Annotated in this window: 48 protein-coding genes, 3 tRNA genes and 1 pseudogene (1 of these 52 running past the window's edge); 18 read left to right on the plus strand and 34 right to left on the minus strand. The window is 72.3% G+C overall.

Features of this window, described 5'->3' with window-relative positions; all coding sequences use genetic code 11:
* Nucleotides 1-424 precede the first annotated feature (424 nt).
* The 3 genes from ACLJWH_RS31320 (at nt 425) to ACLJWH_RS31330 (ending at nt 1,764) form a co-directional block, all read left to right on the plus strand.
* Entirely contained in the window at nt 425-805 is a 381-nt protein-coding gene (locus ACLJWH_RS31320) for a hypothetical protein (RefSeq protein ID WP_052860530.1), read from the plus strand.
* A 187-nt stretch (nt 806-992) separates the two neighbouring features.
* Nucleotides 993-1,634, plus strand: a complete 642-nt coding sequence (locus ACLJWH_RS31325) for a bifunctional DNA primase/polymerase (protein ID WP_411145144.1) — start codon at nt 993-995, stop codon at nt 1,632-1,634.
* A gap of 56 nt (nt 1,635-1,690) precedes the next feature.
* Nucleotides 1,691-1,764: transfer RNA gene (locus ACLJWH_RS31330), tRNA-Lys, on the plus strand.
* Between the two features lie 97 nt (nt 1,765-1,861).
* On the opposite strand, the gene ACLJWH_RS31335 is transcribed toward ACLJWH_RS31330, so the two are convergent.
* Nucleotides 1,862-3,106, minus strand: coding sequence for a M6 family metalloprotease domain-containing protein (locus ACLJWH_RS31335; protein WP_411145145.1), 1,245 nt, complete (start codon nt 3,104-3,106; stop codon nt 1,862-1,864).
* Between the two features lie 362 nt (nt 3,107-3,468).
* Here ACLJWH_RS31335 and ACLJWH_RS31340 point away from each other — a divergent pair, with 362 nt between their 5' ends.
* Nucleotides 3,469-5,292 carry a putative bifunctional diguanylate cyclase/phosphodiesterase gene (locus tag ACLJWH_RS31340; protein WP_411145146.1) on the plus strand — a complete coding sequence of 608 codons (1,824 nt, stop codon included), beginning with the start codon at nt 3,469-3,471 and terminating at the stop codon, nt 5,290-5,292.
* A 63-nt stretch (nt 5,293-5,355) separates the two neighbouring features.
* Here the strand turns inward: ACLJWH_RS31340 and ACLJWH_RS31345 are convergent, their stop codons facing one another.
* The 3 genes from ACLJWH_RS31345 to ACLJWH_RS31355 all read right to left on the minus strand — a co-directional run bounded on the left by ACLJWH_RS31345 (nt 5,356) and on the right by ACLJWH_RS31355 (nt 8,573).
* Complete coding sequence (locus ACLJWH_RS31345) at nt 5,356-6,492, minus strand: LLM class flavin-dependent oxidoreductase (protein ID WP_411145147.1); 1,137 nt, start codon at nt 6,490-6,492, stop codon at nt 5,356-5,358.
* Nucleotides 6,493-6,599: 107 nt separating this feature from the next.
* Complete coding sequence (locus ACLJWH_RS31350; RefSeq protein ID WP_411145281.1) at nt 6,600-7,337, minus strand: decarboxylase; 738 nt, start codon at nt 7,335-7,337, stop codon at nt 6,600-6,602.
* Between the two features lie 285 nt (nt 7,338-7,622).
* The gene (locus ACLJWH_RS31355; RefSeq protein ID WP_411145148.1) at nt 7,623-8,573 is read right to left on the minus strand and encodes a decarboxylase; all 951 of its coding nucleotides are present in this window, start codon (nt 8,571-8,573) and stop codon (nt 7,623-7,625) included.
* Nucleotides 8,574-8,775: 202 nt separating this feature from the next.
* On the opposite strand from ACLJWH_RS31355, the gene ACLJWH_RS31360 reads away from it, so the two are divergent.
* The gene (locus ACLJWH_RS31360; protein ID WP_411145149.1) at nt 8,776-9,741 is read left to right on the plus strand and encodes a D-2-hydroxyacid dehydrogenase; all 966 of its coding nucleotides are present in this window, start codon (nt 8,776-8,778) and stop codon (nt 9,739-9,741) included.
* A 100-nt stretch (nt 9,742-9,841) separates the two neighbouring features.
* A complete protein-coding gene (locus ACLJWH_RS31365) occupies nt 9,842-11,278 on the plus strand; it encodes an amidase (RefSeq protein ID WP_411145150.1) in 1,437 nt (478 codons plus the stop codon).
* Here the strand turns inward: ACLJWH_RS31365 and ACLJWH_RS31370 are convergent.
* Nucleotides 11,259-11,759, minus strand: a complete 501-nt coding sequence (locus ACLJWH_RS31370) for a DUF3830 family protein (protein ID WP_411145151.1) — start codon at nt 11,757-11,759, stop codon at nt 11,259-11,261. The two genes, ACLJWH_RS31365 and ACLJWH_RS31370, sit on opposite strands and share 20 nt — an antisense overlap.
* Nucleotides 11,760-11,869: 110 nt before the next feature.
* Here ACLJWH_RS31370 and ehuB point away from each other — a divergent pair, with 110 nt between their 5' ends.
* The 6 genes from ehuB to ACLJWH_RS31400 all read left to right on the plus strand — a co-directional run bounded on the left by ehuB (nt 11,870) and on the right by ACLJWH_RS31400 (nt 16,629).
* Nucleotides 11,870-12,802: an ectoine/hydroxyectoine ABC transporter substrate-binding protein EhuB gene (ehuB, locus tag ACLJWH_RS31375; protein ID WP_411145152.1), complete on the plus strand. Its 933-nt coding sequence runs from the start codon at nt 11,870-11,872 to the stop codon at nt 12,800-12,802.
* Nucleotides 12,799-13,560 (plus strand): ectoine/hydroxyectoine ABC transporter permease subunit EhuC, encoded by a 762-nt coding sequence (gene ehuC / locus ACLJWH_RS31380; RefSeq protein WP_411145153.1) that lies wholly within the window; start codon nt 12,799-12,801, stop codon nt 13,558-13,560. The genes ehuB and ehuC overlap by 4 nt, the downstream gene beginning before the upstream one ends.
* On the plus strand, nt 13,557-14,207 hold the full coding sequence (gene ehuD / locus ACLJWH_RS31385; RefSeq protein ID WP_411145154.1) for an ectoine/hydroxyectoine ABC transporter permease subunit EhuD: 651 nt from the start codon (nt 13,557-13,559) through the stop codon (nt 14,205-14,207). Before ehuC ends, ehuD begins: the two co-directional genes overlap by 4 nt.
* A 109-nt stretch (nt 14,208-14,316) precedes the next feature.
* The gene (gene ehuA, locus ACLJWH_RS31390) at nt 14,317-15,072 is read left to right on the plus strand and encodes an ectoine/hydroxyectoine ABC transporter ATP-binding protein EhuA (RefSeq protein ID WP_411145282.1); all 756 of its coding nucleotides are present in this window, start codon (nt 14,317-14,319) and stop codon (nt 15,070-15,072) included.
* 476 nt (nt 15,073-15,548) lie between these two features.
* Nucleotides 15,549-16,307 (plus strand): IclR family transcriptional regulator, encoded by a 759-nt coding sequence (locus tag ACLJWH_RS31395; protein WP_411145155.1) that lies wholly within the window; start codon nt 15,549-15,551, stop codon nt 16,305-16,307.
* 248 nt (nt 16,308-16,555) lie between these two features.
* Nucleotides 16,556-16,629: transfer RNA gene (locus tag ACLJWH_RS31400), tRNA-Lys, on the plus strand.
* Nucleotides 16,630-16,790: 161 nt separating this feature from the next.
* Here ACLJWH_RS31400 and ACLJWH_RS31405 read toward each other — a convergent pair.
* The 4 genes from ACLJWH_RS31405 to ACLJWH_RS31420 form a co-directional block, all read right to left on the minus strand.
* Complete coding sequence (locus ACLJWH_RS31405) at nt 16,791-18,464, minus strand: AMP-binding protein (protein ID WP_411145283.1); 1,674 nt, start codon at nt 18,462-18,464, stop codon at nt 16,791-16,793.
* A 616-nt stretch (nt 18,465-19,080) separates the two neighbouring features.
* Nucleotides 19,081-19,674: a lytic polysaccharide monooxygenase gene (locus ACLJWH_RS31410; RefSeq protein WP_411145156.1), complete on the minus strand. Its 594-nt coding sequence runs from the start codon at nt 19,672-19,674 to the stop codon at nt 19,081-19,083.
* 338 nt (nt 19,675-20,012) lie between these two features.
* Nucleotides 20,013-21,284, minus strand: coding sequence for a hypothetical protein (locus tag ACLJWH_RS31415; RefSeq protein ID WP_411145157.1), 1,272 nt, complete (start codon nt 21,282-21,284; stop codon nt 20,013-20,015).
* Nucleotides 21,284-21,703: an SsgA family sporulation/cell division regulator gene (locus ACLJWH_RS31420; RefSeq protein ID WP_411145158.1), complete on the minus strand. Its 420-nt coding sequence runs from the start codon at nt 21,701-21,703 to the stop codon at nt 21,284-21,286. Before ACLJWH_RS31420 ends, ACLJWH_RS31415 begins: the two co-directional genes overlap by 1 nt.
* A gap of 1,013 nt (nt 21,704-22,716) precedes the next feature.
* On the opposite strand from ACLJWH_RS31420, the gene ACLJWH_RS31425 reads away from it, so the two are divergent.
* The 3 genes from ACLJWH_RS31425 to ACLJWH_RS31435 all read left to right on the plus strand — a co-directional run bounded on the left by ACLJWH_RS31425 (nt 22,717) and on the right by ACLJWH_RS31435 (nt 27,402).
* Nucleotides 22,717-22,790 (plus strand) — tRNA-Lys (locus ACLJWH_RS31425).
* A 749-nt stretch (nt 22,791-23,539) separates the two neighbouring features.
* The gene (locus tag ACLJWH_RS31430) at nt 23,540-25,453 is read left to right on the plus strand and encodes a glycosyltransferase family 2 protein (protein WP_411145159.1); all 1,914 of its coding nucleotides are present in this window, start codon (nt 23,540-23,542) and stop codon (nt 25,451-25,453) included.
* A complete protein-coding gene (locus tag ACLJWH_RS31435; protein WP_411145160.1) occupies nt 25,450-27,402 on the plus strand; it encodes a galactose oxidase-like domain-containing protein in 1,953 nt (650 codons plus the stop codon). The genes ACLJWH_RS31430 and ACLJWH_RS31435 overlap by 4 nt, the downstream gene beginning before the upstream one ends.
* A 155-nt stretch (nt 27,403-27,557) precedes the next feature.
* Here the strand turns inward: ACLJWH_RS31435 and ACLJWH_RS31440 are convergent, their stop codons facing one another.
* From ACLJWH_RS31440 to ACLJWH_RS31460, 5 genes and pseudogenes are all read right to left on the minus strand, one after another.
* The gene (locus tag ACLJWH_RS31440) at nt 27,558-28,616 is read right to left on the minus strand and encodes a glycoside hydrolase family 6 protein (RefSeq protein ID WP_411145161.1); all 1,059 of its coding nucleotides are present in this window, start codon (nt 28,614-28,616) and stop codon (nt 27,558-27,560) included.
* A 219-nt stretch (nt 28,617-28,835) separates the two neighbouring features.
* A pseudogene (locus ACLJWH_RS31445) lies at nt 28,836-28,916 on the minus strand (class F sortase); the annotation flags it as partial.
* 39 nt (nt 28,917-28,955) lie between these two features.
* Nucleotides 28,956-29,489: a hypothetical protein gene (locus tag ACLJWH_RS31450; RefSeq protein ID WP_411145162.1), complete on the minus strand. Its 534-nt coding sequence runs from the start codon at nt 29,487-29,489 to the stop codon at nt 28,956-28,958.
* A gap of 368 nt (nt 29,490-29,857) precedes the next feature.
* Nucleotides 29,858-30,637, minus strand: a complete 780-nt coding sequence (locus tag ACLJWH_RS31455; RefSeq protein WP_411145163.1) for an HAD-IIA family hydrolase — start codon at nt 30,635-30,637, stop codon at nt 29,858-29,860.
* Nucleotides 30,638-30,778: 141 nt separating this feature from the next.
* On the minus strand, nt 30,779-31,084 hold the full coding sequence (locus tag ACLJWH_RS31460) for a hypothetical protein (RefSeq protein WP_411145164.1): 306 nt from the start codon (nt 31,082-31,084) through the stop codon (nt 30,779-30,781).
* A 152-nt stretch (nt 31,085-31,236) separates the two neighbouring features.
* Between ACLJWH_RS31460 and ACLJWH_RS31465 the strand changes: the two genes are divergently transcribed.
* Both ACLJWH_RS31465 and ACLJWH_RS31470 read left to right on the plus strand, forming a co-directional pair.
* Complete coding sequence (locus tag ACLJWH_RS31465) at nt 31,237-31,770, plus strand: GntR family transcriptional regulator (protein ID WP_411145165.1); 534 nt, start codon at nt 31,237-31,239, stop codon at nt 31,768-31,770.
* Nucleotides 31,770-32,546, plus strand: a complete 777-nt coding sequence (locus ACLJWH_RS31470) for a GntR family transcriptional regulator (protein ID WP_411145166.1) — start codon at nt 31,770-31,772, stop codon at nt 32,544-32,546. Before ACLJWH_RS31465 ends, ACLJWH_RS31470 begins: the two co-directional genes overlap by 1 nt.
* A 62-nt stretch (nt 32,547-32,608) precedes the next feature.
* On the opposite strand, the gene ACLJWH_RS31475 is transcribed toward ACLJWH_RS31470, so the two are convergent.
* The 9 genes from ACLJWH_RS31475 to ACLJWH_RS31515 form a co-directional block, all read right to left on the minus strand.
* Nucleotides 32,609-34,114, minus strand: coding sequence for an alkaline phosphatase family protein (locus ACLJWH_RS31475; protein ID WP_411145167.1), 1,506 nt, complete (start codon nt 34,112-34,114; stop codon nt 32,609-32,611).
* A gap of 430 nt (nt 34,115-34,544) precedes the next feature.
* Complete coding sequence (locus ACLJWH_RS31480) at nt 34,545-35,678, minus strand: 2-aminoethylphosphonate ABC transporter substrate-binding protein (RefSeq protein WP_411145168.1); 1,134 nt, start codon at nt 35,676-35,678, stop codon at nt 34,545-34,547.
* Between the two features lie 185 nt (nt 35,679-35,863).
* Entirely contained in the window at nt 35,864-36,661 is a 798-nt protein-coding gene (locus tag ACLJWH_RS31485) for an ABC transporter permease (protein WP_411145169.1), read from the minus strand.
* The gene (locus ACLJWH_RS31490; protein ID WP_411145170.1) at nt 36,648-37,658 is read right to left on the minus strand and encodes a 2-aminoethylphosphonate ABC transporter permease subunit; all 1,011 of its coding nucleotides are present in this window, start codon (nt 37,656-37,658) and stop codon (nt 36,648-36,650) included. The genes ACLJWH_RS31485 and ACLJWH_RS31490 overlap by 14 nt, the downstream gene beginning before the upstream one ends.
* Entirely contained in the window at nt 37,651-38,739 is a 1,089-nt protein-coding gene (locus tag ACLJWH_RS31495; protein WP_411145171.1) for an ABC transporter ATP-binding protein, read from the minus strand. Before ACLJWH_RS31495 ends, ACLJWH_RS31490 begins: the two co-directional genes overlap by 8 nt.
* A gap of 130 nt (nt 38,740-38,869) precedes the next feature.
* Complete coding sequence (locus tag ACLJWH_RS31500; protein WP_411145284.1) at nt 38,870-39,523, minus strand: HAD family hydrolase; 654 nt, start codon at nt 39,521-39,523, stop codon at nt 38,870-38,872.
* 116 nt (nt 39,524-39,639) lie between these two features.
* Nucleotides 39,640-40,788 (minus strand): TIGR03364 family FAD-dependent oxidoreductase, encoded by a 1,149-nt coding sequence (locus ACLJWH_RS31505; protein WP_411145172.1) that lies wholly within the window; start codon nt 40,786-40,788, stop codon nt 39,640-39,642.
* 356 nt (nt 40,789-41,144) lie between these two features.
* Nucleotides 41,145-41,912 (minus strand): GntR family transcriptional regulator, encoded by a 768-nt coding sequence (locus ACLJWH_RS31510; protein WP_411145173.1) that lies wholly within the window; start codon nt 41,910-41,912, stop codon nt 41,145-41,147.
* Nucleotides 41,913-42,333: 421 nt separating this feature from the next.
* Entirely contained in the window at nt 42,334-43,488 is a 1,155-nt protein-coding gene (locus tag ACLJWH_RS31515) for an ROK family protein (protein ID WP_411145174.1), read from the minus strand.
* Nucleotides 43,489-43,543: 55 nt separating this feature from the next.
* On the opposite strand from ACLJWH_RS31515, the gene ACLJWH_RS31520 reads away from it, so the two are divergent.
* Complete coding sequence (locus ACLJWH_RS31520; RefSeq protein WP_411145175.1) at nt 43,544-44,668, plus strand: Gfo/Idh/MocA family oxidoreductase; 1,125 nt, start codon at nt 43,544-43,546, stop codon at nt 44,666-44,668.
* Nucleotides 44,669-44,775: 107 nt separating this feature from the next.
* On the opposite strand, the gene ACLJWH_RS31525 is transcribed toward ACLJWH_RS31520, so the two are convergent.
* The 11 genes from ACLJWH_RS31525 to ACLJWH_RS31575 all read right to left on the minus strand — a co-directional run.
* Nucleotides 44,776-46,659, minus strand: a complete 1,884-nt coding sequence (locus ACLJWH_RS31525) for a choice-of-anchor A family protein (RefSeq protein WP_411145176.1) — start codon at nt 46,657-46,659, stop codon at nt 44,776-44,778.
* Nucleotides 46,660-46,883: 224 nt separating this feature from the next.
* Nucleotides 46,884-47,963, minus strand: a complete 1,080-nt coding sequence (locus ACLJWH_RS31530) for a YidC/Oxa1 family membrane protein insertase (protein WP_411145177.1) — start codon at nt 47,961-47,963, stop codon at nt 46,884-46,886.
* Between the two features lie 121 nt (nt 47,964-48,084).
* Nucleotides 48,085-48,390, minus strand: coding sequence for a DUF6412 domain-containing protein (locus ACLJWH_RS31535; protein ID WP_411145178.1), 306 nt, complete (start codon nt 48,388-48,390; stop codon nt 48,085-48,087).
* Between the two features lie 307 nt (nt 48,391-48,697).
* Nucleotides 48,698-50,230, minus strand: coding sequence for a sodium:solute symporter family protein (locus tag ACLJWH_RS31540; protein WP_411145179.1), 1,533 nt, complete (start codon nt 50,228-50,230; stop codon nt 48,698-48,700).
* A complete protein-coding gene (locus ACLJWH_RS31545; RefSeq protein ID WP_411145180.1) occupies nt 50,227-50,460 on the minus strand; it encodes a DUF3311 domain-containing protein in 234 nt (77 codons plus the stop codon). The genes ACLJWH_RS31540 and ACLJWH_RS31545 overlap by 4 nt, the downstream gene beginning before the upstream one ends.
* 32 nt (nt 50,461-50,492) lie before the next feature.
* Complete coding sequence (locus ACLJWH_RS31550) at nt 50,493-51,278, minus strand: class E sortase (RefSeq protein ID WP_411145181.1); 786 nt, start codon at nt 51,276-51,278, stop codon at nt 50,493-50,495.
* A gap of 155 nt (nt 51,279-51,433) precedes the next feature.
* Nucleotides 51,434-52,780 (minus strand): DUF445 domain-containing protein, encoded by a 1,347-nt coding sequence (locus ACLJWH_RS31555; protein ID WP_411145182.1) that lies wholly within the window; start codon nt 52,778-52,780, stop codon nt 51,434-51,436.
* A gap of 427 nt (nt 52,781-53,207) precedes the next feature.
* Nucleotides 53,208-53,927 carry a DUF1707 domain-containing protein gene (locus ACLJWH_RS31560; RefSeq protein WP_411145183.1) on the minus strand — a complete coding sequence of 240 codons (720 nt, stop codon included), beginning with the start codon at nt 53,925-53,927 and terminating at the stop codon, nt 53,208-53,210.
* 89 nt (nt 53,928-54,016) lie between these two features.
* Entirely contained in the window at nt 54,017-55,015 is a 999-nt protein-coding gene (locus tag ACLJWH_RS31565) for an ATP-binding cassette domain-containing protein (RefSeq protein ID WP_411145184.1), read from the minus strand.
* A 74-nt stretch (nt 55,016-55,089) separates the two neighbouring features.
* Nucleotides 55,090-55,854 (minus strand): ABC transporter permease, encoded by a 765-nt coding sequence (locus ACLJWH_RS31570; RefSeq protein WP_411145285.1) that lies wholly within the window; start codon nt 55,852-55,854, stop codon nt 55,090-55,092.
* 145 nt (nt 55,855-55,999) lie between these two features.
* Nucleotides 56,000-56,621, minus strand: the 3' portion of a protein-coding gene (locus ACLJWH_RS31575; RefSeq protein ID WP_411145185.1) for an ABC transporter permease. The gene runs 176 nt beyond the window's last position; only the last 622 of its 798 coding nucleotides appear in the window; the start codon falls outside the window, past its right edge; the stop codon is at nt 56,000-56,002.

Here is a 56,621-nt window from a genome sequence, read left to right on the forward strand (position 1 = left end):
CAACCCCCATGGCCATCCTGAGTAACGAGCTCACCGGCATCGCAGATCGATCGGCTGGCCGGGACGCCCCGCCCAATTTTCTCTGACCCGAGGTGATCAGCGCAGCGACTCTGGCGTTCCTGAGTAGATTACGAGCGAGGCGCACGGTCGCGCGGGTGCGGGGCGGGGCGGGCGATGCGGGCCGCGCGGCAACTGCCGCCGAAGCGGGGGCGTCCCGGTTCGTTCGGAGAGGGCGGTGGGGGTGCGGAAGGCCCGGGGCCGGCAGGCCGGCCGCGCCGTCGCGGCGCAGGTTCCGGAGCGCCGCCGGGCGGCCCCGGCCGGGGTGCCGTCCCGGCCCCGCGCGGGCCCTTCGGTGCCGTCGCGGAGGGCCCACTTGCGCGGGGCGGGACAATGGATTGCGGCACACGATCCTGGAGGTACCTTCATGTCCGAGCCGCGACCGGCTCCCGACCCCCGCGGTACGGCGCCCGACCACCGGCGCAGGAAGCCCGCGCCGCTGCTCTTCGAGCCGCCCGAGGACACGGCGGACCCCGAGCACTTCTTCGGCCTGGAGTCGATCGAGGACCCGCGCGAGCTGCTCGGCCGGGCCACCGAGCTGACCAACGCCTTCCGCGCGGCGGCCGACCGCGCCACGGAGTTCCAGGCGCTGGCGGCCGCGCAGCTGGCCGACCCCAAGCGCTTCGACCGGCTGCCGATGCCGGTGCTCGCGGAGCGCGCGGGCTGGACGGAGGACTACGCCCGGAAGATGGTCGAGTTCGGCCGCGGTCTGATGCGGGACGATGTGCTTCTCGACGGCGGGGACTGAGCGGCCGCGGCGGGCCGGGGCCCGCCCCGGCACACCGCCCACCTCATATGTCCCGCGAGAGCTCATTTTCCACGGCCATGGGTTCTTGGCATATGCGGGGAGCGGAAGATACCCCTTACCGGCCCGCCCTGTCCCGGATTCCGGCAATCAGCGGAATCGGCTCGCGCCGTATCGGTAGACCTGTTCCATGAGCGACTGGCTGCCCGACACTCCCCGCACCCTTGCCTTTCCCACCGCGTCCTACGTGACCCTCGCCGGCGCCGACTGGCTCGCCTCCGCCAGCCCCTACCCGCGCAGTGTGCATGCCCTGTGGGCCGCGCGGCCGACCGCGCCGAGCGTGCTGCCGTGCGGTACCGCCTTCGACGTGATCAATGCCCCGGCGCTCTTCGGGCGCCGGATGGTGGACCGGTTATGGTCCGCCGGTCCCGGTTCCGGCCCGGTGGCGGCGCACCGCGGCCGGATCCTGCTGTTCGCGGCCCCCGGGACCGCGCAGCGGCTGCCCGCGCTGCTCGCCTGGGAGGAGTGGGCCGCCGCCGTCCCGCCGCTGCTGTGTCACGGCAGTGGCGACGCGGTGACCGTCCCGCCGCTGTATCCGCGGGGCGCGGCGGACGGTGCGGACCAGGGCGCCGCCGACGCCCCGGCCGGCTCCCGCTGGCTGGTGGCGCCGGACGTCCGCATCCCCTGGCTGCCCGGCCCGGACATCCTGCTGTGGGCCTGTGTCCGTGCCGCCCGCGCGGCGGCCGCCGCCGGGCACAGGGCCGAGGCCGAGGCCGGTGCCGAGGCCGGTGGCGCCCCGCAGCGGCCCGTTTCGGCCCTGCCCGCTCGCTGAGACAAACCGATTTTTGCCCTCCCCGGTCCGGGTGCTAATGTTTTCCCCGTCAGCAGGCGCCGCTAGCTCAGTTGGTTAGAGCAGCTGACTCTTAATCAGCGGGTCCGGGGTTCGAGTCCCTGGCGGCGCACCGACAGTCGAAGGCCCCCACCACGGTGGGGGCCTTCGACGTGTTTGCCGCACGGCTGGTGTCCGCCGCGCCGCCGGTGTCCGCCGCGCGGGGCCGGTCATCCGCGCCCCACCTTGACCGACCAGTCCCCGTCGACCGTCCGTCCCTCGACCTGGATCCGGATGTCGTCCTGGGAGACGTTCAGACTCTCCCCCACGCCCAGTGGCGCGTCCGCGAGCGGCGGGTAGACGGAGGTGCCGCGGCACGCCTCGGTGCCGGGGTGGCCGTCGAGGACCTGTACGGCGCCGGCCCCCGAGGCGGTGTCGTTGCGGACGCGGTAGACCAGGACGCCCTCCTTGCACACGGAGCGGTCGTTACCGGTCGCGTCGCGCGCCTCGACGGCGAGGGCGCTGCTGGGTCCGGTGCGGATCACCAGCAGCCGCGACCGGCGCTCGTCGCCCGGTTCCATGGGGGCGGACAGGGGCCGCAGCGAGTGCACGGTGGAGGCGCTCGGCTCGGCGCAGTCGACCTGGCGGTCGTCGAGCCAGCCGAGCTTCCACTTGTGCCAGGCGAAGGGTTCCGGCGCCAGGCCGAACTGGCTGCCCATGAGGTCCCAGTCGCCCACGTAGGTGTCCCAGTCGCCCTTGCCGCTCTGCGGCCGGTGGTAGAGGTCCGGCAGGTCGAAGACGTGTCCGGTCTCGTGGGCGAGGACGTTGCGGTCCGGCGGGCTCTGCTCGAAGACGGTGACGAACCGGCGCAGATCGGTGTCGCCGACGTGTATCGGCTGGTCGAGGTTGACGACCTTGGTGGCGTCCGAGTCGACGCCCGGGGCGCTGGGGTCGGCGACGAGATAGACCAGGTCGTAGCGGCTGAAGTCGACCGAGGGAGCCGCGGCGGCGACCGCGTCGTGGAGATAGGCCGTACGGCGGCCGGGGTCCCAGTCGCGGCGTATGCCGTAGCTGCGGGAGGGGTGCGGCATCCGTACCCATTTCTCCTGGATGTGCGGCCGGAGCCGGAACTTCCCGTACGAGGCACGGTCGAAGAAGCGGGTGGTCGCGGGGAAGTAGTCCGCGGACAGCTTTTGCGGGGTGAGGGCGGGGCGGGCGTCCGGGAAGGACAGGAAGATCATCACGGCGTCGAGCGGGTGGTCGGGACGCGGATAGGCGCTGTTCCAGCCGGCGAGGCCCTCGGAGTGGTGGACGTCCGTGCGGCCCAGCGCGCAGCGCAGGGCGGGTGCCGAGGCGATGGCGGGCCCGGCGCCGACGGAGGTCGCGACCATCGCGCTCAGGGAGGTGGCGACGGCCGCGAGGCGGCGCAGCCCTCGGCGCTCCACCACCCCGTCGGGTGTCCGGATGCACGGCACATCGGCCTCCAGGGAGGGAATCGGGATGCCCCACCCACCCTGTGCCGATTTACCGCTCTTCGCCCTGCTACCTGCGCCCGGACGAGTGACCGCCGAGCACCCCCCACACCGTAACGGAAAGTCACAAACGACCAACGGGGCAATCTACGCGAACAGAGCCGGGCAGAAATGGCTGAAGTTCCGTCACGCGTGCTGATGATCACGGCTGCGTCGCTGGCTCGGCCGTTGCGGCAGCCTCTATGATCGCCACACTTTCCAGCGCGAGATCCCCCCTCCAGCACGAGACAAGCGCCATGCGGGAGCGAGCAGTGAGCGGACACCCCGACAGCACGGGCCGCGCGCCCGGAGCGACGCTTCCTTCAGTGACGGAGCGTGATGGCACGACCAAGGAATCCGGCGGTCGGCCGTGCGCCCGGACCGTCCACTGCACCGACACGGCACCTCGCGAGCGGACGGCCGCCTCGCTCGGCGACTACCGCACCGCCTTTCACTCCGCCCACCTGGCGATGGCGGTCCTCGACCGCGACGGTCTGGTCCTCACCGCCAACCCCGCCCTGGGCGAACTGCTCGGCGCCGACCCCGACGACCTGGCCGACGCCACCGCCGCGGACCTCACCGACCTCGGCGCGGACCCGCGGGTGTGGAGCGCGTACCGCGAGGTGCTGTGCGGCCGCGGCGAGCGGCTGCGCTGCACCCGCCGCCTCACCCACCCCGACGGGCGCTCCATCTGGGTGGAGGTGACCGTCGAACCGCTGGCCGGTGCGGAGCGGGCGCTGCTGTCGGTGGTGGACATCAGCGACCGGCACGATCTGCTGGCCCGGCTGCGGCACCTCCAGATGCACGATCCGGTGACCCGGCTGCCCAACCGCGCGCTGTTCTTCGAACGGCTCTCCGCCGCGCTGGAGGCGGCCGCCTTCGAGTCGGCCGGTACGGGCCGGATCGGGCTCTGCTATCTCGACCTGGACGGTTTCAAGGCCGTCAACGACACCCTCGGGCACCGCGTCGGCGACCGGCTGCTGAGCGCGGTGGCGCAGCGGCTGACGCGCTGCGCGGACGCCGCCGCGGAGCGCGGGACGAACCCCGGCCGGAGCCGCCTGGTGGCGCGTCTGGGCGGCGACGAGTTCGCGCTCCTGGTGGAGGACTCCACCGGCACCGATCAGCTGGCCGAGCTGGCGCAGTGCGTCCTGGACGCGCTCCAGCGGCCGTTCGACCTGGCCGGGCAGCGGCTGTCGGTCTCGGCGAGCATCGGCGTGGTGGAACGGGCCGCCGCCGGCACCACGGCGACCGGTCTGATGCAGGCCGCGGACACCACGCTGTTCTGGGCGAAGGAGGACGGCAAGGCCCGCTGGACGCTCTTCGACCCGGAGCGCAACGCCCACCGGATGACCCGGCAGGCGCTGTCCAGCACGCTGCGGCCGGCCGTGGACCGCGGCGAGTTCACGCTCGAATACCAGCCGCTGGTCGGGCTGGGCGACGGGCGGGCGCAGGGCGTCGAGGCGCTGGTGCGCTGGCGCCATCCGCAGTTCGGGACGCTCTCGCCGAATCGGTTCATCGCACTGGCGGAGGAGAACGGCGCGATCGTCGAACTGGGCCGCTGGGTGCTGGCGCGCGCCTGCCATCAGGCACGCGCCTGGCAGCTGGCGCATCCCGGCGGGCAGCCGCTGTTCGTCAGCGTCAATGTGGCCGTACGTCAGGTGTGGGACTCGGATCTGGTCGCGGACGTGGCCGGCATCCTGGCCGAGTCGGGGCTGCCGGCGCGGCTGCTCCAGCTGGAGCTGACCGAGTCCGCGGTGATGGGCTCGGCGGGCCGGCCGCTCCAGGCCCTCCAGGCGCTCAGCGACATGGGCGTACGGATCGCCATCGACGACTTCGGCACCGGTTACTCCAACCTCGCCTACCTCAGCCGCCTCCCGGTGTCCGTGCTGAAGCTGGACGGGTCCTTCGTGCAAGGCTTCCGCTCGCCGGAGCATCCCAATCCGGCGGACGAGATGATCGTGGAGGCCCTGGTCGCGCTGGCGCACCGGCTCGGGCTGACGGTCACCGCGGAGTGTGTGGAGAGCGCGGAGCAGGCCGAGCGGCTGCGCCGGATCGGCTGTGACACCGGCCAGGGCTGGCTCTACTCCCGTCCGGTCGCCCCCGACCGGGTCGCGGAGCTGCTCGACGCGGGCCGCCGCACCGGCGGCTGACCGGCCCGGCCGCGGCCGGGTCCGGCAGCCGGCCGGCGTACGGACCCGGGCCGTCGGCCCCCGTCAGTCCTGCGGCAGCCCGTAGGCGTCCGCGATCAGCTCGTACGAGCGCAGCCGGGCCAGGGCGCCGTGCGCGTTGGCGGTGATCATCAGCTCGTCGGCGCCGGTGCGCTTGACGAGGTCGTCCAGGCCCTGGCGGACCGCGTCCGGGGTGCCGTGGACGACATTGCCGAGCCAGCCGTCGACGAAGTCGCGTTCCACCGCGCTGAAGTGGTGCGCCTCGGCCTCCTCGGGGGTGGGGATCAGGCCGGGGCGGCCGGTGCGCAGCCGGATCATGGACAGCGCGCCGGTCAGGACCTGCCGGCGGGCCTCCCGCTCGTCCTCGGCGGCCAGCGCCGAGACGCCGATCAGCGCGTAGGGCTCGGCGAGCACCTCGGAGGGGCGGAAGGACGCGCGGTAGAGGTCGAGTGCGGGGACGGTGTTGGCGGCGGAGAAGTGGTGCGCGAAGGCGAACGGCAGGCCGAGCGAGCCGGCCAGCCTGGCGCTGAAGCCGGAGGAGCCGAGCAGCCACAGGGGCGGCCGGTGCGCGGACTGCACACCGCCGGGCGAGGTGCCCTGGACCGGGCCGGGGACCGCGTGGATCCGGGCGTAGGGGTGGCCGTCGGGGAAGGTGCCGTCGAGGAAGCGGGTCAATTCGGCCAGCTGCTGCGGGAATTCGTCCGCGCCCTCGTGCAGGGCGGGGGCACCTGCCCGGCCCCCGTGGGGCGCGGTGCGGCGCAGCGCGGTGGCGGTGGCGCCGTCGGTGCCCGGGGCGCGGCCCAGGCCCAGGTCGACGCGGCCGGGGGCCATCGCCTCCAGCGTCCCGAACTGCTCGGCGATCACCAGCGGCGCGTGGTTGGGCAGCATGACGCCGCCGGAGCCGAGCCGGATCGTCGCGGTGTGCGCGGCGAGGTGGGCGAGCAGCACCGCGGGCGAGGAGGACGCGACGCCGGGCATGGAGTGGTGTTCGGCGACCCAGTAGCGGTGGAAGCCGCGGCGCTCGGCCGTGCGCGCGATGCCGACGGCGGTGCGTACCGCGTCCGCCGCGGTACTGCCCGCACCGACCGTCACCAGGTCGAGTACGGACAGCGGGACGGGTGCGGTGCCCCTGGCCGTGCCCCGGATCTCGTCGTCGCCCCGGGTCTCGTCTTCGCCGCTCACGGTACGGGTCCTCCTCGCGTCGCTGGTCTGCGAGCAGGGTAACCGGAGTTCTTCTCCGGTTATTCCCGGGCGGTGCGCCGCGCGGGCGGGCTCCGTGGTCCGCGGGGTCAGCGGGGCGGCGGGGGCGGCGCGCTCCGGGTGAAGAGGGTGCCGAGTGCCGGGCAGGCGATCTCGCGGCCGAGGAGCCGGAGTCCCTCCCAGACCGTGACCTGATTGGCGGTGAGCACCGGTTTGCCGAGCGCCGCTTCGAGTGCGGGCAGCAGCTCCGCGGTGTGCAGGGCGGTATCGGGGAGCAGGACCGCCTCGGCGTCGGGGTGGTCCCCGGCGCGGGCCAGCCGCAGCACCTGTGCGTGGTCCCAGGTGCCGACCTCGGCGGCGGTGAGGATGCCGCTGCCGCGGGTCGAGACCACGTCCGTACCGGCGGCTTTCAGGAACGTGTGGAAGTGTTCGGCGACGTCGGCGGGGTAGGTGGCGGCGATCGCGACCCGCCGGGCGCCGAGCGCACGGGTGGCGTGCGCGAAGGCGAAGGAGGTACTGGAGGCGGGCAGTCCCGCGGCGGCGGACAGCTCCCTGACCTGTTCGCGGGCGCCGTCCGGGCCGAAGACGAAACTGGCGCTGGTGCAGGCCCAGACGACCGCCTGGACACCGCGTTCCCGGAGCTCGGCGACGCCTGCGGCGAGCCGCCCGGCGGCGCCCATCTCCCGCAGCGCGGCCACCCGGTGGGCGTCCTCACCGATGTCGGTGTGGACCAGCGGCAGCCGGACCGCGCCGCCCAGCAGCGCTTCGAGCCGGGGGTAGTCGTCCTCGGCGGAGTGGCCGGGGTAGAGGAAGCCGACCGATGCCATACGGGTCTCCTTCGCGGATACGGCGGCGGGGCCGCGGCCGGGGGCCGCACCGCGGCCGGGGTGGCCGGGGTGGCCGGGGTGGCCGGGGTGGCCGGGGTGGCCGGGGTGGCCGGGGTAGCCGGGGTAGCCGGGGTAGCCGGGGTAGCCGGGGTAGCCGGGGTAGCCGGGGTAGCCGGGGTAGCCGGGGTAGCCGGGGTAGCCGGGGTAGCCGGGGTAGCCGGGGTAGCCGGGGCCGGCGGTGCGCACCGCCGGCCCCGGCCACCCGGTGAGGTGTCCGGACCGCGCTCAGCCCGGCGGCCGGGGGGCGGGGCCCTCGGGCAGACGGGGCGGCGGATCGAGGCCGTCGTCCCACTCGGTGTCGGGCGGCGCCGGCGGGACCGCGAGGGCGGCGGCCCCGGGGTCCGCCCGCGGCGGCCCGTCCGGCGTCCCGCCACCCGGTCCGGGCACCGTGGCCGGTCCGGGCACCGCACCCGGTCCGGACATCGCGGCCGGTCCGCGCCGGGCCACCGGGTCGAGCAGCGCCTGGTACGGCCCTACCGCGTCGGCGCCGATGGCGCGCAGCGCGGCCCACATGGTGACCTGGTTGGCGGAGAACACCGGCATCCGCAGCTCGGCCTCCAGCTGCGGGATGACGTCGTACGTCGGCAGGTTCGTACAGCTGAGGAAGAGCGCGTCGGCCGCGCCGACCGCCGCCGCACGGGCCATGTCGACGACATCGCGGTAGGACACCTTCCAGATGTGCCGGGTCAGTCCGAGGTAGGCGCGGCCGGTGACCGTGATGCCCGCCTCGCCGAGGAAGTCCTCCAGGGAGTCGGTGACGGATTTGGTGTAGGGCGTCACCACGGCGACGCGCCGGGCGCCGGTCTCGCGCAGCGCTTCGACCAGGGCGCCCGAGGTGGTGAGGGCGGGCACCGCCCCCGCCCGGGTCATGACGGCGCACATGGCCCGTTCGCCCGCGACCCCGGCGACGAAGCTGCCGGAGGTACAGACATAGGCGATGACCTGCGGGGATACCGCATGCAGCGCCTGGACGGCGGCATGCAGGGTCTCGTGCTCGCTGACCAGTCTGGCCAGGTCGAGGCCGACCTCGACGGGCACGAAGGGAGTCCGGGTGAGGTGGAGGGACACATCGTCGGGAACCCAGCGCCACAGCTCGCGGTCGAGTGCGAAGTCGAAGGGGGCGACCACGCCCACTCCGAGCTGAGGCTGCGGGCCTCCCAGAAAGGAGACGTCCATGTAGGCCCCTAGGAGAACGGAGGGCTGAACGGCCACACCAGTGGCCGCGGATGTGGTACAGCCGGTGCAAGCCGGGACGTCGGGACAGAGCCGTTGTTGACACGGTAGATACGACTTCTTAGCGTGGTCAATCCTCGCATCTCAGGCATCTGTCGGCGCCCCTTCAGTGAAAGGGGCAGACGTTCGGAACGGTTTCTGGCTCATGTCCGATAGCACTGTTCTCGTCCTCGGTTCCGACCCGCCGCCGAAGCTGGACCGGCTCGCCGGCCGGGCCCGGGTGCGCTACACCGACGAGGCGTCCCTCGCCTCCCGACTCCCCTCCGCCGACGTGCTGTTGGTCTGGGACTTCACCTCCGACGCGGTCCGCCGGGCGTGGCCCGAGCGCGGTCCGCGGCCCCGGTGGGTGCACACCGCGAGCGCCGGCGTGGACCGGCTGCTGGGTCCGGCGCTGATCGCCGACGACACCGTGGTGACCAACGCGCGGGGCATCTACGAGCAGCCGATCGCCGAGTACGTCGCCGGTCTGGTGATCGCCATGGCAAAGGATTTCCACGGCAGCTGGGAGTTGCAGCGGCAGCGGCGCTGGCAGCACCGCGAGACGCTGCGGCTGGCCGGCACCCGCGCGGTCGTGGTCGGCTCGGGCCCCATCGGGCGGGCCATCGGCAACACCCTGAAGGCGCTGGGCGTCTCGGTCGAGCTGGTCGGCCGCCGGGAGCGGACGGCGGACCCGGAGTTCGGCCGGGTGCACCCCACCGAGGCGCTGCACGGTCTGCTGGGCCCCGCGGACTGGGTGATCTGCGCGGCCCCGCTGACCGGGACGACCCGCGGGCTCTTCGGCCGGGCGGAGTTCGCCCGGATGAAGCCCACGGCCCGCTTCGTCAACGTCGGGCGCGGCCCGCTGGTCGTCGAGGAGGAGCTGGTCGCGGCGTTGCGCGGATGGCGGATCGCCGCGGCGGCGCTGGACGTCTTCGCCCGGGAGCCGCTGCCCGCGGACAGCCCGCTGTGGGACGTACCGCATCTGATCGTCTCGCCGCACATGAGCGGCGACACCCTGGGCTGGCGGACCGCGCTCGCCGAGCAGTTCCAGGACAACTTCGACCGGTGGGCGGCCGGGCAGCCGCTGCGCAACGTCGTCGACAAACAGCTCGGGTACGTCCCGGTGCGCTGACCGCGCCGCCGCCCCCTCTACCCCACCCGCCTCGCCACCCGCAGCAGCCCCAGCCACCCCGCCGTCCCGCCCCGGGCCGGCCCCCGCTCGGAGGATGCCCATGACCACCGGACCGACCCGGCTCGCCGATCTCACCGCCACCCGGCTCACGGCCGGATACGCCGCCGGCGAGTTCTCCCCCGTCGAGGTGACCCGGGCCGTGCTGGCCCGCGCCGAGGCCGCCCAGGCCCGGACCAACGCCTTCGTCCGGATCGACGCGGACGAGGCACTGGCCGCCGCCGGGGAGTCGGCCCGGCGCTGGCGGGCCGGGCGGCCGGCCGGGCCGGTGGACGGTGTGCCGGTCACCGTCAAGGACCTGCTGCTGACCCGCGGCACGCCGACGCTGCGCGGTTCGCGGACCGTCCGGGCCGAGGGTGCGGCCTGGGACGAGGACGCGCCGGCCGTCGCCCGGCTGCGCGCGGCCGGGGCGGTGTTCCTCGGCAAGACCACCACTCCGGAGTTCGGCTGGAAGGGCGTCACGGACAGTCCGCGGTACGGGGTGACGGGCAATCCGTACGACCCGGGGCGCACCTCGGGCGGGTCCAGCGGCGGCAGTGCGGCGGCGGTGGCGCTGGGCGCCGGTCCGCTGAGTCTGGGGACGGACGGCGGCGGCTCGGTCCGCATCCCGGCGTCGTTCTGCGGGATCTTCGCCCTCAAGGGGACCTACGGGCGGGTGCCGCTGTACCCGTCGAGCCCGTTCGGGACGCTGTCGCATGTCGGGCCGATGACCCGGGACGCGGCCGACGCGGCGCTGATGATGGATGTGATCACCGGCCCGGACTGGCGGGACTGGTCCCAGCTCGCCCCGGAGACCGGGTCCTTCCGGGCGGCGCTGACCGGGCCGGTGGCCGGGCTCCGGGTGGCGTACAGCCCGTCGCTCGGCTGGGACGTGCCGGTGGCGCCGGAGGTGGCCGCGGCGGTGCGTACGGCGGTGGACCGGCTCGCCGCGCTGGGCGCGCACGTCGAGGAGGCCGACCCGGTCATCGCGGACCCGGTGGCGGCGTTCCACACGCTGTGGTTCAGCGGGGCGGCGCGGGTGGTGCAGCCGCTGGGCGACACGGAGCGCGAGCTGCTCGACCCGGGGCTGCGGGAGATCTGCGAGCAGGGCGCGCGGCTGGGGGCGCTGGACTATCTGGCGGCGGTCGAGGTGCGGGCGGCGCTCGGCCGGGCGATGGGCCGCTTCCACCGCACGTACGACCTGCTGGTGACCCCGACCGAGCCGGTCACCGCGTTCGCGGCGGGCGCCGAGGTGCCGGCCGGGTCGGGGTACACCCGGTGGACGGGCTGGACGCCGTTCACCTACCCGTTCAACATGACGCAGCAGCCCGCCGCGACACTGCCCTGCGGGGTGGACGGCGCCGGGCTGCCGATCGGTGTGCAGCTGATCGGGGCGCGGCACGCGGACGCCCTCGTACTGCGCGTCGCGCACGCCCTGTACGAGGCGGGCGCCGCGTCGATCCCGGCGCCGCCCGTGCCCGCTACGCCCGCCGGAAGGTGAGCGACTCGCCCTGGGCGCCGGCCCGCCAGAGGTCCTGGCAGGCGTCGGCCATCCGCGCCAGGCCGTCGACGACGGTGCCCCAGACGATGCCGGGGACCCAGCCCGTATCGCCGTTGATCAGCAGGTTGTTGCGCTCGTAGAAGAGCGCGAGATCGACGACGGTGGCGCGGCCCTGGTGCCCGGCGCCGCTCTCGTAGCCGTAGGACGCGGTGCCCAACTGGGTGCCGGCGAAGGTGAAGTAGCACAGATCACCGGGGATGGGGGTGACGGTCGGGTTCTCCAGCGGCGGCTCCTGGGGGGCGAACGGCGGCACGAGGGTGTAGATCTCGTTGCGGGCGTACTTGGCGTGGTAGACGTCGCCGCCGAGCGGGAGCGCGTCCCAGACGGCGTTGCAGGTGATCGGCGCACGGTCGTCGAGCAGCTTGGCGGTGCAGCGCACACCGCGCCCGGCCAGGGAGACTTCGATGAGGCGATCGGTCATATCCCGATCGTAGGGGGGCAATACCGGCGTACGGAACAACTGGCCGCCGCTCATGTCAAGAGCGGGACACGGCCGGCATAGGTGCCGGGTGTCCGGGTAGCCGCGCGGCCATGGCTCCACCACAGCGGAACATCTCAGAGAACGAAGGACGGATACCTGGCGGCCTCCGCCGCCGCTCGCTGCTCGCGGGGGTGGCGGCGCTCGGCGCGGCGGGTGCGATCGGGACGGTCGGCGCGTGCAGCCGGGTGTCCGCGGCCGGCACCGGGGACGGCGGGCAGCTGCTGGCCCGGCTGCGCGCGAAGGGCTCGGTCACGCTGGGCCTGGCGGGCGAGCAGCCGTACAGCTACATCGGCCGGGACGGGAAGATGACCGGCTCGGCGCCCGCCATCGCGCGGACGATATTCCCCCGGCTCGGCGTCCCCGAGGTCGAGCCGTTCCCCACCGAGTTCAGCTCACTGGTAGCGGGGCTGAACTCGCAGCAGTTCGACATCGTGGCCGCCGGTATGTACCTCAATCCGGAGCGCTGCGCAAAGGTCATCTTCGCCGATCCCGAATACCAGATGCTGGATGCCTTCATCGTCCCGAAGGGCAATCCGAAGGGGCTCCGGACGTACCGGGACATCGCCAGGACCGGGGCGAAAATGGCGACCGGCGTCGGCTACGCCGAGATCGACTACGCGAAGGAGGCCGGGGTCACCGGCATCACCACACTGCCCGACCAGTTGGCGGGCCTGCTCGCGGTCGAGCAGGGGCGGGTGGACGTCTTCGCCGGCACGGCGGTGACCGTACGCAATGTCGTCCGCGAGTCGCGGACCACCAGGGTCGAGGCGACCGCCGAGGTCACCCCGCTGGTGCGGGGCAAACCGGTGATCGATGCCGGCGGTTTCGCGTTCCGCACCCCGGAGACGCGGCTGCGGGACGCCTTCAACCGTGAACTGCACAAGATGAAGAAGTCCGGCGAACTCCTCGCTCTCATGCGGCCCTTCGGGTTCACGCAGGAGCAGATGACGGAGATCACCGCCAAGGAGAAGTGCCGGCCATGAGCGATATCTCCTGGGGTCTGTGGCAACTGCTGCTCAAGGGCGTCTGGATCACCGTCCAGCTGACCGTCTACAGCGCGGCGCTCGGCGCGGTGACGGCTTTCGTGATCGGTCTGGCGCGCACCCACCGGCGGTGGTTCGTCCGGTTCCTGTCCGGCGCCTATTTCGAGATCTTCCGCGGTACGTCCGCGCTGATCCTGATGTTCTGGATGTTCTTCGTGCTGCCGGTGGGCTTCGGCTGGCAGCTGGCCCCGATGTGGGCCGCGGTCCTCACGCTGGGCCTGACGTACGGCGCGTACGGCTCCGAGGTCGTACGGGGCGCGGTCGCGGCGGTGGCACCGGCGCAGCGGGAGGCGGGCATCGCGCTCGGCTTCTCCCCCGCGCAGCAGCTGCGGAAGATCGTCCTGCCGCAGGCGTGGCCGGAGATGGTCCCGCCGTGCACCAATCTGCTGATCGAGCTGCTCAAGGGCACCGCGCTGGTGTCGATCCTGGGCGTGGGCGATATCGCCTTCGGCGCCTCGCTGGTGCGCAACGCGACCACCCAGAGCGCACCCGTGTACACGGTCATCCTGGTCATGTACTTCGTGCTGGCCTTCGCGCTGACCCGCGGGATGCGGGCGGTGGAACGCCACGCCAAGGCCGGTGTCGGCCGGCCACCGGCGAAGCGGGCGAGCCCCTTCCGCCGGGTGGGCGGTGGCCGGCCGGCCACCGCGGTGCCCGGTGCGGGCGCCGGCGCCACGGGGCGGGGTGAGGCACGATGACCTTCGACTGGTCCGCGGTCGGCGACTTCCTGCCGGCGTTCTTCCGGGGCGTCCTGGTCACCCTCCAGGCCCTGGCGCTCGGTTCCCTGATCGCCTTCGCGCTCGGCCTGGTGTGGGCCCTGGCGCAGCGTTCCGCCCGCAAGGCGGTGCGCTGGCCGGTGACCGTGATCACCGAGTTCGTGCGCAACACCCCGCTGCTGGTGCAGCTGTTCTTCCTGTACTACGTGATGCCCGAGTGGGGCGTCACGCTCAGCGCCCTGGCCACCGGCGTGATCGGCCTGGGCCTGCACTACTCGACGTACACCGCCGAGGTCTACCGCGCCGGTATCGACGGCGTGCCGGCCGGCCAGTGGGAGGCGGCGACGGCGCTGAGCCTGCCGCGCGGCCGTACGTGGACCGCGGTGATCCTGCCGCAGGCGATCCGCCGAGTCGTCCCGGCGCTGGGCAACTACGTCATCTCGATGCTGAAGGACTCACCGATGCTCTTCGCGATCGGTGTGCTGGAAATGCTGGGCGAGGCACGGCAGTTCTCGTCCCAGACCTTCCAGACCGTCGAGCCGTACACCGTCGTCGGTATCGCCTTCCTGGTCATCGCCTACCCCGCTTCCCTTCTCCTGCGAGCCCTGGAGCGCCGCCTTGCCCGCTGACCGCACCACCCCGAACGACACGACCCTCCCGGACGTCCCGGACGGCACGACCACCCCGGACACGGCGACCGCCGCGGCCCCGGGCGGCCCGGCGGCCGACGGCGCCGAGCTGATCCGCTTCGACAAGGTCACCAAGCGCTTCGGCGCCCACACCGTCCTGGACGCGCTGGACATGACGGTCCACTCCGGCAAGCACGTGACGCTGATCGGCCCCTCCGGCTCCGGCAAGACCACGATCCTGCGGCTGATGATGACGCTGCTGAAGCCGGACGAGGGCACCATCATGTTCGACGGCGACTATCTGACGCACGAGGAGAAGGGCGGCCGGCTCGTCCCGGCGGGCGAGCGGCACAGCCGCGCGGTCCGCAGGAACATCGGCATGGTCTTCCAGCAGTTCAACCTCTTCCCGAACATGAAGGTGCTGCGGAACATCACCGAGGCCCCGGTGCACGTCCTGGGCCTGACGAAGGACGCCGCGGAGGAGCGCGCCCGCGAACTGCTGGACCTGGTGGGCCTGACCGATCACCTCGACAAGTACCCGGGCCAGCTCTCCGGCGGCCAGCAGCAGCGGGTCGCCATCGCGCGGGCGCTGGCGATGCGGCCGAAGGTGCTGCTGCTGGACGAGGTGACCTCGGCGCTCGACCCGGAACTGGTGGCCGGTGTGCTGGACGTCCTGCGGGACATCGCCCGCTCCACGGACATCACGCTGCTCTGCGTCACGCACGAGATGAACTTCGCCCGGGACATCTCCGACTGCGTGATGATGTTCGACGCCGGCCGGGTCATCGAGTTCGGCCCGCCGGAGCAGATCTTCACAGCGCCGGAGCACGAACGGACCCGCGAGTTCCTGAGCGCGGTGCTGTGACGGGGCCGGTGCGGCGACCGTCCGGGATGCCATGACGGTCCTTGGTCAGGTGCCGTAACGGTGTAACAGCGCGTGTTCTCCATCGCGCGCCCCTATCGTGCTCCACGCGCTCTTTGCGCCCGTGCGCCGGAGCCCGGCCCCGTCACGGGGCCGGGCTCCGGCGGGTACCGGAAAGGGCCTACGACCTACTGGAGGGAAGGGTTCCGGCATACCGGAGTGCAGGTTTTCGGTGCGCGGCACGGTCCGGCAACGCCCCCGGTAGAGACGCCCTACTGTGCCTAGGGCATATGCCAGCGCAATGCGCGCCTGGACAGACCCCTCGGCGGCGCCGGTTTTCGGTCAAGACCCCCTCCATCCATGGCTGTTGACCGCTATCGTGATAGAAGCCCGCTGTCCGGGAGTGGTCGGCAATCACGCCGGCCACATCCTCCAGTGACGGCACGATGCAAGCGGTAACAACCTGCTAGGGGGACACCGTGGCGCTGAAGCCCGAGCCGACCGCGCCGTTCCATTCGGTGCAGTACGCCCTTCGCGTGCTCGAAACCATCTCCAGGCACGCCGGTGGCGTGACCGATGTGCAGCTCGCCCGCGAAACCGGCCTGCCCGCGGGGAACCTCAGCCACATGCTGGCGATGCTGCGGCGTGAGGGCTATGTGGAGCAGCTGGCGGACGGGGCGTATGTCGTCGGCGAGTCGCTCCTCCTGCTGGGTTCGGGCGGCGACCGCGACCAGGCACTGCGCGACAAGCTCCAGATCACCCTCGACGAGCTGCGGGATTCCGTCGGCGCCGCCGTCTACATCAGCCGGTACATCGACGGCGAGGTCAAGATCCTCCACTACGCCGACGGCCCGCTCGCGCCCAAGGTCAACGAATGGGCCGAGTTCCGGCGCACGGCACACGCCAGCGCGGTCGGCAAGTGTCTGCTCGCGCAGCTGGACCACGACGGCCGGATGGATCACCTCTCCCGCCACAAGACCGCCCGGCTCACCTCCCGGACGATCACCAACGAGAAGGTGCTGTTCCACAAGCTCGACAGCCAGCCGCCGACGGTTCCGGTACTCGATCTCCAGGAGTACGCCGTCGGCACGGTCTGCGCTGCCGTACCGATCACCGCCGGTTCGACGGTCGGCTGCCTCGCGCTCTCCATGCCGCTGGAGCACGCCCACCGCCTGCGCCAGGCCGCCGACGCCCTCAACCGGCGCGCCGCCCCGGTACTGCTCTCGCTGGCGATCTGATCGATCCGAACGCTCCGCTTCGGGGCCGGTGCGCAATCGACTCACGATCGACGCGTGCCCGCGGGCTGCGTACCGGGGCGTATGTACGAGGTCACCGGGTGTGCCGTACGGGCGCCCGCGTGCGTGGGGCCCGGGGGCCGGGGGTCTGGGCGAGGACCGGGTGGGGCACTCCGGGGCGTCGGCGGGAGGCCGCCCGGGGATGGTCTCAAGCACCCCTTCGGACCAGGTAGTATTTCTTTCGTCAGCGCGCGCCGCTAGCTCAGTTGGTTAGAGCAGCTGACTCTTAATCAGCGGGTCCGGGGTTCGAGTCCCTGGCGGCGCACGTAAGAAGTGGGCGTTCTCGGTTCTCCGGGGACGCCCACTTCGTTATTGCGGGACGGGGTACGGGACACAGCCGCCTTCTCGCCCTCTTGTCCGCTCCCCCGCCGCACCCGTGTCACGCCTCATCCCTCACACCTCAGCTGTCACTCGTCCATGCCCCTGTCATCCCTCCAGGAGGTGGGCGCGGTCGTGGTCGGCGTAGTGGGCCAGGAGGGCGGCCCGGTCCGCTTCGCCGAACGGGCGGTACGCACGCCCGGCGGGTCCGGCGTCCAGGGGTGACCACCAGACCGGTTCGGGGCAGCGGAAGCCCGTGCGCCGGAGGGCGGCCCGGTGCACCTTGTGGGTGGCGGTGACGGGCAGCGCGGCGACGGTCCGCACGAAGCGGGGCGCCATCTTCGTCCCGAGGTCGGGCTGGGCGGCGAGGAAGGTCACGAAGTCGTCCGGGTCGAATACCGCGCCGTCGCGCAGTGCGAGGGTGGCCATGACCTGGTCGCCGGCGACGGGGTCGGGGACCGCGTGGACGGCGACGCCGGTTGCCGGGGCGTAGCGGGCGAGGATGTTCTCGATCATCGTGGCGGCCAGGTTCTCGCTGTCCACCCGCAGCCGGTCGTCCGTACGCCCGGCGAAGTGGAAGAACCCCTCGGCGTCCCGGAAGAAGAGATCCCCGGTCCAGTACCAGCCCGCGCCGGCCTGCGCGGATGTCCGGCCACGGGTGCGGGCGGCGGTGGCCTCGGGGTTGCGCCAGTAGCCCTCGAAGGAGCTGCGGCCCCGGTTGACCAGCTCCCCGATGGCCTCCGCGCCGTTGAGCAGCCGCCCGGCCGTGTCGAGGCGGGCGCGCGGCAGCTCGGCGCCGGTTTCCGGGTCGACGACGGCGAGATCGTCGCCGGGAGCGGCGGTGCCGATGGCGCCGGGCGGGGTGTCCGGCGAGCGCCGGAGGGCGGCGCCGCCTTCCGAGGAGCCGTAGCCCTCGGTGAGGCGGACGCCGAAACGGTCGGCGAAGCGGGCCGCGTCGACGGTGCCCGCCTCGGTGCCGAACCCGGCGCGCAGCGGGTGGTCGCGGTCGTCGGGGCCGGGTGGGGTGGCGAGCAGATACTGCACGGCGCGGCCGACGTAGGTGAAGTACGTGGCGCCGTAGCGGCGGACGTCCGGGAGGAAGGCGGAGGCCGAGAAGCGGCGGCGCAGCGCGACGGCCGCGCCGCCGGCGAGCGCCGGGGCCCAGCCGGCGAGCACGGCGTTCCCGTGGAACATCGGCATGCAGAGGTAGTGGACGTCGTCCCGCCGTACGCCGAAGTAGCCGGCCAGTGCGTGTCCCGCGGCGGCCAGCCGGCCCTGGGTGCAGATGGCGGCCTTGGGCGTGCCGGTGGAGCCGGAGGTGAAGTACAGCAGCATCCGGGAGGCGGGGGTGGGGGCAGCGGCCGGGGCGAGGCCGTGCGGGGTCCTGCCGAGGTGCGTGTCACCGGGGCGGGCGCCCTCGTAGGGGGTGAGCAGTGCGCGGTAGGCGGGGTCGTCGACGACGAGGATGCGGCCGGGCGGGACGGGGAGAGCCTGCCCGGCCAGCAGTGGCAGGTGAGCGCGTTCGGTGATCAGCAGCGCGCAGTCGGTGTGCGCGATGTCGCGGACGAGTTCCGGGCCGCGGCGGGTGGGGTTGATCCCGGCCACGGCAGCCCCGGCGAGCGCCGCCGCGCTGAGCCAGAGCGGGTATTCGGGGACGTTGTCGAGCAGCACACCGATATGCGGCTCCGCACCTCGTGGCAGCAGCTCCGCCAGCAGCGCCGCACGGGTGGCCGCCCCGGCGGCCATCTCATGATGCGTGAGGCTGAGCTCCCCGTACTTCATACCGGTCCGGTGATCGCCCCACTGCGCCTGGACGAGTTCGGCGACGGTGGCGGGGCGGCTGGTGGGGTGAGGGTGAGGTATGGGGCCTGGGGTGGTGCCGGAGGTGGATCCGGGGTCGGGGTTGGTGCTGTTGGCCGCCGTCATGGCGGTGCAGGGTAATTGACTGGGCGTCAGATGTGGAGGGGCGCGCGTCGGGGAGGGCGCAGCGGGCGCAGATGGTGAGCGCGTCGGGCGACCAGAGCGGAGCGGGCGTCACACCACGGGTCCACGAACGCGCCGCGCACGACCAACCCATGGGTTGACGCCCCCAACTACCGCTGCTCGTAACGTTGATTACGAACCAGAAGGGACAGTGAGGGGGCGGGGCAAGAGGGGCGGGACAGGACGGGGGCGGGACAGGACGGGATGGGATGGGGCGGAGCGCGGTGGATGCGAGAGAGGGCGGGGCGGCGAGGGGAGCGATGGATGAGATTGCGGGAGGAGAGGCGAATGAGGACGGACAGGGGAACGGGGTTGTGGATCGAGAGGGGAAGGTGGCGTGGGTGCGCCGAGGGCCTCCCCGGGGGAAGACGGGGAGGCCCACCGGAGGATCCGGCGACGTCAGGCGCGCCGGACGTCAGGAGAGATCGACGTCCGAGCAGGCGTAGAACGCGTTGCCCGTGTCGGCGATGTTCCATACGCCCAGGATGAGGTGGCGCCCGCTCTTCTGGGTCGGGATGGTGCCCTGGTGCTGCACCGTCGAACCCGGCTGCACACCGCCCATCGGTACCGTCATGAACGGCTGGGGTTCGAGGTCGGCGCGGGTGAGCGGCTTGGTGGGGTCGTAGCCGTCCTTGGTGATGAAGTACTCGAAGTCCGTGGTGGCATGACGTGCCGTCAGTCGCCAGCTGAAGGTGTAGCCCTGCCCCGCGGCGAGCTTGGTGCCGGGCCACTTGCCGCCACGCGGATCGTCGAGCTGGGCGAACGAGTCGTGCCCGCCGGAGCAGATCTTGCCGTCGGCGGGACCGGCGGCCGGGAAGCCCTTGGGCCCCTCGACGCTCTGCGGTTCGTACTGGATCGCACCGCAGTCCGTGACGGTGTGATTGGCGCAGAGCGCCTGGCGGCTGATGGGTGCGTCGCTGTAGCCGTGGCTGGACGCGCTGCTCGTGGACAGCAGGGAAACGCCGGCGATGCCGAGGCCGACCACGGCAGCGCTGATCCTTTTGCGCATGCTTCGCTCCTGAACGTGGGGGTTCCGAGGGGGTGAGTGAAGTACGGCGGTCTAGACCACATGGCAGACTAGTAAGCGACGTTAGACATGTCCATACCAATAACAACCGGAACTCCGGTTTCCGAAACCGGCCAACAGGGAAAACGGAGACGCCGCAAGCGGGGCGGGGCGGGGCGGGGCGGGGCGGGGCGGGGCGGGGCGGGGCGGGGCGGGGCGGGGCGGGGCGGGGCGGGGGCAAGCAGGCGGGGACAGGGCATCCCGCACCCCCCGGCCTGGGCGTCCCGCCCGTAGCCCCGGTGCGGCGGGCCGGGCGGGACTGTCCGGCCGTCCGGCTGACGTCAGGCCGCGGCTGTCAGGGGGCCGGAGACCGGACGGGCCGCTGTCTGTACGAGGCCGGCGTAGGTGCGGCGGAGGGCGATGAGGGACTCCTGGGCCTCGCGGTAGATCGCGGCATCGGGGCCGCCACGGTGCGCGAGGGTACGTACCGGGGCGCAGTGGCGGTCCATGGCGCTGAGCCAGGCACGGTGCTGCACCGGGAGGTGGCGGCGCAGATGCTGGCGCCTGCCCTCGCCGGCCCGCCGCCCGCCGACGCCGAGCACCGCGTCCGCGGCCTGGAGTACCGGTGGTTCCAGGGCGCCCTGTTCGGCGAGCGCGCCGAGTACCGCGCGCTGCTGGGCGGTTGCCGGAGCCGCCGCCAGCCCCGCCGCCTCGGAGTGGAGCTGGGCGCGCAAGGAGTGCTGGATACGGACGAGGCGGCGCAGCGCCGTCGGCGTGGAGGAGTCGTCGGGCGCGCGGCCCGCGAGGGTTTCGGCGAGCCGGAAGAGCCAGATGCCGTGCGCTTCCAGCCGGGTCGCGGCCAGCATCAACAGGTCCAGGCGGCTGAGCGGCTGCCCCTCCGGTGCCCAGCGGACGATCGGGACGAGCGGTTCCGTGCGGGCCAGCTGGTCGATGGGGATGTGCCGGCGGGGTTTGCGTTCGGGCGCCCAGTTGTGCAGCGCGAGCGTGGGCAGCGCGACGAACTGTTCATGGTCGATCCGGTGCGCGATGGCGGCCCACAGATCGAGGAATCCCTCGTCGGCGGACTGGCGCGCGGCCGGTGCGAGCGGGTCGAGTCCGCCCCAGCCGCAGGCCACCGCGATCACCGCCACCCGCATGGCGGCGGCCTCCGCGTTGCGTGGCGACAGCCGGGAGACCCGTTGCCGCAGGGCGCTCAACTCGTCGGCGTCGCGGGCCCGTTCGACGATGGCGACGGCGGCCTCGCGGCCGGGGGCGACCGCCACCTCGCGGGCCATGGCGTCCAGCCGGGTCCACGTACCGATCATGGAACGGACCGGCGGCCGCTCGGGCAGGAAGCCGTGTGCCCGCGGATCGTGCGGCGGGAGGGCGGAGGCTGCATCGCCCTGGGTGCCGAGCGGGTCGGCGCCGATGGCCGACCGGGCGTCAGTATCCGGCCGGCCGCTCCCTGTCACCCCCGGTGCCCGGCGGGCCGGGACCCGGGGCGTGGGCGGTATGCCGAGGTCGGGACCGGTCGCAGCCGTCCCCGCCGGTGTCGTTGCCGACACCGCGTCCGTCGTCGTGCCGGTGGTCATGGTGGTGGTTGTGGTCGTCATCAGCTTTTCCCCGCGAACAGCCTGGCCAGGTGAATGTCCATGTCGAGGTAGCGGTCCTCGTGGCCGGGCGGCACGATCGCCGCGGTCTGCTCCAGCCAGGCGGTCAGCTCCGTCGCGCGTACCGACAGTTCGCAGACGTTCTCGTCGGTGGACAGCTCGATATGGACCCGGCGCTGTCCGTTGAGTCCACGGAAGGGCCACACTCTTACGTCCCCCTCCCCCGCTTCGTCGCGCAGTCCGTTCAGCAGCAGCTCACGGGCGAACAGCCAGGTGGCGACCGTCCGGCCACGGCTGATGAAGACGACCTCGACCTCGAACGGACGGTCACTGCGGTAGCTGAACCGGCCCGCCACCGGCACCGTACCTTCCGGACCGAGGAGGAGCTGCATCTCAAGGGTGCGCTTGGCTGTCGACACCACGACGATCAACCTTTCCAAGGGAGGGGCGAGTCCCGGGAGACCCGAATCCGGGGCGCGCGTCCTAGCAGACGCTGCCGTGCAGGGTGGGGTTGCAGGAGGTGGGGAAGGAGTGACGGACGCCATGGTTTGCCGGGGCGCGCGGACGGGCCGGACCGGCCCTCGGCGCGGCCCGTACCGCTGTCCGCGCGTTCACGGGGAGACCCGCCGCCGGTGCCTGCCTCCGTGCCCGTGCCTTCCCGTGGACTCGGGCCTCGTGGCAGGTCCGTTCGCCACTGGCCGGCCGCCGCGGGGCGGGCCGTAGCCGTCGATGTGTCCATGGCATCGGTGCGCCCCGCGTCCACCGGGATCACTCCGGCGGGCGCGGCCGGTCGGGCCGTTGAGCGGCGCGTGATGACTCGGTCCCGTCCGGGTGTGCCGGGCGGAGTCCGGCCGGGCGTACGGGGCCGGGGGCGGGGCCGGTATCGGGGTGCGGGGGCGGCGGCGCGGCGGTCCCGCCGGGGAGCGCGGTGCGGTCCGTACGGGATCGGGTACGGGTACGGGTGCTGCCGCTGTCCGGAGCCTCGCCTGTCGCCGGGGGCCTCGTCCGGCGCGGCTGCGACTGCCCGCGGGCATGCTGCGAGTCGGGCGGCCATGCGCGCGCCCGCGGGTGTCCGCGTGCCCGTATTCGGCGCATCCCGGCGCTGCCATTCCAGCTCCCCTCCAGACTCGTTCAGTTCTTTCGCCTTGGCCTTCGCCTCAGCCTCTCAACTGGCAGGAGATACCGCATGTTGACGGGGCAACTGATGTACTACAGCTACGAACTCGATCTTCACAGACCAATTCGGGCAACCCATTAGTCGAAAGTCCCGAGATCAAGGGCCTTTCGGCCCGCACCGGGAAAGTTTCTCGTGGGGTAATAAAGGCCGCATCAGAGTGAACGAGTGTGGCCCGCCTCACAGCGTTTGCATGCATGGAAGCGGGTTAGGCGGTTCGGAGTACCGCCGGGGGTCGTGTAAAGTTCTACAGGTCAGCGCGCGCCGCTAGCTCAGTTGGTTAGAGCAGCTGACTCTTAATCAGCGGGTCCGGGGTTCGAGTCCCTGGCGGCGCACGTAACACTGAGGCCCCTCGCCATGCGAGGGGCCTCAGTCATTGCATGGGGCGGCGGGGGCACGTAACGGGTGGGCCGCGCGCCGGGCGGGTGATCGGCACGGACGGCGACCCCTGGTCCGAATATTTGTTCGGCACCATGGAGCGGCCGCCGCCACACCGGGCCACCTGGCCACCGACCGCGACCGCCGATCACGGCCTGCGGATCACCACCCCGGCCGCCACTCCCCACACCCCCGATCCCGAGACACCCCCACCCCCGAAGGTCACCCCAGACGCGCGCACCGCGCCGCATCGCACCACGCCGCACCGCGCCACACTCCCCCCGGCACTTCGGCAGCATCCCCCAGAATCCACACAGTCACCCCACAATTGCCGCGTATTTACTGCACAGTTGTGGATTCAACGGATACCCCGCGCAAGGATCACCCGGATTGCACTGCCTTGTCCTTAGGCAACATGTTCGGCCTTGCGATCATGGAAGTGGTTGGGCACCCTGACCTGGGACCACGGCCGAATTCGGCCGTGATGCACAGGAGTTGGGGGTTGTACCGGTTGCTGTGAAACGGGCGCGGGGACCTCGCCGCACCGCGAGGAAGGCGAGGCGTTCGAGCACACAACCGGAATGGGCCCGTCACCGTCTCTCGGCGGGACGGTCGACACCAGTAGCCCGAGCCGGTCCGGGGGGACCGGGGCACGGGCCATCGGAACAGTGCACGTGGCCGGCGCCGCGTGCGGGGGGATGGACTCATGACGTCGCCGCCTGAGGGCGCCCGGCCGCAGCATTCATTCGATCCGTCCGCGACGGCGCGCCTGCGCGTACCGCACCAGCAGCAGCGACGGCGGGTCCAGCGGCGCCCGTTGCCGCGCTACGACTACGAGCATTACAGCCGGCTCGCCGGTCCGCTCACCCAGCCGGAACCCGGTAAGCCCTATACGGTCCGCTACCGCTCACTGCTGGCCGGCGAACCGCACCGGATACGCGCGGCCCTGCTGCTCGGCGCCGCGCCACTGGTCTCGCTGGGGCTGCTCGTCTGGCTGATGCAGCCGGCCCACTGGACCGAACGCGACTACCCCGCCTATGACTTCCTCCCGGTCCTGGACACCGTCATGCTCGTCTCGATCGGGCTGATCGAGCTCTTCCGCTGCATGAACGTTCTCTCCAACGCGCACGCCACGCTCGTCGCCCGCGACCCCGTCCCGGTCATCCCGGAGAGCGGCACCCGCGTCGCCTTCCTCACCTCCTTCGTGCCAGGCAAGGAGCCACTGGCGATGGTGACGAAGACGCTGGAGGCGGCGGTCCGGGTGCGTCATCGCGGGCTGCTGCACATCTGGCTGCTGGACGAGGGCGACGACCCCGGGGTCAAGGAGGTCTGCCGGCGGCTGGGCGTGCATCACTTCACGCGGAAGGGCGTTCCACAGTGGAATCAGGCAAAGGGCCCGCACCGCGCCAAGACCAAGCACGGGAATTACAACGCCTGGCTCCAGGCGCACGGCGATGATTACGACTTCTTCGCGTCCGTGGACACCGACCACGTCCCGCTGCCGAACTATCTGGAGCGGATGCTCGGCTTCTTCCGTGATCCGGATGTCGGCTTCGTCATCGGCCCCCAGGTGTACGGGAATTACGACACGTTCGTCACCAAGGCCGCCGAGTCGCAGCAGTTCCTCTTCCACGCACTGATCCAGCGGGCCGGGAACCGTTACGGCGCGCCGATGTTCGTCGGCACGTCCAATGCCGTACGTATCAGCGCCCTGAAGCAGATCGGCGGGCTGTACGACTCGATCACCGAGGACATGGCGACCGGATTCGAAATGCACCGGCACCGTAATCCGCAGACCGGCAAGAAATGGCGGTCGGTCTACACACCGGATGTGCTCGCGGTCGGTGAAGGACCCACAGCATGGACGGACTTCTTCACCCAGCAGCTGCGCTGGTCGCGCGGCACGTACGAGACCATACTCAAGCAGTTCTGGAAGGCGCCTTTCACACTGCCGCCCGGCCGGCTCTTCAACTACACGATGATGGTCATCTTCTATCCGATGTCGGCGCTGAACTGGATTCTGGCGGCGCTCAGTTGTGCGCTGTTCCTGGGGCTGGGTGCATCGGGTGTGCAGATCGATCCGTCGGTGTGGATGATGCTGTACGGCAATGCCTCGGCATTGCAGATCGGACTGTACGTCTGGAACCGCCGGCACAATGTCTCCCCGCATGAGCCGGAGGGCTCCGGTGGTGTCGCCGGTATGGTGATGTCCGCGCTGTCCGCGCCGATTTACGCGCGTTCGCTTTTCGATACCGTGCTGCGTCGCAAGAGCACGTTCGTGGTGACGCCGAAGGGTGATTCGTCCAGCCCGGACACGCTGTTCGGCACGTTCCGGGTGCATCTGTTCTTCCTTCTCGTCTTCGGTGGCTCGCTGGGCGCTTCCTTCGTACTCGGCCACAGCCACCCGGCAATGATCACCTGGGCCACGCTCGCCCTGCTGATCACGGCCGCGCCGATCGTCGCCTGGCGGCTGGGCGTACGCGCGCAGCGGCGCGGACGGAAGACGGCCGAAGCCGTCCTGGCCGCCGCCCCGAATGCCGCCCAGGTCGCTGCCCCGGCCGTCGGACCAGCCGCCGCCGAACAGACCATGCAGATCGCCCTTGGGGGACGTCACACATGAAGTACCGTCCGAGCCGTCGCGCCCGCAGAGTGGCGATAGCGACGGCGGTGGTGCTCGCGCTGGCCGGGGTGAACGGCCCGGCTCTCTACGGCTTCGCCTCGGAGAAGTACCACCAGTACACGATCAACAAGCCGGAGTACAAAGCGGCGAAGGGCCACTGGGATGTCGTCGACGTTCCGGACGCGTACCGTATCAACACCATCCACGCGGCTCTGCTGCACACCGGAAAGGTGCTGCTGGTCGCCGGTTCGGGCAATAACGCGGCGAATTTCAAGGCCAAGTCGTTCCGTACGGTGCTGTGGGATCCGGCGCGGAACACCTTCAAGAACATCCCGACACCCAAGGATCTTTTCTGCTCCGGGCACACCCAGCTGCCGAACGGCAATCTTCTGGTGGCGGGCGGCACACAGCGTTACGAGAAGCTGGGCGGCGATGTGAAGAAGGCCGGCGGCCTCATGATCGTCTACAACGAGAATCCGGACGGCCCCAAGACATTCCCGGCCGGCACACTGTTCACCGGCAAGCAGAACGGCAAGACGTTCGCCTCCAAGGACGCGATCGTGGTGCCGCGCGCGAAGAAGACCAAGGACCCGGTGACCGGCCGGGTCACCGTGACACACAGCGAGGCCCGGGTATACGTCGAGGCGCTTGAGGACGGCCGCGCGTATTCCACCGGCGCTCAGGACAACTACCGCATCCACGGCCTGACCGGTGCCGACGCCCGAAACTTCTACGGCATCGCACAGAAACTCTCCTTCGACAAGAAGGATTTCCAGGGCATCAAGGACTCCTTCGAGTTCGACCCGGTGGCCGAGCGCTATATCTCCGTCGACCCGATGAACGAAGCGCGCTGGTATCCGACGCTGACCACGCTGGAGGACGGCAAGGTCCTGTCGGTCTCCGGGCTGGACGAGATCGGGCAGGTCGTCCCGGGCAAGAACGAGATCTACGACCCCGCCACCAAGAAGTGGACCTACCTGCCCAAGCAGCGGTTCTTCCCGACGTATCCCGCGCTCTTCCTCACCGACAAGGGCCGGATCTTCTACACCGGTTCCAATGCGGGCTATGGCCCGGACAACGTCGGCCGCGCCCCCGGCATCTGGGATCTGAAGTCCAACGCGTTCCGGGTCGTGCCGGGCATGAGCGATCCGAAGATCCTGGAGACGTCGATGTCCGTGCTGCTGCCGCCCGCCCAGGAACAGCGGTACATGGTGCTCGGCGGCGGCGGAGTCGGCGAGGACCCCCGTTCGACGGCCAAGACCCGGATCGTGGATCTGCACGCCCCCAGCCCGCGGTTCACGGACGGCCCGGATCTGTACGAGAAGGCCCGCTACCCGAGCAGCGTGATCATGCCGGACGACACGGTGCTGACCACCAACGGTTCGGGCGACTACCGCGGGCGCAGCGACTCCAACGTGCTCAAGGCCGAGCTGTACGACCCGAAGGCCAACACCTCCCGTGCGGTGGCCGATCCGCTGGTGGGCCGCAACTACCACTCCGGCGCACTGCTGCTGCCGGACGGCCGGGTGATGACCTTCGGGTCCGATTCGCTCTACGCCGACAAGGACAACACCAAGCCCGGCGTCTTCCAGCAGCAGATCGACCTCTACACCCCGCCGTATCTCTTCCGGCCCTCGCGCCCCGAGCTGACGGATCCAGGGCCGAGGACGGTCACGCTCGGCGGCACGGCGACGTACCGCTCCTCCCGCCCCGCATCGATCAAGAAGATGCGGCTGCTCCGGCCCGGTTCGTTCACCCATGTCACCAACATCGAACAGCGGTCGATCGCCCTGGACTTCACGGCGACGAAGGACGGGGTGACGGTCACCGTGCCCAAGGACCCGTCGCTGGTCCCGCCCGGCTGGTACATGCTCAACGCGGTCGACGATCAGGGCACGCCGTCCAAGGCGGTGTGGGTGAAAGTCCCGCAGGCGGGGCATCCCGGCTGACGCGCGCGCCTGGCGTATGGCGCGAGAGGGCGGGTGGGCGGGTGGGCGAGAGGGCTGGTGTCCTGGTCCCCGGGGCTCCCCCGCCCCTCCCCCTCCCCCTCCCCCGCCCGCCTCCCCTCCGCCTCCCCGTAACCGGGGCCGTGCCGCCCTAACCGCTACTTCTTCGCGTTGTGGGCCAGTTCCAGGGCGCGGTCCGGCCACCAGTCGCCGGCCTTGGGGCCGCCCTTGCAGGTGCCGTCCGACTCGCCGGGGCGCTTGATCCACAGATAGGCGTCGATCCGGTCGTCGCCGGTCTTGGTCGTGGGCGGCGTCCCCAGGGCGCGGCCGGGCGGATTGCACCAGTTCTCGGGGGTGTCACCGCCGGAGGCCGGGCCGTTGCCGTTCCGGCTGGTGTCGATGACGAAGTGCTTGCCGCCGACCATCTCGGACAGCCGCTTCCCGTAGCGGGCGTTCTCCTGTGTGGTCCGGTAGTTGGAGATGTTCAGCGCGAAGCCGTCGGCCCGGTCGATACCGGCCCGTTGGAGCGGTTCGACCATCCGGCCGGGGTCGGATATCCAGTGCGGATTGCCGGCGTCCAGATAGACCTTGGTGTGCGGCAGCCGCTTGAGTCCCCCGACCGCCTCCGTGAGCAGGGCGTAGCGCTCCTCGTGGAACTGCTGCGGGGTGCACCGGTCCTCGATGTGCGGCAGCGCGTCGGGTTCCAGGATGACGGTGGCGGCGCGGTCGCCGATGCCTCTGCGGACGCCGTCCAGCCAGGCCCGGTAGGCGTTGCCGTCGGAGGCGCCGCCCCGGGAGTAGCTGCCGCAGTCGCGGTGCGGGATGTTGTAGAGGACGAGCAGGGCCTCGCGGTCCGCCGCGGCGGCCGCTTCGGTGAAACCCCGCGCCTGGCCTTCCGGGTCGTCGGTGCCGATCCATTCGGCGGTCGGCTGCACCGCGATCCGCTGGACGAGCCGGGCTTCGGTGGCCTTGCCGTCCTTGCCGTATGCACCGGCCTGGCGGGACGCCTTGCTGTCCGGGTTGACCCAGAACGGCCCGTCGGACAAGGGACGTTGGCCCGGTCTGGGCAGGGAGATGGCGTCGCCCTGGCCGGCGGAACAGGCGGTGAGCAGCAGCAGCGTCGCCAGCGCCACTGCCGCGCCGAGCGCGGTGCGTGGGCGGCCGGACCGGCGCTCGCCCGGCGGTCCACCTCCGGCTCCCCGAAGACTCCCGTACATCCTCTCCCCCCTCGGAGCAGGAAACCCGACCGGCGGAAGACCACCGGCCTGATTCATCCTGGCACACGCCTACGCAGCCCAAGTCGGCCTGTGGACAAGCCATTACGTGCGGACGCCACCCTGTGGAAAACAGCGGGAACACCGGGCTGCCGCCCCTTCCCGCGCCCCCGTCCAGTGCTCCCGTGCCGTGCACCTTCCCGGTGTCTCCGGCCGCCTGCTTGCCGCTACCCCGCCCGTCACATCACTCCCCCACAGCCACAGGCCCAACAGCAGTACCGCCCAGGCCACACCGGTCAGCAAGTGTCGGTGGCCGGTGCCGGTGCAGTGGCCCCGCCGTCCTCAGCGACCATCGCCACCGCTCTGCCGTTCGCGCCGGATGCGCAGTCTCAGCCGCAGCAGTTGGCCCGCGATGACCAGGACGGCGCCACCGGCCAGCACCAGGCCGACGGCTCCGGCGCTGCTCAGCTCACGGCCGGAGGCGGCGCGGCCGTCGGGAGCGGCGGTTTCCGACGGGGTGACGGTCCCGGGCGGAACAGCGGTACCGGGCGGAACCGTGGCCCGGGACGCAACAGCCGCCCCGGCCGGCACGGCGCTCCCGGACGGCGCGATGTCCACGCCTGATACGGCCACCCCGGCGCCGCCCCGTACGTTCCCGCCGCCCCATGCCGTCCCACCGCCCCATACCGCGACACCGGGAGCAGCCAAGGAAACCGAGGTGGAGGAAACCGAGGCGGCGGAGACCGAGGTGACAAAAGCCGTGCCGGCCCCGGCGCCGTGCTCGTCTCCTGGGTACGCGGGTGCCGCCGTCCCCGCGCAGGCCGCGAGCGCGGCGCAGAGAATGAGCTGCGGTGAGCGCGTGGGGAACCTCGGCATGCCCCGAAGATCCACCCGGTCGGGGCCGCCCGCATCCGGTGCGGCCCGGGAGTACGCCATCGCGGTGACGGCGGCGGCATCCGCCCACCCCGGACCAGCCCGCGCCGGACCGCACGAAGCCGGAGCGGGGCCGCCCGTACGGGGACGGTACGCGGCCGCCCCAGAGGCATCCGGCCCGTCCAGAGCCGTACCTGGGCGCGCAGACCCGTACCCGGGCGCGCGGGAAGCCGGGAGAGAGCAGGACAGACGGGAGGAGGCCAGGACCAGGCGGGAGGGGAGCCGGACAGACCGCCGACGGTCGCACGAGCCTCCCCGCCCCCACCCGCCCCGGCACAAGGCCGGTAAGTCAGCCCCTCCCGCCCCTCAGGTCACACCAGCTCGACGAGGTCCGCGATCGAATCGACCACCCGGGAGGGCCGGAACGGATGCCGCTCGACCTCCTCGGGGCGCGTCAGGCCGGTGAGTACGAGGAAGGTCTCCATGCCCGCCTCCAGCCCGGCCACCACATCGGTGTCCATCCGGTCGCCGATCATCGCGGAGGTCTCGGAGTGGGCGCCGATGACGTTCAGCCCGTGCCGCATCATCAGCGGGTTGGGCTTGCCGACGAAGTACGGGTCGACGCCGGTCGCCTTGGTGATCAGCGCGGCCACCGAACCGGTCGCGGGCAGCGCGCCCTGCGCCGAGGGACCGGTCTCGTCGGGGTTGGTGGCGATGAACCGGGCGCCGTCGTTGATCAGCCGGATGGCCTTGGTGAGCGCCTCGAAGCTGTAGGTACGGGTCTCGCCGAGGACGACGTAATCAGGGGCGTGGTCGGTCAGGACGTAGCCGATGTCGTGCAGGGCGGTGGTCAGCCCCGCCTCGCCGATGACGTACGCGGTGCCGCCGGGGCGCTGGTCGTCCAGGAACTGGGCGGTGGCCAGCGCGGAGGTCCAGATCGACTCCCAGGGCACGTCCAGGCCGATGCGGTTCAGCCGGGCATGCAGGTCACGCGGGGTGTAGATGGAGTTGTTGGTCAGCACGAGAAAGGGCTTGCCCGATTCGCGCAGCCGCTTGATGAAAGCGTCCGCCCCGGGAACCGGAATGCCCTCGTGCATCAGGACGCCGTCCATGTCGGTGAGCCATGACTCGATCGGCTTGCGCTCTGCCACTGCCGGACTCCTGCCGTACGTGTTGACCAGGGGCGCCGGCCGCTCCCGCACCCAGCGCAGATCACGCGAGTGACCCACGCCTCGTACGTACGGCCGACGCCCCCACCCTAAGTCAGCCGGGGCCTGCGGCGCCCTGGGTGATCACCCGGGGTCACGCTCGGTCACGGCTCGCTCCGCGCCCCGGCTCTCGGCGATCCGCAGCACATCCCGCAATGCCTCGACCAGCCGGTCACCGAGGAAGCGCAGCTCGCCATCGGACACGGTGCGGTCACCGAGCATCGCCCGCGCGTGCCCCAGCAACTCGACCCCCATTCCGAGCTGCGCCGCCTCAACCTCGTCGGCGAGACGCGACACCGGGCCGGTTCCCTCGCCGATGACGTAGGACGGTTTGTCCTCAGGGCCGGACCACGGGAGCAGCCGGGCTCGGTGTGACGAGGACAGGGACATGGTGGACCACCCCTCATTCCGGTACCGTTCACGTCAGCAATGTACCGCTATTCGCGAATAGCATCAAGGTTGGTGAGGGCTGCAAGGGCATCACTTACTCTGTAAAGCAGCAAGGTCGGCAGGGGAGATGGCCGACCGGACCGGAGGGTGCCGTGAGCAGCATCGAATGGGGCACCACCTCAGTGCCGTATCTGACCCCGCGCGAGAAGGGGCAGCGCGACGCCTGGGGTGCCGAGACCGCGGCCAAAGGCCGTCACAGCAGTCAGCGGATCGTGCAGGCAGGGGAAGTGTCTGCGCCCGCCGAGGTGGCCGAAGCTTTCGGTCTGGCCCGGGGGGACAACGTCGTCGTACGTCGGCGCATCATGTATCTCGACGGGCGTCCCTGCGAGTTGACGGACACCTATTACCCGCTGGCCATCGCCCACGGCACCCGCCTCGCCAGGACGGCGAAGATTCCCGGAGGGGCCATCACGCTGCTCGCCGAGCTCGGATATGCGGGGGTCCGGGCCCGCGAGGATGTCAGCGCCCGGCTGCCGACCGAGGAAGAACAGCGGGCTCTGGAGATCGAACCAGGTCAGCCTGTGATGCAGTTGATCCGGCTCACACTGGACGCTCAGGACCGACCGATCCAGGTCGACAGGATGACAATGGTCGCGCAGCACCTGAGCTACGACGTCAGGATCTGATGACGGTGCCCAACGATCACGACACCTTCGACCACCGCTCTCTGCACGAACGGATCGCCGCCGACCTGCGCGACGAGATCATGAACGGCGACCTGGCCCCGGGCGCCAAGCTGCCGTCCACTGCGCAGCTCACGGTGAGGTTCGCCGCCTCGAACGCGACCGTGCAGAAGGCGCTGCAACTCCTGAAGGACGAACGTCTGGTCGTCGGACGGGCTGGAGCCTCCGTCACCGTACGCGAACACCGGCAACGCACCATGCGACCGGCTTCGTATATGGCCCCGGTGGACCCCGACGACCGCTACCGCTGGCTCACCGAGGCCGAGAAGCTCGGCACCCGTGCGCGTAGCAGGCTGCTCCAGGTCACGGAAACCACTCCGCCCGCCGATGTGTCCGCGCTGCTGAAGCTCCCGGAAGGCGGCATGGCCCTGCTCCGCCACCAATTGCTGCTGATCGACGACGAACCGGTGGAACTGGTCAGCTCCTACTACCCGCTGGAGATCGCGCGCGGGACCGCGATCGCGAGGCGCCCGAAGATCAAGGGCGGCACCCCGAGTCTCCTCGCCGAGCTGGGATATCCGCCCCGGCTCAGCGTGGACCGGGTCTCGGCACGGGTACCCACCCAGGAGCAGTTCACCGCGCTGCGACTGCCCGGCGACCTGCCGGTGTTGCGGACCCTGCGCGTTGTCTACAGCGACGCGGAGCGGCCCATCGAGGTCACGGTGATGGTCAAGGCAGGCCATCTGTATGAGTTGCAGTACGAGTTCGCGGCGGAGTGAGAGGGTCCGTCCGCTCGCGCTCCGCGGACGGACGGACGCAGGCAGCGAAACGCCGGATCCGGTCAGCCCCCGCTCAGCCGCACCCCGTCGATCGCCCAGTACCAGTCGTTGCCGCCGGTGTAGCGGAAGCGGGCCTGGACGGTGCGGGTGCCGGTGGGGATTTTCAGGGTGAGGTTCTCGGTGCGGGCGACGGCGTCGGCGGTGTAGGCCAGCACGGGCTTCGGGGGGCCGCCGTCGTAGGAGACCAGTACCTCGGCCTTCTGGGTGCCCTCCTGGAGGTAGTGGGAGGTGAAGGACAGGGTGGCGGTGGTGCCGCCCCGGACCGGCCAGGCGGGGGTGACGAGCGTGGAGTCGAAGGTGCCGGTGCGGGGCTTGTCGGACCATTCGTCGCCGTCGGCCACCGCGAAGACGCCGCGCGCCCGGACGTTGGACTCGCGCTGCTGGTCGGGCGCGGTCTTGGTCCAGAACTCATCGGTGGTGAAGGACCAGCCGCGCCACTCGGTGACCCCTCCGCCGCCCATGGCGGTGTTGTCCACCGACCAGCCGGCGGGCGGGGTGTGGGTGAAGCCGAGCACCGAGGCGCCCACGCCGGTCTCGTCGACCGCCGTACCGAGCTGGGGGCGCAGGGTGTCGAAGGCGTCGGCGGAGGGCTCGTGGAGGGGTCGGCCGTCCAGTTTCCAGGCCGGGTCGACGGCGATGCCGAGATGGTGCAGGGCGGTGGCGGCGACATCGACGAGCTTGACGTCCTCGCGGACCGTACGGGCCGGCAGACCGCCACCGGCGGCGATCACGAAGGTCTGCCGTTCGGCCCAGCTGGAGCCGCCGTGTCCGCCGGGGTCGGTGTGGCCGTGGTCGGCGGTGATCAGGATGAGCCAGTCCTCGGAGCCGTACCCGGGGCGGGCCTTGACCGCCGCCAGCAGCTCGCCGACCTGGGCGTCGGCGGTGTGCAGGGCGTCCAGGTACGCGCGGCTGGCGGCGCCGGAGGAGTGGCCCGCGTGGTCGACGTTGTCGAGCTGGACGAAGACCGCGTCGGGGTCGCCGTCCCTGAGCTGGGCGACCGCGCGCGCCGTGGTGCCCTTGTCGTACTCCGCTCCGGGTGTGGAGAAACGGGTGTCGACCTCGGCGGAGAAGATCCGCTCGGTGATGGGGCCCCAGGAGGCGACGGCGTAGGTGCGCAGCGCGGGCCGGGCCCGTTCGATACGGGTGAGGAAGTCGGGGTAACTGGCGTAGTCGGCGCCGGTGAAGCTGTTGTCCTTGGCGCCGTGCTTGTCGGGCCAGACACCGGTGATGATCGTCGACCAGCCGGGGGCGGACTCCGTACGGGCCATCGGGCTCGCGTAGAGGCTGCTGGGGGCGGTGATGCCGGTGGCCATCAGGGCGTCGAGGGTGGGTGTGGCGGCCTCCTTGACGCGGTCCAGCCGGCCGGCCCCGTCCAGCCCGATGACCAGGACCTTGGGGGTGGCGGGGCGGCCGGTAGCGGCTCGGGCGAGACCGGCGAACGGCCCGGTGGCCAGCGCGGCGCCCGCGAGGCCGGCGGTGGCGCCGGTGAGCCAGGCCCTTCTCGACATTCGGGAGCGGGATATCGCCGACGGTGCCGTAGGTACGGACGGCACTGGGGACGCTGGGGACGCTGGGGACGCTGGGGACGCTGGGGACGCTGGGGACGCTGGGGACGCTGGGGACGCTGGGGACGCTGGGGACGCTGACAGCATGGCGGTCCTCCGGGATTCGGGGGCATGGAGCGTGCGACGTGAAGCGTGCGGCGTGGATGCAGGGAGCGGACTTAGGGAGCGGACGTAGGGAGCGGACGTAGGAAGTGGAGCGCGACGCCGGGGGGTACGGGGTGTGTGACCTGCGGCGAGCAGCTCGTCACGCGTCGTCCGTGGCGCCAATTCCCTTACCCACACGGGTCGTTGGGACTAGACCCGTTACTCTTCCGCAATCTGTGTGCGGATGTCAGGGGTCGGCGGGTGAACGGTCGGCTGCGGCGGTGAACGCTCAGCTGCCGGTCGCCGTCTTCCACGCGCCGATGTAGGAGTCCAGGTTCTTGTTGATGTCCTGCCAGTCCGGCTGGAAGATGTCCACCCCCGCCATGATCTTGGCGAGCGCGGTGGCGTTCTCGTCGGTGGCCTTGACGTCCTTGCGGGCCGTGAAGCCGCCGCCAACCTCGGAGACCTGCCGCTGGACCGGTTCGGAGAGCAGGTAGTCCAGGAACTTCTTGGCGTTCGCGGCGTGCGGGGCGTTCTTGACCAGGCCCGCGGCGTAGGGCAGGGCGAAGGTGGCGGGCTTGGCGCCGGGCTTCGCCGCGGGGAAGAAGATGCCCTGGTTCGGCATCGACTTCATATTGGCGTAGTTCATCTGCACATCGCCGTTGGCGACCTGCAGTTCGCCCTTGTCGGTCTTCGGCGCGAGCTGGCCGGTGGAGGCGGACGGACCGACGTTGTTGGCCTGGAGCTTCTTGAGGAACTCCATGGCCGGGCCCTGGCCGCCGAAGTCGTGCAGCGCCTTGATGACGACGGCGGTGCCGTCACCGGCGACGCCGGGGGTGGAGTACTGGAGCTTGCCCGCGAACCGGCGGTCCGTCAGGTCCTGCCAGGACTGCGGCGGCTGCGCCAGCTCCTTCTTGTTGTAGATGAAGCAGAAGTAGTTGTTGACGACCGAGGTCCACTTGCCGTGGGGGTCCTTGTCCGCGGCCGCGACCTGCTCCGAGCCCTTGGGCCGGTACGTGTCCAGCAGGCCCTTTCCGTCGGCCTGCTGGATGAACGGCGGCAGGGTCACCAGCACATCGGCCTTGGTGTTGGCCTTCTCGCGGGCCAGCCGCTGGACGGCCGCGCCGGAACCGCTCTCGACGTAGTTGACCTTGATGCCGGTCTTCTTCTCGAAGTCCGCGAAGGCCCGGTCGTAGAAACCGTCGCCGCGCTCGCTCTTGAGGCCGTCGGCGCTGTAGACGGTGATCTCCTTGGCGTCCGCGTCGGCGCTCCCGGTACCGCCGCAGGCGGTGAGCGAGACGCCGAGGACGAGGGCACCGCAGCAGGCGGCGAGCGGTTTGCGGACCGTGAGGCGGTGCGGATGCGGACGGGAGTGGGGACCGGAGTGGGGACTGGAGTTGCCACTGGTGGGGGTGGTGCGCATGGCGGGTCGTGTCTCCTTGACGGGGTGGGGCGGAGGGGAGGCGGAGGGGAGGCGAGGTGGTCGGGCGACGGGAGGGGGCGGGGCAGCCCCGTCGTACGGGCCGTCGTACGGGCCGGGGCCGGTCAGGCGGGCCGGGCGGTCCGTCCGCGCACTCCGGTGCGGTCCGTCCGTCCGGTCCGGGGCGGTCAGCGGTAAGCGGCCTTCGTGCGGATACGGGAGACGCCGAGCAGCACGATCAGCGTCGCGGCCATCAGGGTCACCGCGAGGGCGGCGCCCGCGAAGAGGGAACCCCGGTCGGTGGTGGCGAAGATCTGCACCGGCAGCGGCATCCAGTCCGGCGGATAGATCATCATCGTGGCGCTCAGCTCCCCCATGGACAGCGCGAAGCAGAGCCCCGCGGCCGCGGTCAGCGAGGGCAGCAGCAGCGGCAGCTTGACCCGCCACAGGACGTAGCCGGGGCGGGCGCCGAGACCGGCCGCGCTCTGCTCGTACGCCGGGTCCAGGCGGGTCAGCGCGGCCGTCACGGACTGGTAGGCGAAGGCGGTGACCAGCACCGTGTGCGCGATGATCACGATCTGCGGGGTGCCGTTGAGCAGGAACGGCGGCTGCGAGAAGGCGACCAGCAGCGAGAGCCCGACGACGACGGAGGGCACCGCGACCGGCAGCAGGAACAGCCCGTCGACGATCCGCCGGGCGCGCCGGCCGAGCCGTTCGGCGGCCAGCGCCGCCCAGGTCCCGACGGTGAGCGCGGCTGCGCTCGCCGCCAGCGCCGTCAGCACACTGGTGAGCAGCGCCTGCCCCGCGTCGCCGTGCGCGATGTCCTGGTAGTGGGCGAGGGTCGGCCCGGAGGGCAGCGCGCCGCTCCAGCTCGTCGCGAAGGACGCGGCGACGATCACCAGCAGCGGCAGCGCGAACACCGGCAGGAAGAGGACGAAGAAGAGGACCCAGACGGCCCGGCGGGCACCCTTGCTATGCACCAGCACGACGGCGCACACCTCCTGTACGCGAGGCGCTCCGCGGGCCGGTGCGCGCCACCACCGTCCGGTAGAGGGCGTAGAGGGCGACGGACAGCGCGATGTTGACGACGGCGACGACGCAGGCTCCGGTGTAGTCGCCGTCGAGGATGGCCTTGGTGTAGACGAGCATCGGCAGCGTGACGACGTCCTTGGCGCCGGTGAAGAGCACGATCCCGAACTCGTTGAGGCAGAGCACCAGGACGAGCGCGCCGCCCGCCGCGAGCGAGGGCAGCGCCTCGGGCAGGATCACCTTCCGGACGATCCGCCACGGCCGTGCGCCCAGTGCAGCGGCGGCCTCCAACTGCCCGGTCTCCACCTGGGAGAAGGCGGCCAGCAGCGGTCGCATCACGAACGGTGTGAAGTAGGTGATCTCGGCGAGCAGTACGCCCCAGGGGGTGCGCAGAAAGTCCAGCGGACCGCTCGCGGCGCCGGTCACGTCCGTCCACAGTCCGTTGGCCATGCCGACCGTGCCGTAGAGGAACAGCAGGGCGAGGGTGATCAGGAAGGAGGGGAAGGCGAGGAAGATGTCGATGAAGCGGCTGAGCGCCCGGCCGCCGGGGAACGGCACGAACGCGATGACCAGCGCGAGCACCAGCCCGAGGGCGAGCGCGCCGGCGGTCGCGCCGACGGCGATCAGGACGGTGTTCGCCAGTGCGTCGCGGAAGGACGCCTCGGCGAGGACCGCCGCGTACGGGGCGGTGGAGTGCCCGCCGTCCTCGGGGGTGAAGGACTGCCACACCACGAGGGCGAGCGGGTAGAGGAAGACCAGGCCGAGGGCGGCGACGGGCGGCAGTACCCAGCCGGCCTTCGACCGGCCCCGGCCCCGGCCCGCCGGACGGCGCCCCGGCGGCGCGGGAGGTCCCGGATCCGGGTCCGGCACCGTACGCGCCGCCGTGTCCGCCACACCCGCCACGTCCGCTCTGTCCGCCCTGTCCGCCATGACCGCCGTATCCGTCCTAGGCATCGTGCGCACCGTCCTCCGTGAGGCCCGCCGGGATGAGGACGGCGTCCTCGGGGGCGAAGTGCAGTGCGACGGTGTCGCCCAGGGCCGGTGTCTCGCGCAGTTCGCGCAGGTCGGCCATGACGCGGTGACCGTCCACGGCCACGTACAGCCGGTGCGTGGCGCCGCGCCACTGGACCTCGGTGATCGGGCCGCGCAGCGTGTTGCCGTCCGCCGCCGGGCTCTCACCGAGGCCGATGAGGTGGGGGCGTACGCACAGGGTGGCGTCGGCGCCCGCGGCCGCGCCGCCGACGGGCACGCGCAGCGTCCGGCCGCCGAAACGGACCCGGCCGCCGCCGTCCTCGCGGGCGGCCCCGTCGTCCAGCACCGTCACCGGCAGCAGGTTCGCGGTGCCGACGAAGGAGGCGGTGAACTCGGTGCGCGGGCGCCGGTAGAGCTGCTGGGGGGTGCCGCAGTCGCGCAGCCGCGCCCGGTCCATCACCGCGATCCGGTCGGCCAGTGTCAGCGCCTCGACCTGGTCGTGGGTGACGTAGAGGATGGAGACGTCCGGCAACTCGCGGTGCAGGCGGGCGAGTTCGGCCATCATTCCGGACCGCAGCTGGGCGTCGAGCGCGGACAGCGGCTCGTCCAGCAGCAGTACGCCGGGGCGGATGGCCAGCGCCCGCGCGATGGCCACCCGCTGCTGCTGCCCGCCGGACAGCTCCCGGGGGTACCGGCCGGCGTACCCGGCCATACCGGTCATCTCCAGCGCCTCGGTGACCCGCCCGGCGATCTCGGCGCGTGGCGTCTTCTGCGCCTTGAGACCGAAGGCGACATTCTCCGCCACCTTCATGTGCGGGAAGAGCGCGTACTGCTGGACGACCATGCCGATGCCGCGCCGGTACGGCGGCAGTCCGGTCACGTCCCGGCCGCCGATCAGCACCCGCCCGGAAACCGGCCGGACGAAGCCGGCGACCGCCCGCAGTGCGGTGGTCTTCCCGGAGCCGGACGGGCCGAGCAGGGCCATCACCTCGCCCGGTTCGACGGTGAGGTCGAGCCGGTCCAGGACCGTGTGCTCCCCGTTCCTGCCGTATGCCACGGTCACCGAGTCGAAGCGGATACCCGATCGCCCGTCGCCCGCCGCCGCCCTCCCCCGGAGGTCCCGCGGGCCGGCGTTCCGGTCCCGGCGGGCCGGTTCGGGCGGTGCGATGGGCCTGTCCGGCGCGGTCGTCACGTCAGACCACCCCGAGCAGCGACGGGAGTTCGGCGACCGAGCCGAGGACGTGGGTGGCGCCGGAGGCGGTGAGCTGCTCCCTGTCGTGCGCCCCGGTGAGCACCCCGGCGACGACCGAGGCGCCGCTGCGGCGGCCCGCGAGTATGTCGTAGGAGGTGTCGCCGGCCACCGCGATCTGCCGTACGTCGTCGGCGCCGCCGGTGCGCAGCAGGGCGGCCAGCACCATGTCGGGGTAGGGGCGGCCGCGGCCGCCAGCGTCGGCCGGGCAGAGCGTCAGCGGGACGAGACCCTGCCAGCCGAGCGCGTCGAGGATGGCGTCCTGGGTGATCCGGGCGAAGCCGGTGGAGAGCACGACGGTGCGGCCGGCCGCCTGGAGTGCCTCGATCGCCTCCCGGGCGCCGGGGAGGGGCGCGATCCGTCCGCCGTCGACGAGTTCCCCGTAGGCCGTCTCGAAGGCCGCGTTGGCGCGCTGCGCCGCGTCCTCGTCGCCGAACAGGTGCCGGAAGACGGAGATCTTGGACTCGCCCATGGTGGCGCGGACGTACGCCAGCTTGTCGTCGTGGTCCGCGCTGCCCGGCCGCACGCCGAGCCGTTCCGCGGCCACGCCGAACGCCTGCTCCACGAGGCCGCCGTCGGCGACGGTCGTACCGGCCATGTCGAGGACGACCAGCCTGATGTCCGGTCCGGCCGGTACGGCGTCCGCCCCGGTGTCGTGCGCGGCCGACTCGCTCTTCTCCACGGTCATTTCGTCCCTTTCCTCGGTCAGCTCACTCACCAGTTCAGTCCGTTCGCGGTGGTTTCGGCGATCGCCGGGGAGCAGGTCATCCCGCGCCCGCCGGGCCCGGTGACCAGCCAGACGCCGTCGCGGACCTGCTGGCGGTGCACGACCGGGGCGACGGGCTCCCCGGCGGGGCCGGGGACGGTGTCGGTGCACTGTGCGTACACCCCGGCCCAGCGGCGGCGGACGGTCGGCAGCGGCCGGCCGAGGATCGACTCGACGACGCCGGTGAGGTGCTCGTACGGGTCCTCGACGACGTCGAAGCCGAAGGGCGTCTCGTACTCGTGGGTGTCGCCGATGGTCAGGCCGCCGTCGGCGCGCTGCACCATCAGCAGCTGCATCTTGTGCGCGGCGGCGGTCGGCTGCTGGACCTGTGCGGCGGCCAGCGCGTCCAGCGCTTCGCTCGCGTACGCCGGGTAGTAGCGGAAGCTGTCGGCGTCGGCGACGGAGGTGGTCAGCGGTTCGCCGAGCGGGTCGGTCTGCATCATCTGCAACCGGACGCGGCGTACCGGCAGGTCGGGGACGAGCTCGCGGACCAGGCCGCCGAGCCAGGCGCCGGTGCACAGGATGACGGCGTCGCCGTGGTGGGTGTCGCCGTGGTCGTCGCGTACGGCGTGCTCGCCGACGACCTCGCGGACCTCGCGGCCGCCGAGGTAGGTGTAGCGGCCGGACGCCAGCAGGTGGTTCTTCAGGGCGCGCTGGGCGGTCCGCGGTTCCACGGCGGCGTCCCGTTCGCACCACAGCGCACCGGCGAACTCGCCGCGCAGCGCGGGGTTGCGGGCGCGTGTCTCCTCGGCGTCCAGCAGGTGGTAGCCGCGGGCGGCGGCGTCCGGGCGGCGGGTGGCCGCCTCGGCGACGGCGCGCTCCGCCGCGTTCTTGACGACGGTGAGCGAACCGATGGCGCGGAAGCCCAGTTCGGGCACCCGGGCGCCGATGCCCTCCCACAGCTCGCGGGCGCGCAGTGCGGTGGCGAGCTCCTCGCCGCCGGCCCGGCCGCTGACCCAGATCTGCCCGAAGTTACGGACCGAGGCGCCGCGGGCCTCGGCCTCCCGCTCGATGTGCAGGACCTCGTGGCCCCGCTCCACTGCGTGCCAGGCGTGCATGGTTCCCAGCACGCCGGCTCCGACAACTATGACTCGCATGCCTCAGACGCTCCCGTCGGTGGGTGGCCCGCACCGGTCGGCCCGGCGACGGGACGGTGAACACGGCTGCAAGTTTGGCCTAGACCCGTTATCTTTTCGAGATGCAGGGAGGGATTCCGGGCTGCCCCGGCACCCCTCCGTCAGCCGACCGGATGCGGCTGACCCAGGCAGGGGGAGGTGGGCGGCAGGCCAGGGTGCGGCCCAGGTGGCTCGTACCCGACGGCCACCGGGACGTCGGTGAAGAGCGCGTCAGCCGCGGCCCCGTGGGCGCGGGCCCGCGCGCCGACGGCGCGGCGGACGGCCGCCGCCCGCCGGAACGGCCGGTGTGCGCCGGGACCGGGCGGGAGCGGCCGCCGTCAGCCCGGCGGCGTCCCCAGGTGGGTGGTGAAGGAGAACCGGTCGCCCCGGTAGAGGGAGCGCACCCGCTCCAGCGGACGCCCGCGCGTGTCCCGCGAGAGCCGGTGGATCAGCAGCATCGGCAGCGCGCCGGGGGTGCCGATCAGCAGCGCCTCGCGCGGGGTGGCCAGGACGGTCTCCAGGCGCTCGTCCGCGTCACCGAAGCCGATGCCGAGCCGCTCGTGGAGATAGGCGTAGAAGGAGGAGTCCGGCTCGAAGTCGGTGTCCAGCGCCGGCACCCGGCCGACGGCGACATAGGTGCTCTCCAGCCCGACCCGCTCATCGTCGGCGAGCAGCACCCGCTCCAAATGCCATACGGGGTCGCCCGCTTGGAGACCCAGATCACCGGCGAGCGCCGGCGGGCAGGCGAAGCGGTCGAGGCCGACGAGATGCCGGCCGGGCCGACGCCCTTGGGCCCGTACGCCCTCGGTGTAGCTCGCCAGGGACAGCGGCTGCGCCAGCTTGGGTCCCGCGACGACCGTGCCGCGCCCCAGCCGCCGCAGCCGTCCCTCCAGGACCAGTTCGCGCAGCGCCTGGCGGAGCGTCTCCCGGGAGACCTCGAAGCGCAGCGCCAGTTCACGCTCGGTGGGCAGCGCCTCGCCCTCGCCCAACTCGTCCAGCAGTGCGGCGATTTCGACCTTGGCCGCGTAGTACTTCGGTATACGTCCGTGCTCGGGGATGCCGGACCGGATGGGTGCGCCAGGTTCCTGGCCGTACGGGTACTCCACGGCGTGATCTTCGCACTACGGCGGATCCGGGGACGCGACGGATGGCGGAAGCGGCTCCCTTGGCCGGGGGGCGGCCAAGGAGGGCTGCCTCCAGGCGGCGAGGCACTGCGCCGGGAGCGGCCGCCTCGGGGCAGGGACCTGAGCCGGGCCCGCTCCCGCCGTCCGGGGAGAGGGAGCGACCGGGCGGGGGCCGCGCCGTACCGGAGGGAGCCGGACGACGGGGCCTGTGCCGCGCCGGAGGGAGCGGGACGATCAGGCCCGCACCGCACCGCGCTGGAGGGAGCCGGACGACACGGACCGCACCGCACCGGAAGGAGCCGGACGACCGGGCCCGGACCACGCCGGACGGAACCGGACAACCGGGCCCGCGCCACGCAGGGGCGGGGTGGGGCGGCCCGCCCGGCGTATCGGACCAGGCCCCCTACGCCGCGAGGGCCGGCCGGTGGGGGCCGAACAGCGGGGCCAGCACCAGCTGCGCCGCGCCGTCCGCCACCGTCCGCGCACCGCCCGGGGCGAGCGCCACCGGCACCCCGGGCCCGGTCCCGCCGCGCGTCCGGGCCTGGGCGGCCAGCTCCGCCGCCACACCGTGCAGAAAGCCGTCGGGGTGGGCGAGGACGGTGCGCCCGCCGAGCAGCACCCGGTCGATGTCCAGGAGCTCCACCAGATTGGCCGCGCCCACCCCCAGCACCCGCGCCGCGTCCGCCAGATCGCCGCGCGCCACTGCCGCCAGACACAGCGCCTCCACACAGCCGCGCCGCCCGCAGCCGCAGCGCGGACCGTCCCGCTCCACCACCTGGTGGCCGAATTCCCCGGCGCCGGTCCGCGGACCGCGGTACAGGCCGCCGCCGAGGACGAGCCCGGCGCCGAGCCCGGTCCCCAGGTGCAGATATGCGAACGATCCGGCGCCGTCGCCGAACCCCTGGGCCAGGCCGAGCGCCGCCGCGTTGGTGTCCTTGTCGAGCACCACCGGCAGCCCGAGCCGGCCGGCGAGCGCGGCCCGCAGCGGGAAACCGTCCCAGGCCGGGGCGCCGGTCACCCGGTGCAGTACCCCGGCCGTATGGTCCAGCGGGCCGGGGCAGGCCACCCCGGCCCCCAGCACCGGCGGCCCGCCGGCCGCCGCCCGCAGCGCCGCGACCTCCCGCCCGGCGGTGGCCAGTACCTCGTCGGCGCCCGCCGTGAAGGCGAGCGGGGCGCGGCGGACCGCGACCGCCTCGCCCGCGAGGTCGGCGAGGACGGTGGTGATCTCGTCGCGGTCCAGGTGCACCCCGACGGCGTGCCGGGCGCCGGGGACCAGCCGCAGGACCGTCCGTGGTTTGCCGCCGGTCGAGGCGCGGCGGCCCGCCTCGGCCGCGAGTCCGGCGGCCCGCAGCCGTGCGGTGATCTTGCTGACGGCCTGCGGGGTCAGCCCGGTGTGCGCGGCGAGCTCCAGCCGGCTCACCCCGGTCTCCCCCGCCGCGCGCAGCAGACCGAGCACCAACGCGGCGTTGTGGTCGCGGAGGGCGGAAAGGTTGGTGCCGGGGCCGCCGGTGCCGCCGGCCGGGGGCACCGCGCGCGCATCGCTCTCGTTGCTGGTCACCCACCCATTGTCCGCACGTCTTGCACTTTGGCAACAGCGTTGTTTAAGTGGATCCATGAGTGACTCCACCGGCACCCCCGACCGCCCGGCCACCGCCCGCGGCCCGTTCCGCGTCGGCCTGATCGGTTACGGCCTGGCGGGCTCGGTCTTCCACGCCCCGCTGATCGCCGCCACCGACGGCCTCGTCCTGGACACCGTCTCGACCGCGAGCCCGGAGCGGCAGGCGCAGGCCCGCGCCGAGCACCCCGGGGTCCGTACGGTCGATACCGCCGAGGCCGTCCTCGCACGCGCCGCCGAACTGGACCTGATCGTGCTGGCGACGCCCAACAAGACACATGTGCCGCTCGCCACCGCCGCGCTGACGGCCGGGCTCCCGGTGGTCGTCGACAAGCCGCTGGCCGCGACCGCCGCCGAGGCCGAGCGGCTCGCCGCGCTCGCCGACGACCGCGGGCTGCTGCTCTCCGTCTTCCAGAACCGCCGCTGGGACAACGACTTCCGCACGGTCCGTGCCCTGGTCGAGGACGGCGCGCTCGGGGACGTCCAGCGGTTCGAGTCGCGTTTCGAGCGCTGGCGGCCACGGCCCAAGGGCGGCTGGCGCGAGTCCGGCGATCCGGCGGAGCTCGGCGGTCTGCTGTACGACCTCGGCAGCCACCTCGCCGACCAGGCGCTGACGCTCTTCGGCCCGGTGGTCTCGGTCTACGCCGAGTCCGACATCCGCCGCCCGGGTGCGGCCGCCGACGACGACACCTTCCTCGCGCTCACGCACGCGAACGGGGTCCGCTCCCATCTGTGGGTGAGCGCCACCACCGCCCAACTCGGCCCGCGCTTCCGGGTGCTGGGCAGCGCCGCCGGTTACGTGAAGTACGGGCTCGACCCGCAGGAGGCCGCACTGCGCGCGGGCCGGCGGCCCGGCACGGACGGCGCGGAGTGGGGCGTGGAACCGGCCTCCGCCTGGGGCCGGCTCGGCTCCGGCGAGTCCCCGGAGACCGGTGGCGGCGCGGCCGTGCCGACGCTGCCGGGCGACTACCCCGCGTACTACGCCGCCGTCGCGCGGGCGCTGCGCGACGGCGGCGTACCGCCGGTGACGGCGACCGAGGCCGCGGCCACCCTGCGGGTCCTGGAGGCCGCCAGGCGCTCGGCCGCCGAGGGCCGTACGGTCCGGATCGAACCGTCCGCATAAGCGCGAGACCTGTCCGGCCGATGCGCTGCCGGACAGGTCTACGGCCTGCCTATCTGTCCTTCGGTCCTCTCCGTCCGCCGGCCTGACTCAGGGCCGGCGCCCTGCCGTTACCGCTTGGTCCAGCGGATGCGGACCAGTACGACCAGCGCCGCACCGCAGACGATCGCGGCCGCCGCCGCACCGAGCGCCCACGGGTCGCTGAGCGCACCGCTTCGGGCCAGCTCGTCACCTTGGCCGTGGCCGTAGCCGTGGTCCCGGTCGTAGCCGTGGTCCCGGTCGTAGCCGTGCCCCTTGCCGTGGCCGTGGTCATGGTCCTTGCCGTGACCGTGGCAGTGGTGCTTGCCGTGGCCGTGGTCCTTGCCGTGGCCATGGTCCTTCCCATGGCCGTGATCCTTCCCATGGCCGTGTCCGTGGCCGCCGGTATCCCAGCAGTCGCAGCTCTCCGACGGGACCGGCCAGGTCGGGCGCTCGGTGGGATAGGTGGGCCGCACGGTCGGTTCGGTCGGCGTCACCGTCGGCTCCGTGGGCCCGACAGTCGGCTCGGTCGGGCCCACGGTGGGCTCGGTCGGCGTCACGGTCGGCTCCGTCGGCCCCACGGTGGGCTCCGTGGGAGTCACCGTCGGCTCCGTCGGACCCACAGTCGGCTCCGTAGGTGTCACGGTCGGCTCGGTCGGGCCCACGGTGGGCTCGGTCGGGGTCACCGTCGGCTCCGTGGGACCCACCGTCGGCTCGGTCGGCGTCACCGTCGGCTCCGTCGGACCCACAGTCGGCTCCGTAGGTGTCACGGTCGGCTCCGTCGGACCCACCGTCGGCTCCGTGGGAGTCACGGTCGGCTCCGTCGGACCAACGGTCGGCTCCGTGGGAGTCACCGTCGGCTCCGTCGGACCCACAGTCGGCTCCGTAGGTGTCACCGTCGGCTCCGTCGGCGTGGGCGTCGGCTCCTCGCCGCACTCCGGCAGGTCGCCGTTGAACGGATAGCCGTGGAATTCCGAGCCGGAGGAGGAGATGTGGTCCAGTGAACCGGCCGTGAAGAAGCGGCCGTTCATGCCCGGGACGGAGATCGTCGTACGGCTGTCCGGGCGGCCCACCAGGACGGCGCCCTGGAACTGCGCGCTGCCCTTGATGGTCACCTGGGTCGCGTCCGGGAAGTTCCACAGCAGCCGCTCGCGGATACCGGCCGGACGCAGGTCGTGGCCGATGTAGGTGCTGATGGTGCGGCGGTCGCCGAGCATGTTGACCAGCACCGTGGCACCGGCCGGAATGCCCTCGAAGGCGATGCCCTGATCGCCGCCGTTCGCCGCGGCGATGTCGAAGTCGACGTTGAAGACCTGGATCGGTGAGGTGCCGTCACCCCGGAAGAGGGTCTGGTAGCCCTGGTTGACGGCCGTCCCGGTGGCCGGTCTGCCGGCGCCGCCGGCGTGCGCGTAACAGGCGCTGGACGAGGTCAGCTCGGGCCGCAGCCCGAGGTACGGAGCGGCCGCGTCCGGATCGTGTACGGCGCGCGGGCTGACCGTGCCGCTCAGCGTCCCGGCGTACTTCACCACGCCGGACACACGGCCCTCCTCGGCGAGCAGCCGCTGGCCCTCGGCGATGGTGAGATTGCCGCCGACGGTCAGGAAGTCCGAACCGTTCGGCGGCGGGACCCGGGAGCCGACGCCGACCACACCGACGTTGTAGATGCTGGAGCCCGAGGTCTTGTTCATCGAGAAATCGCCGAGCGTGACGATCTTGCCCTCGGCCTCCGCCGCGGACCCGCCCACCCGGTAGTCACCGCCGACGAAGATATTGATGTTCTCGTCCCGGCCCGCGATCCCGCCGCTGTGGGGATCCTGATCCGAAGCGGGGCACTGGCTTCCCAGACACGGGCCCAGCCCGCCGGGCAGAGGAGCCGCGGACGCGAGCGCGGCGAAGACGCTCAACGTAGCCGCGATCACCACACCGACCAGTGCGGCAATTACCGCTTTCCACCATTTAGTAGTCTTTCCTTGCATATCGGGCACTATGGTGACAGATTGCCGCACCGTGCCCGAAGGCGGGGGCGAGTCGCCGGAAACGACCGGCAGATGGCCCCCGGCCGGGGGCCATCTGCCGTAACCACTGGTCACCTGACGGCCGGCCACCGATCCACCGCGCAATCGGGCCGTCAGGCGTCTTTGCGCGCCTGCCGTCGGCGGCCCGGTCCGCCGGTCCCCGGATCCGTTCGCGGACCGGCCCGTCACAACGCCGTGGCGGCGCTCCCCTCGGCCGTACCGGCGCTGTCCGTAAGGGAGTTGGCCGCGGCGGAGCCGGCCGCGCGGGAGTCGGCGGTACGGGAATCGGCCCTGGTCCTGGCGGTGGCCCTGGACCGGGCCGCCCGCTGCCGCGCCGCCCGGCTCTTGGCCGGCCGCCGCTGTGCCGGCCGCCGCTCACCGGCCTCCGGAACCGCCGTCGCCTCCCGGGCCGCCCCCTTGTCCGCGGCCCGCGCCCCCGCCCCGGCCCCGGCCCGCGCCTTCGCCCCTTCCGGTGCCGCCTTCCCGGCCGACGCCGATGCCGACGCCGACGCCGACGCCGACCCCAACGCCGGCTTCGGCTCGCGGTCCTGGTCCCGGTCCCGGTGCAGCAGCGCCCGTTCGCACGCCGTCCAGGTCGTCGTCGTCACCACGTAGAGCGCGGCCGCCAGCGGCACCACGGCCACCGTGATCAGTGTGCCGAAGGACAGCAGCGGCAGGAACTTCGTCATCCCGGCCATCCCGGGCAGTCCGCCACCGGCGCCCGCGGCCGGCTGCGGCGCCTTGGCCGCCGTGGCCCGCGCCCGCCGGAAGTTCCAGGTGGCCACCGCCGCGATCAGTGCGAACAGCGCGAGATAGACCAGGCCCCGCGGCCCGAACAGGCCGCCGTCGGCGAGCGCCTGGAACCACCGGCCGCCGAGCGGCGCGCCCAGCAGCGTGTGGTCGAGCAGCCCACCGTTCCCGTTGGAGAAGAGGTGGTACATGACGTAGAAGACGGGCAGTTGCAGCAGTGCCGGCAGACAGCCGGCCAGCGGCGAGGCGCCCGCGGTGGCGTACAGGTCGGCCATCGCCTTCCGAAGACGTTCCGGGTTGTCCTTGTGCTTGCGCTGGAGCTCGGCGAGTTCCGGGGCGAGCGCGGCGCGGGCCCGCTCACCGCGGGCCGCGGCGCGGGCGAGCGGATGCAGCGCGGCGCGTACCGCCAGGGTGCACAGGACGATGGCGACGGCCGTGGCCGCGGTGCCGAAGAGCGGGTCGATGAGCTCGGCGCCGCGCGCCAGCGCGGTGCCGAGAAAGCCGAAAACGGACATGGGTGAGCCCTCCACGGGTCTCGTCGTGCCGGGGTGGAATCGGCGTGACGAGCCGCGCGGGGCGCGGGTGGCACCACACGAACGAAGCGGAGCGGAGTGGGGTTGCGGCGGTGCCGAGCGCCTACGCGACCGTCGGGAGGGGACGGCCCGGTGCTCGGGGACGCGGCCGCCCGGCCGCGTCGGGATCGCGCTGCGACAGGAACGCCGTACGCCGTTCACGGTCCCGGATCGCGGTACGGATCCGGCCCGGTGGTACGGGGCGGGCGAAGGCCGCGATCAGGAAGGCGCTGCACAGCAGCAGCACCGCGGCGGTGGTCGCGGCGGCGGTGAGCGACGACGTCAGACCGTCCTGCGCCATAAGGAGCCCGGCGAGTACGAAGAACAGCGCGGTGGTGCAGACCCGCCAGGCGTCGACGATCCGGTACATCGAGGCGTCGTCCTCCTTCGGCTGCGGCCTTGTCGTGCTGTCCGAGCTGTCCGTGCTCTATCTGGGCTGTCCGAGCTGTCTGAGCTGTCTGAGCTTTGCGTGCTGTCGTACGGTCCGGGCTGCCGTGGCCGTCGCGCCGCGATGGCCGTCGCACCGCCATGAGCGTCGCGCTGTCGCGCTGTTGTCCCACGGTCAGGACATGGCGTGTCAGGTTCTGCCCAAGGGTAACCGCCGACGCGGGCGGCCGGGCCGGAAGGGTGCCGGTAGCCGGACAGCCCTGCGGCCCGGCCACCGCCACCCGTCGGAATCAGGCCGACGCCGACGCCCCGGCGTCCGCGGTCGCTCCGTCCCGAGGGGCTCCCTCCCGGGGGAACTCGTCCTCCAGCGCCAGCACCTCCGCGTCCGGCCGGTCGTCCGCGGCGCGCGGCCCCAGCCAGGTGACCGCGAGGGCCACCACCACGTTCACGGCGAGCGCGACGAGCCCCGCGTTCATGCCCCACACCGGATCGTTGCCGCTGAAGACCAGCACACAGACCAGCGTGAAGCCCACGACCAGCCCGCTGACCGCCGCATGCAGCGTCAGCCGCCGCCAAACCAGCCCCAGCAGCAGCATCGGCACCAGCTGCGCCATGCCCTCGTACGAGATCAGCGAGAGCCGGACGAGGGTGTTGGGCGCGGTGTACGTCAGCAGCAGCGCGAGCGCCCCGGCGGCCACCACGACCAGTTGCGACCAGAGCTTCTGCCGGTGGGCCAGCCGGGGGATCGCGCCGAGCACACTCCGTCCCCACATCGTGCCGATGACCAGCATGAAGACGGCCATCGGCACGATGGAGGAGAGCGCCGCGGCCACCCCGATCACCCCCACCGCCCAGGCCGGCAGCGAGTCCACGACCAGCTTGAACAGCGCGAGGTTGGAGTCCGCGCCGACCAGCCCCGGCACGATGAACAGCGCGGCCAGGCCGAGCAGCATCGGCACGAACAGCAGCACGTTGTAGAACGGCAGGTACATGGCGTTACGGCGCAGCGCGTCGGCGTTGCGGGCGCCGAGGTAGCCCGCCACGGTCGTCGGAAAGATCACCACGGTCAGGGAGTTGACGAGGGTGGTGGTGATGAACCAGCCCTGGCCCAGGCCGCCCGAACCGTGCCCGGGGAAGGTCAGCCACTCCGGCTTCTCCGCGACGATCCGGTCCAGGAAGGGCCCGTAGCCGTCGAAGTAGTGCAGCGGGACGTAGACGGCGAGGAAGCCGAGGGTGCCGATCACGAGGATGTCCTTGAGCACCGAGACCCAGGCGCTGCCGCGCAGTCCGCTGACCACGACGAAGCCGGTGGTGACCGCGAAGCCCAGGAAATAGGCCCAGTTGAGGCTGATCGCGCCGTAGGAGATGGTCGAGACGACCACGCCCATGCCGGTGATCTGGAGCTGGATGTACGGCAGCAGGCAGACGGTGGCGAGGATGGCGACGGCGGTGCCCGGCCAGGAGCGCCCGTAGCGGTGCGCGACCATGTCGGTGATGCCGACCAGGCCGTGCCGGCGCGCGTAGGCCCACAGCATCGGCCCGACGACGTACCCGATCGCATAGCCGCAGGACATGTACGCGAGGACGTAGAGCACCGGGGCGCCGAAGTTGTAGCCCCAGCCGGCCGCGCCGAGGTAGCTGAAGCTCGTATAGCTCTCACCGGCCATCAGCACCCAGATGAAGACGGTGCCCAGGCTGCGGCCGCCCACCGACCATTCGGTGAGCCCGCCGCCGGAGCCACGGCCGCGCACCGCGAGCAGGCCCAGGACGACGGTCAGCACCATGAAGGCGCCGAAGATGGAGGTGGCGACGGCGGCGTTCACGAGCGGCCCCGCTTGTGGTCGGCGCGGCGGGCCAGCCCTACCGACAGCGGCGTCAGCAGCGTCGCGACCAGCATCCAGAAGAAGAGGAACGGCAGGCCGAGGACGGTCGGTGTCACCCGGTTCACCAGTGGCAGCACGGCCAGGAACGCCACATAGGGCAGCAGCAGCCACAGCAGCGCGGGGCGCTTTCGGGAGCCGGGGGATCGTCCACCGGAAAACTGATTTCGCACGTCGCAGGAGCCTAGATGACCCGGGGTGCGCCTCAGCGCGAGTGTGTCGACCGCAACACCGCCCAGACCACCATCCGGTAGGTGGAGGTGAACTCCGGCGTGCAGGTCGTCAGGGTCAGATACGCGCCCGGTGCGGTGAAGCGGTAGGCGGGGTGTGTGGTGCTGTGCGGGACGTCGGCGATGACGGTGCCGTCGCCGGGCGTGGTCCGCGGCAGGATCTGCCGGACGACGTAGGTGTAGCGGGCGTCGGCGGTGTCGATGCGGACGGTGTCGCCGGGCCGCAGCCGGTCGAGGTGGCGGAACGGTTCGCCGTGGGTGTTGCGGTGCCCGGCCAGCGCGACGTTGCCGGTGGCGCCCGGCTGCGCGGTGTGCGGGTAGTGGCCGACATAGCCCCGGTCGAGGACCGCGGCCTTGCCGATGCCCTGCGCGACGGGCGCGGTGACGCCGATGCGGGGGATGCGCAGTACCGCGTAGGCGAGACCGGGCGGCGGTGCGGCGGGGGTACGGGCGGCGGTCCGCGCGGGCGCGCCGCCGGGCGGGGTGCGCGCGCCGTCCACCGGCCCGCCGCCGGTCCCCGGCGACCCGCTGGGCTCCTGCCCCATGGGGCGCCCCGTGTCCCACTGCCGCTCCAGCTGGGTGACCCGGTCCCGGGCCTCGTCCCACGCCTGGCGGTTGGTCCACCACAACTGGTGGACGACGAGCAGCAGCAGTACGGCGCCGAGCGTCACAGCCAGCTCGGCCCCGGCCCACAGCGCGCGTGCCACCGGGGAGCGGCGAGTGCGCCGCCCCTGCACGACTACCGGTATCCGCTCCCGCACGCGGGCACCGTAAGCCCTGCGGGCACAGGCCACCAGAGGCGGCGGGCGACCGGCGGGCGGCGGACGAGAGGCGGCAGCGGCCGGCGGACCGCGCCTGCGCCCGGGAGCGGCCGGCCGCCGCTCCGGCCGCCGCCCCCGCTCCCCCGGCCGCCGGCTCAGCCGCCGACCGCCTGCGAGACGGCGTAGATGCACAGTCCGGCGAGCGCGCCGACGACGGTGCCGTTGATGCGGATGAACTGGAGGTCCCGGCCGATGTGCGCCTCGATCTTCTTCGAGGTGTGCTCGGCGTCCCAGCCCGCGACGGTGTCGGTGATCAGGGACGTGATCTCGCCCTGGTACGTCGTCACGACATAGACGGCCGCGCCCTCCAGCCAGCCGTCCACCTTGTTCTGCAACCGCGCGTCGCCCGAGAGCCGCTGGCCCAGGGACAGCAGCGCGGCCCGCACCCGCAGCCGCAGCTCGCTGCGCTCGTCCTCGGCGGCGGCCACGATCATGGCCCGGACCGAGCCCCAGGCCGAGGCGATCAGGTCCTGCACCTCGCCGCGGCCCAGCACCTCGGACTTCAGCCGCTCCACCCGGGCCCGGGTGTCCGGGTCGGACTGGAGGTCGCCCGCGAAGTCCCGCAGAAAGCGGTCGATGGCGCCGCGCGCCGGGTGATCGGGCATGTCCCGCATCTCGGTGACGAACCGCATCAGTTCCTTGTAGACCCGGTCGCCCACCTTGCGGTCGACGAAGCGCGGGGTCCAGCCGGGGGCGCCGCCGGAGACCGCCGTCATCACGGAGTCGCCGTGTTCGACGAGCCAGTCGTGGGCGCGGGTGCACACCAGGTCCACCACCCGCTTGTGGCCGCCCTCCGCGACGATTTTCTCCAGCATCCCGCCGATACCGGGCGCGATCTCCTGGGCGTCCGCCCGCCGGGTGATCGCCTCGCCGACCACCGCCTGCACATCGGAGTCGCGCAGCACGGTCAGCGCGCCGCGCAGCGCGGTGGACAGCTCGGCGGTGACCCGGTCGGCGTTCTTCGGTTCGGCGAGCCAGGCGCCGAGCCGCCGTCCGATGCCGACCGAGCGCAGCCGGCGCCGGACGACCTCACCGGAGAGGAAGTTCTCCCCGACGAAGTCCCCCAGGCTCTGACCCAGCTGATCCTTTTTGTTGGGAATGATCGCGGTGTGCGGAATCGGCAGGCCCAGCGGCCGCTTGAACAGCGCGGTGACCGCGAACCAGTCGGCCAGCGCACCGACCATGCCCGCCTCCGCCGCCGCCGCGACGAACCCGGCCCAGCCACCGGCCCCGGCGGACTTGGCCCAGGTGGCCAGTACGTAGACCAGCGCGACGGCCAGCAGCAGTCCGGTGGCCAGCGTCTTCATCCGCCGCACCGCGCGCCGCTTCTCCTCGTCGGCGGCGCTGTAGCGGAACCCGCCGACCGGTCCGCCCGCGGCCGCGCCCGCGGCCGGCGCCGCGTCCGCCGCCGTATCCGCATGCGTCCCATGCGTCTGTTCCATCCGCTCCACCGTTCCCACCGTTCCCCGCCGTCCGTACGGCCGTGTCCTGGTGCCGCGTATCCGGCCGGACATCCCACCGCACACCCGGCCGGCGATCCGGCCGTATGCCCAACTGTGACCTACTCCCGCAACGAACCACGAGTTCCCGGCGGCCGGGTCATGAGCGCGACATCCCGGACATCCGGCAACCCCCGCGCCGCCGTGGGGCCACGACGGATCGCGCCGCGCCGCGGCCCCCGGGAGACCTCTCCCGCAGGAGCGACGGCGCGCGTACGAACGTCACCGACGTCGCGTACACCGAGGCACGCACACCGAGGTACATACACCGAGGGCACGTACATCGAAATACGTAAGCCGAGCGGCAAAGAGGCACGGCGAACCGCGGCAGACGGCCGTCACACAGCCGCCGCGGCGGCGCATCGCTGCGTCAGTCCAGTTCCCGGCGCTCCCGGCGCTCGTCCTTGAGCCGCCGCTTCTCTTCCTTGAGGCGGAGCTTCTCCTCCTTGCGGCGCAGCCGCTCCGCTTCGGTCGGCTTGCGTTCGACGCCGACACCGCCCATCAGCGCCAGGCCCTTGACGATCACCCTGGGCGCCCCGGGTTCGCCCGGCACCCCGTCCTCCCGCGAGTCGAAGCCGCCCATGATGCCGAAGCCCCGCACATCGACCTCGACCCCCGGCGGCACCACGATGCCCACCCCGCCCATGATCGTCCAGCAGTTGATGACGACCTCGGGTGCGGCGAAGTTCGCCTCGCGCAGGTCGAGCTCCCCGCCGCCCATGCAGCAGATGGCGGTGAAGCGGCGCCCGATCGTCCAGCGCCCCTTGCGCTGGAAGCCGCCCATGATGCCGATGCCCGCCGAGGAACCCTCCGTCCCGCTGACGATCCGTTCGGACCAGGACGTCACCGCACCGCTGTCCGTGCCGCCGTCCTTGCGCAGCGACGGCGGCGCCGGGGCCGCCCCCGCCGCCGGGAGATCGGCGGTGATCCGCTCCAACTCCCCGTAGGTGCGGGCCGCGTAGGTGATTTCCAGCCGCTCCTCGAACTCCTCCATGACGATCCGTCCCTCGGCCAGGGCGTCCCGCAGGATCTCGGCCACCCGCTCACGATCGGTGTCGGAAGCACGCAACTGGGGGAGTTTGTCAGTCATACGAACAGGTTAAAGTGCGGCGATGGCGCCGGGGTAGCTCCCCACGCATCAAACGCGATACATCGCGTCACAATCACATCACGTCGCGATCACATCACGTCGCGATCGCGCCGCCCCACCCCGCCGCCCGCGTACAGCTTCGCGATGACGTCCTCGATGTCCGGCTCCCGGACCGACAGATCCACCAGCGGATAGCGCTCGGCGACGGCGGCGACCAGCGGCGCCGCACTCTGCCCGGCCGGGAACACCAGCCACTGCCGCGGCCCCGCCACCTTGACCGTGCGGGCCCCGGGCACGCCCTCGATCGGCGGCAGTTCCCGGGCCAGGTCCACCACCAGGGTCCGCTCCCCCTCACCGGCCGCCCGCAGCCCGTCGAGCCGCCCGTCGTACACCAGGCGCCCGTGGTCGATGACCATCACCCGTCGGCAGAGCTGCTCGATATCGGTCAGATCGTGGGTGGTGAGCAGGACCGTGGTGCCCCGCTCGGCGTTCACCTCGCGCAGGAACTCCCGGACCTTCGCCTTGCTGACGACGTCGAGGCCGATCGTCGGCTCGTCCAGATAGAGCACCTCGGGATCGTGCAGCAGCGCCGCCGCGATATCGCCGCGCATCCGCTGCCCCAGCGACAGCTGCCGCACCGGTACGTCCAACAGCGGTGCCAGGTCGAGGAGTTCGACGCAGCGCGCCAGGTTGTCGCGGTAGCGGGCGTCCGGGACGCGGTACATCCGCCGCACCAGTTCGTAGGAGTCCTTCAGCGGCAGGTCCCACCACAGGGTGGTGCGCTGGCCGAAGACCACCCCGATCCGGCGGGCGAGCCGGGTCCGCTCCCGCGCCGGGTCGATGCCGGCGACCCGCAGCCGGCCGCCGCTGGGCACCAGAATGCCCGTCAGCATCTTGATGGTGGTGGACTTCCCGGCGCCGTTCGGGCCGATGTAGCCGACCATCTCGCCGCGCGGCACCCGGAAGGTGATGCCGTCCACGGCCCGCACCTCGTGCCGCACCCGCCGCAGCCGGCCCTCCTTGCGGCGGACCGAGAAGACCTTCTCGACACCGTCCACCTCGATCAGCCGCTCCGCCGTACCGCTCACCGCACGTCTCCTCGCCTCGTGTCCGCTCCACCGCCCCGTTCCCGCGCCCGCACACCCGTCGTACGGGACACCGCTCAGCTCCCCGTACTCCGGTACGCCCGCAGCCCGTGCCGCCACGCCAGCCCCGCCCCCGCACCCGTCACGCCCGCCACCGCGGGACCCAGGAAGGCCACCCAGGCCGGCAGCCCGAGCGGGTCCGGGCGGCCCAGCAGCCACAGCGCGGGCAGCCAGTTCACGAAGGCCAGCGGGATGACGAAGGTGACGCCGCGCACCAGCTCCTTGGTGAACACCGTCGGCGGGTACTGGAGCATGGCGTTCCCGCCGTAGGTGAAGGAGTTCTGCACCTCGGCGGCGTCCTGCGCCCAGAACTGGAAGGCGGCCCCGGCGGTGTACACCGCGCCGTAGATGGCCGCACCGCACAGCACCATCAGCGGCACCAGCAGGATCCGGCCCGCCGTCCAGGCCACGTCCAGCTGCGGCAGCGACCAGCCCAGGACCAGCACGCCCTGGGTGATCCGGCCCAGCCTGCGCAGCGCGAAGCGGTCGGCGGCGACCTGCGCGAAGACCGGTACGGGGCGCAGCAGCAGGGTGTCCAGGGTGCCGTCGCGGATCCGCTGGCCGAGCCGGCTCATACTGCCGAGCAGCAGATCGGCCAGGCCCAGCGAGGAGCTGGAGGTGCCGTACAGGAGGGCGACCTCGGGCAGGGCGAAGCCGCCGAGGGTGTCGATCTGCGAGAACATCAGCATGATCGCGACGAAGTCCAGACCGCTCGCCGCGAAGTTGCCGACCGCCGTCATCACGAACGACGTCCGGTACGCGAGCGTGGAGCGCACCCACATCCGCACGACCAGCCCGTACGCGCGCAGCCCCTGCGCCAGGGCCGCCCCACGGGACGGGCCCCCGCCGCCGTCCGCTCCGCCCCGGTCCGCCGCCGGGCCGCCGACGGCGGGGCCACCGGCCGCGGAGGGACCGGCCACCGGCCCGCTAACCACCGTGCACCACCACCTTCCGGGTCGCGGCCCGCTGCACCAGCCGGCCCAGCGCCAGCAGCGCCACCGCCCAGCCCGCCTGGAAGGCCAGTCCCCGCAGCAGCGCGCCCCCGGTCCGCGCGCCGAGCAGCACATCGGCCGGCACCTGGAGCATCGAGGCCCAGGGCAGCAGCTGTACGAGGTGGCCGAAGTCGCCGGGGAAGACCCGGAGCGGCAGCACCATCCCTGAGAAGAACATGCAGGCCAGCCCGCTGATCAGGGATAGGCCCGCACCGTCGAGCAGCCAGAAGGAGGCCAGCGCGACGAGATAGCGCAGGGCGAAACTGACCACCACGGCCAGCAGCACCGAGAGCAGGAACGCGCACCACGTCAGCGCCTCGCCCGGCAGCGCCAGGGGGAAGACCAGGGCGCCCACCGCCATCGGCACCACCCCGCGGCCGATCAGTTGCAGCGCGGCCCGCCCCAGGTCCGCGGCCAGCCACCACAGCTGGAGGTCGGCGGGCCGGTAGAGGTCCACCGCGATATCGCCGGTGCGGATGCGCTCCTGGAGCTCGTCCAGGTGGCCGCCGGACATCAGCGAGGAGACCGCCAGCAGCGCCTGCCCGGTCCAGACGAAC

It is taken from the genome of Streptomyces sp. x-80, from assembly GCF_046549095.1.
Classification (GTDB): domain Bacteria; phylum Actinomycetota; class Actinomycetes; order Streptomycetales; family Streptomycetaceae; genus Streptomyces; species Streptomyces celluloflavus.

Coding starts and splice junctions, on each gene's coding strand:
- ACLJWH_RS31350 (WP_411145281.1), bottom strand. CDS start 7,337: ATGGCATCGGTCGGCTTCCTCTACCCCGGCCACTCCGCCGAGGACGAC.
- ACLJWH_RS31555 (WP_411145182.1), bottom strand. CDS start 52,780: ATGGAACAGACGCATGGGACGCATGCGGATACGGCGGCGGACGCGGCG.
- ACLJWH_RS31370 (WP_411145151.1), bottom strand. CDS start 11,759: ATGACCGATCGCCTCATCGAAGTCTCCCTGGCCGGGCGCGGTGTGCGC.
- ACLJWH_RS31435 (WP_411145160.1), top strand. CDS start 25,450: ATGAAGTACCGTCCGAGCCGTCGCGCCCGCAGAGTGGCGATAGCGACG.
- ACLJWH_RS31520 (WP_411145175.1), top strand. CDS start 43,544: ATGAGTGACTCCACCGGCACCCCCGACCGCCCGGCCACCGCCCGCGGC.
- ACLJWH_RS31530 (WP_411145177.1), bottom strand. CDS start 47,963: ATGTCCGTTTTCGGCTTTCTCGGCACCGCGCTGGCGCGCGGCGCCGAG.
- ACLJWH_RS31440 (WP_411145161.1), bottom strand. CDS start 28,616: ATGTACGGGAGTCTTCGGGGAGCCGGAGGTGGACCGCCGGGCGAGCGC.
- ACLJWH_RS31320 (WP_052860530.1), top strand. CDS start 425: ATGTCCGAGCCGCGACCGGCTCCCGACCCCCGCGGTACGGCGCCCGAC.
- ACLJWH_RS31410 (WP_411145156.1), bottom strand. CDS start 19,674: ATGCGCAAAAGGATCAGCGCTGCCGTGGTCGGCCTCGGCATCGCCGGC.
- ACLJWH_RS31480 (WP_411145168.1), bottom strand. CDS start 35,678: ATGCGCACCACCCCCACCAGTGGCAACTCCAGTCCCCACTCCGGTCCC.
- ACLJWH_RS31415 (WP_411145157.1), bottom strand. CDS start 21,284: ATGACGACCACAACCACCACCATGACCACCGGCACGACGACGGACGCG.
- ACLJWH_RS31475 (WP_411145167.1), bottom strand. CDS start 34,114: ATGTCGAGAAGGGCCTGGCTCACCGGCGCCACCGCCGGCCTCGCGGGC.
- ACLJWH_RS31460 (WP_411145164.1), bottom strand. CDS start 31,084: ATGTCCCTGTCCTCGTCACACCGAGCCCGGCTGCTCCCGTGGTCCGGC.
- ACLJWH_RS31360 (WP_411145149.1), top strand. CDS start 8,776: ATGTCCGATAGCACTGTTCTCGTCCTCGGTTCCGACCCGCCGCCGAAG.
- ACLJWH_RS31430 (WP_411145159.1), top strand. CDS start 23,540: ATGACGTCGCCGCCTGAGGGCGCCCGGCCGCAGCATTCATTCGATCCG.
- ACLJWH_RS31535 (WP_411145178.1), bottom strand. CDS start 48,390: ATGTACCGGATCGTCGACGCCTGGCGGGTCTGCACCACCGCGCTGTTC.
- ACLJWH_RS31405 (WP_411145283.1), bottom strand. CDS start 18,464: ATGAAGTACGGGGAGCTCAGCCTCACGCATCATGAGATGGCCGCCGGG.
- ACLJWH_RS31505 (WP_411145172.1), bottom strand. CDS start 40,788: ATGCGAGTCATAGTTGTCGGAGCCGGCGTGCTGGGAACCATGCACGCC.
- ACLJWH_RS31450 (WP_411145162.1), bottom strand. CDS start 29,489: ATGCCGAGGTTCCCCACGCGCTCACCGCAGCTCATTCTCTGCGCCGCG.
- ACLJWH_RS31355 (WP_411145148.1), bottom strand. CDS start 8,573: ATGGACGTCTCCTTTCTGGGAGGCCCGCAGCCTCAGCTCGGAGTGGGC.
- ehuC (WP_411145153.1), top strand. CDS start 12,799: ATGAGCGATATCTCCTGGGGTCTGTGGCAACTGCTGCTCAAGGGCGTC.
- ACLJWH_RS31490 (WP_411145170.1), bottom strand. CDS start 37,658: ATGCCTAGGACGGATACGGCGGTCATGGCGGACAGGGCGGACAGAGCG.
- ACLJWH_RS31325 (WP_411145144.1), top strand. CDS start 993: ATGAGCGACTGGCTGCCCGACACTCCCCGCACCCTTGCCTTTCCCACC.
- ACLJWH_RS31525 (WP_411145176.1), bottom strand. CDS start 46,659: ATGCAAGGAAAGACTACTAAATGGTGGAAAGCGGTAATTGCCGCACTG.
- ACLJWH_RS31500 (WP_411145284.1), bottom strand. CDS start 39,523: ATGGCCGGTACGACCGTCGCCGACGGCGGCCTCGTGGAGCAGGCGTTC.
- ACLJWH_RS31470 (WP_411145166.1), top strand. CDS start 31,770: ATGACGGTGCCCAACGATCACGACACCTTCGACCACCGCTCTCTGCAC.
- ACLJWH_RS31560 (WP_411145183.1), bottom strand. CDS start 53,927: ATGACTGACAAACTCCCCCAGTTGCGTGCTTCCGACACCGATCGTGAG.
- ACLJWH_RS31570 (WP_411145285.1), bottom strand. CDS start 55,854: ATGTGGGTGCGCTCCACGCTCGCGTACCGGACGTCGTTCGTGATGACG.
- ehuB (WP_411145152.1), top strand. CDS start 11,870: ATGGCTCCACCACAGCGGAACATCTCAGAGAACGAAGGACGGATACCT.
- ehuD (WP_411145154.1), top strand. CDS start 13,557: ATGACCTTCGACTGGTCCGCGGTCGGCGACTTCCTGCCGGCGTTCTTC.
- ACLJWH_RS31365 (WP_411145150.1), top strand. CDS start 9,842: ATGACCACCGGACCGACCCGGCTCGCCGATCTCACCGCCACCCGGCTC.